Origin of the sequence: Micromonospora arida (genome assembly GCF_042873195.1) — a bacterium.
GTDB classification, from domain to species: domain Bacteria; phylum Actinomycetota; class Actinomycetes; order Mycobacteriales; family Micromonosporaceae; genus Micromonospora; species Micromonospora arida.
On the sequence record NZ_JBIALC010000003.1, the window covers coordinates 342,143 to 397,093 of the forward strand.

General features: G+C 71.0%; 58 protein-coding genes, 1 tRNA gene, 1 other RNA gene and 4 pseudogenes (2 of these 64 only partly in view). 23 read left to right on the forward strand and 41 right to left on the reverse strand.

Annotated features, from left to right (window positions below):
* Positions 1–800, reverse strand: partial view of an AraC family transcriptional regulator gene (locus ACFYP0_RS12705; RefSeq protein WP_355494151.1) — the 5' portion only. It extends 73 nt beyond the left edge of the window; 800 of the gene's 873 nt are visible here — the first part of the coding sequence; the start codon lies at positions 798–800; its stop codon lies beyond the left edge, outside the window.
* A 143-nt stretch (positions 801–943) separates the two neighbouring features.
* On the opposite strand from ACFYP0_RS12705, the gene ACFYP0_RS12710 reads away from it, so the two are divergent.
* Positions 944–1,534 carry a GrpB family protein gene (locus ACFYP0_RS12710; RefSeq protein WP_355494150.1) on the forward strand — a complete coding sequence of 197 codons (591 nt, stop codon included), beginning with the start codon at positions 944–946 and terminating at the stop codon, positions 1,532–1,534.
* A gap of 94 nt (positions 1,535–1,628) precedes the next feature.
* Here the strand turns inward: ACFYP0_RS12710 and ACFYP0_RS12715 are convergent, their stop codons facing one another.
* Positions 1,629–2,228: a GNAT family N-acetyltransferase gene (locus ACFYP0_RS12715; protein WP_355494149.1), complete on the reverse strand. Its 600-nt coding sequence runs from the start codon at positions 2,226–2,228 to the stop codon at positions 1,629–1,631.
* Positions 2,229–2,294: 66 nt separating this feature from the next.
* Between ACFYP0_RS12715 and ACFYP0_RS12720 the strand changes: the two genes are divergently transcribed.
* The gene (locus ACFYP0_RS12720) at positions 2,295–3,170 is read left to right on the forward strand and encodes a transglutaminase domain-containing protein (RefSeq protein WP_355494148.1); all 876 of its coding nucleotides are present in this window, start codon (positions 2,295–2,297) and stop codon (positions 3,168–3,170) included.
* A 33-nt stretch (positions 3,171–3,203) separates the two neighbouring features.
* Here the strand turns inward: ACFYP0_RS12720 and ACFYP0_RS12725 are convergent, their stop codons facing one another.
* From ACFYP0_RS12725 to ACFYP0_RS12735, 3 genes are all read right to left on the reverse strand, one after another.
* Positions 3,204–4,145: a redoxin family protein gene (locus ACFYP0_RS12725; RefSeq protein WP_355494147.1), complete on the reverse strand. Its 942-nt coding sequence runs from the start codon at positions 4,143–4,145 to the stop codon at positions 3,204–3,206.
* Positions 4,146–5,372: an epoxide hydrolase family protein gene (locus tag ACFYP0_RS12730; protein ID WP_355494146.1), complete on the reverse strand. Its 1,227-nt coding sequence runs from the start codon at positions 5,370–5,372 to the stop codon at positions 4,146–4,148.
* Between the two features lie 157 nt (positions 5,373–5,529).
* Positions 5,530–6,366, reverse strand: coding sequence for an SDR family oxidoreductase (locus ACFYP0_RS12735; protein ID WP_355494145.1), 837 nt, complete (start codon positions 6,364–6,366; stop codon positions 5,530–5,532).
* A gap of 119 nt (positions 6,367–6,485) precedes the next feature.
* Here ACFYP0_RS12735 and ACFYP0_RS12740 point away from each other — a divergent pair, with 119 nt between their 5' ends.
* Positions 6,486–7,088 carry a TetR/AcrR family transcriptional regulator gene (locus ACFYP0_RS12740; RefSeq protein ID WP_355494144.1) on the forward strand — a complete coding sequence of 201 codons (603 nt, stop codon included), beginning with the start codon at positions 6,486–6,488 and terminating at the stop codon, positions 7,086–7,088.
* Between the two features lie 97 nt (positions 7,089–7,185).
* On the opposite strand, the gene ACFYP0_RS12745 is transcribed toward ACFYP0_RS12740, so the two are convergent.
* Positions 7,186–7,713 (reverse strand): cupin domain-containing protein, encoded by a 528-nt coding sequence (locus ACFYP0_RS12745; RefSeq protein ID WP_124855774.1) that lies wholly within the window; start codon positions 7,711–7,713, stop codon positions 7,186–7,188.
* 215 nt (positions 7,714–7,928) lie between these two features.
* Between ACFYP0_RS12745 and ACFYP0_RS12750 the strand changes: the two genes are divergently transcribed.
* The 9 genes and pseudogenes from ACFYP0_RS12750 (at position 7,929) to ACFYP0_RS12790 (ending at position 12,464) form a co-directional block, all read left to right on the forward strand.
* On the forward strand, positions 7,929–8,858 hold the full coding sequence (locus tag ACFYP0_RS12750; RefSeq protein ID WP_355494143.1) for an expansin EXLX1 family cellulose-binding protein: 930 nt from the start codon (positions 7,929–7,931) through the stop codon (positions 8,856–8,858).
* Positions 8,859–8,938: 80 nt separating this feature from the next.
* Positions 8,939–9,247 (forward strand): hypothetical protein, encoded by a 309-nt coding sequence (locus ACFYP0_RS12755; protein WP_356977199.1) that lies wholly within the window; start codon positions 8,939–8,941, stop codon positions 9,245–9,247.
* Positions 9,244–9,732 carry a hypothetical protein gene (locus tag ACFYP0_RS12760; RefSeq protein WP_356977201.1) on the forward strand — a complete coding sequence of 163 codons (489 nt, stop codon included), beginning with the start codon at positions 9,244–9,246 and terminating at the stop codon, positions 9,730–9,732. The genes ACFYP0_RS12755 and ACFYP0_RS12760 overlap by 4 nt, the downstream gene beginning before the upstream one ends.
* Positions 9,733–9,849: 117 nt before the next feature.
* Positions 9,850–10,302 carry a hypothetical protein gene (locus tag ACFYP0_RS12765; RefSeq protein WP_356977203.1) on the forward strand — a complete coding sequence of 151 codons (453 nt, stop codon included), beginning with the start codon at positions 9,850–9,852 and terminating at the stop codon, positions 10,300–10,302.
* A 49-nt stretch (positions 10,303–10,351) separates the two neighbouring features.
* Positions 10,352–10,858, forward strand: coding sequence for a hypothetical protein (locus ACFYP0_RS12770; protein ID WP_356977205.1), 507 nt, complete (start codon positions 10,352–10,354; stop codon positions 10,856–10,858).
* 17 nt (positions 10,859–10,875) lie between these two features.
* Complete coding sequence (locus ACFYP0_RS12775; protein WP_356977207.1) at positions 10,876–11,346, forward strand: hypothetical protein; 471 nt, start codon at positions 10,876–10,878, stop codon at positions 11,344–11,346.
* Between the two features lie 48 nt (positions 11,347–11,394).
* The gene (locus tag ACFYP0_RS12780; protein WP_124855762.1) at positions 11,395–11,766 is read left to right on the forward strand and encodes a hypothetical protein; all 372 of its coding nucleotides are present in this window, start codon (positions 11,395–11,397) and stop codon (positions 11,764–11,766) included.
* Positions 11,767–11,982: 216 nt separating this feature from the next.
* Positions 11,983–12,286: pseudogene (locus tag ACFYP0_RS12785) on the forward strand (Scr1 family TA system antitoxin-like transcriptional regulator); the annotation flags it as partial.
* Positions 12,273–12,464, forward strand: coding sequence for a DUF397 domain-containing protein (locus ACFYP0_RS12790; RefSeq protein WP_356977209.1), 192 nt, complete (start codon positions 12,273–12,275; stop codon positions 12,462–12,464). The pseudogene ACFYP0_RS12785 and the gene ACFYP0_RS12790, both read left to right, overlap by 14 nt.
* Before the next feature lie 443 nt (positions 12,465–12,907).
* On the opposite strand, the gene ACFYP0_RS12795 is transcribed toward ACFYP0_RS12790, so the two are convergent.
* The 7 genes and pseudogenes from ACFYP0_RS12795 to ACFYP0_RS12825 all read right to left on the reverse strand — a co-directional run bounded on the left by ACFYP0_RS12795 (position 12,908) and on the right by ACFYP0_RS12825 (position 16,665).
* A complete protein-coding gene (locus ACFYP0_RS12795; RefSeq protein WP_356977211.1) occupies positions 12,908–13,465 on the reverse strand; it encodes an RBBP9/YdeN family alpha/beta hydrolase in 558 nt (185 codons plus the stop codon).
* A gap of 83 nt (positions 13,466–13,548) precedes the next feature.
* On the reverse strand, positions 13,549–13,983 hold the full coding sequence (locus ACFYP0_RS12800) for a hypothetical protein (RefSeq protein WP_356977213.1): 435 nt from the start codon (positions 13,981–13,983) through the stop codon (positions 13,549–13,551).
* Between the two features lie 72 nt (positions 13,984–14,055).
* Positions 14,056–14,659 (reverse strand): annotated as a pseudogene (locus tag ACFYP0_RS12805) (replication initiator); the annotation flags it as partial.
* Positions 14,660–14,797: 138 nt separating this feature from the next.
* On the reverse strand, positions 14,798–15,295 hold the full coding sequence (locus ACFYP0_RS12810; RefSeq protein WP_386995761.1) for a hypothetical protein: 498 nt from the start codon (positions 15,293–15,295) through the stop codon (positions 14,798–14,800).
* A gap of 134 nt (positions 15,296–15,429) precedes the next feature.
* Positions 15,430–15,845: RNase P RNA component class A (gene rnpB, locus ACFYP0_RS12815), an RNA gene on the reverse strand.
* A 152-nt stretch (positions 15,846–15,997) separates the two neighbouring features.
* The gene (locus ACFYP0_RS12820) at positions 15,998–16,384 is read right to left on the reverse strand and encodes a hypothetical protein (RefSeq protein WP_356977215.1); all 387 of its coding nucleotides are present in this window, start codon (positions 16,382–16,384) and stop codon (positions 15,998–16,000) included.
* Positions 16,381–16,665: a hypothetical protein gene (locus tag ACFYP0_RS12825; RefSeq protein ID WP_356977217.1), complete on the reverse strand. Its 285-nt coding sequence runs from the start codon at positions 16,663–16,665 to the stop codon at positions 16,381–16,383. Before ACFYP0_RS12825 ends, ACFYP0_RS12820 begins: the two co-directional genes overlap by 4 nt.
* 92 nt (positions 16,666–16,757) lie before the next feature.
* On the opposite strand from ACFYP0_RS12825, the gene ACFYP0_RS12830 reads away from it, so the two are divergent.
* Entirely contained in the window at positions 16,758–17,519 is a 762-nt protein-coding gene (locus ACFYP0_RS12830) for a sulfite exporter TauE/SafE family protein (protein ID WP_124855748.1), read from the forward strand.
* A gap of 16 nt (positions 17,520–17,535) precedes the next feature.
* Here ACFYP0_RS12830 and ACFYP0_RS12835 read toward each other — a convergent pair whose 3' ends face one another.
* Entirely contained in the window at positions 17,536–18,759 is a 1,224-nt protein-coding gene (locus ACFYP0_RS12835; RefSeq protein ID WP_124855746.1) for an MFS transporter, read from the reverse strand.
* Positions 18,760–18,813: 54 nt separating this feature from the next.
* Here ACFYP0_RS12835 and ACFYP0_RS12840 point away from each other — a divergent pair, with 54 nt between their 5' ends.
* Positions 18,814–19,272, forward strand: coding sequence for a MarR family winged helix-turn-helix transcriptional regulator (locus ACFYP0_RS12840; RefSeq protein WP_124855744.1), 459 nt, complete (start codon positions 18,814–18,816; stop codon positions 19,270–19,272).
* Between the two features lie 213 nt (positions 19,273–19,485).
* Here ACFYP0_RS12840 and ACFYP0_RS12845 read toward each other — a convergent pair whose 3' ends face one another.
* Complete coding sequence (locus tag ACFYP0_RS12845) at positions 19,486–20,376, reverse strand: NmrA/HSCARG family protein (RefSeq protein WP_357009341.1); 891 nt, start codon at positions 20,374–20,376, stop codon at positions 19,486–19,488.
* A gap of 86 nt (positions 20,377–20,462) precedes the next feature.
* Between ACFYP0_RS12845 and ACFYP0_RS12850 the strand changes: the two genes are divergently transcribed.
* Positions 20,463–21,002 (forward strand): TetR/AcrR family transcriptional regulator, encoded by a 540-nt coding sequence (locus ACFYP0_RS12850; protein WP_357009344.1) that lies wholly within the window; start codon positions 20,463–20,465, stop codon positions 21,000–21,002.
* A gap of 538 nt (positions 21,003–21,540) precedes the next feature.
* Here ACFYP0_RS12850 and mctP read toward each other — a convergent pair.
* From mctP to ACFYP0_RS12885, 7 genes are all read right to left on the reverse strand, one after another.
* Positions 21,541–23,190 (reverse strand): monocarboxylate uptake permease MctP, encoded by a 1,650-nt coding sequence (mctP, locus tag ACFYP0_RS12855; protein ID WP_357009347.1) that lies wholly within the window; start codon positions 23,188–23,190, stop codon positions 21,541–21,543.
* The gene (locus tag ACFYP0_RS12860) at positions 23,190–23,432 is read right to left on the reverse strand and encodes a DUF3311 domain-containing protein (RefSeq protein ID WP_091409411.1); all 243 of its coding nucleotides are present in this window, start codon (positions 23,430–23,432) and stop codon (positions 23,190–23,192) included. Before ACFYP0_RS12860 ends, mctP begins: the two co-directional genes overlap by 1 nt.
* Before the next feature lie 162 nt (positions 23,433–23,594).
* Positions 23,595–24,776 (reverse strand): bifunctional RNase H/acid phosphatase, encoded by a 1,182-nt coding sequence (locus ACFYP0_RS12865; protein WP_357009350.1) that lies wholly within the window; start codon positions 24,774–24,776, stop codon positions 23,595–23,597.
* A gap of 3 nt (positions 24,777–24,779) precedes the next feature.
* Entirely contained in the window at positions 24,780–25,517 is a 738-nt protein-coding gene (locus tag ACFYP0_RS12870; protein ID WP_357009353.1) for a zinc ribbon domain-containing protein, read from the reverse strand.
* Positions 25,507–26,343, reverse strand: a complete 837-nt coding sequence (locus ACFYP0_RS12875; protein WP_386996028.1) for a Nif3-like dinuclear metal center hexameric protein — start codon at positions 26,341–26,343, stop codon at positions 25,507–25,509. The genes ACFYP0_RS12870 and ACFYP0_RS12875 overlap by 11 nt, the downstream gene beginning before the upstream one ends.
* Positions 26,344–26,461: 118 nt before the next feature.
* Positions 26,462–27,034 (reverse strand): flavoprotein, encoded by a 573-nt coding sequence (locus ACFYP0_RS12880; protein WP_124855732.1) that lies wholly within the window; start codon positions 27,032–27,034, stop codon positions 26,462–26,464.
* A gap of 16 nt (positions 27,035–27,050) precedes the next feature.
* Positions 27,051–28,280 (reverse strand): helix-turn-helix domain-containing protein, encoded by a 1,230-nt coding sequence (locus tag ACFYP0_RS12885; RefSeq protein WP_124855730.1) that lies wholly within the window; start codon positions 28,278–28,280, stop codon positions 27,051–27,053.
* A 249-nt stretch (positions 28,281–28,529) separates the two neighbouring features.
* Between ACFYP0_RS12885 and ACFYP0_RS12890 the strand changes: the two genes are divergently transcribed.
* Positions 28,530–29,201 (forward strand): bifunctional DNA primase/polymerase, encoded by a 672-nt coding sequence (locus tag ACFYP0_RS12890; protein WP_357009543.1) that lies wholly within the window; start codon positions 28,530–28,532, stop codon positions 29,199–29,201.
* 263 nt (positions 29,202–29,464) lie between these two features.
* Here ACFYP0_RS12890 and ACFYP0_RS12895 read toward each other — a convergent pair whose 3' ends face one another.
* Genes ACFYP0_RS12895 through ACFYP0_RS12915 form a run of 5 tightly spaced genes read right to left on the reverse strand, consistent with a single transcriptional unit; the run spans position 29,465 to position 35,710 of the window.
* Positions 29,465–30,187, reverse strand: coding sequence for an FAD:protein FMN transferase (locus ACFYP0_RS12895; RefSeq protein WP_357009546.1), 723 nt, complete (start codon positions 30,185–30,187; stop codon positions 29,465–29,467).
* Between the two features lie 49 nt (positions 30,188–30,236).
* Positions 30,237–30,815 (reverse strand): FMN-binding protein, encoded by a 579-nt coding sequence (locus ACFYP0_RS12900; RefSeq protein WP_357009356.1) that lies wholly within the window; start codon positions 30,813–30,815, stop codon positions 30,237–30,239.
* Positions 30,816–30,828: 13 nt separating this feature from the next.
* Entirely contained in the window at positions 30,829–32,247 is a 1,419-nt protein-coding gene (locus ACFYP0_RS12905; RefSeq protein WP_357009359.1) for a ferredoxin reductase family protein, read from the reverse strand.
* Complete coding sequence (locus ACFYP0_RS12910) at positions 32,244–33,626, reverse strand: DUF1501 domain-containing protein (RefSeq protein WP_357009362.1); 1,383 nt, start codon at positions 33,624–33,626, stop codon at positions 32,244–32,246. The genes ACFYP0_RS12905 and ACFYP0_RS12910 overlap by 4 nt, the downstream gene beginning before the upstream one ends.
* A gap of 8 nt (positions 33,627–33,634) precedes the next feature.
* The gene (locus ACFYP0_RS12915) at positions 33,635–35,710 is read right to left on the reverse strand and encodes a DUF1800 domain-containing protein (RefSeq protein ID WP_357009365.1); all 2,076 of its coding nucleotides are present in this window, start codon (positions 35,708–35,710) and stop codon (positions 33,635–33,637) included.
* 428 nt (positions 35,711–36,138) lie between these two features.
* Between ACFYP0_RS12915 and ACFYP0_RS12920 the strand changes: the two genes are divergently transcribed.
* On the forward strand, positions 36,139–36,396 hold the full coding sequence (locus tag ACFYP0_RS12920; protein ID WP_091409372.1) for a DUF3040 domain-containing protein: 258 nt from the start codon (positions 36,139–36,141) through the stop codon (positions 36,394–36,396).
* 46 nt (positions 36,397–36,442) lie between these two features.
* Here ACFYP0_RS12920 and ACFYP0_RS12925 read toward each other — a convergent pair whose 3' ends face one another.
* The 3 genes and pseudogenes from ACFYP0_RS12925 to ACFYP0_RS12935 form a co-directional block, all read right to left on the reverse strand.
* Positions 36,443–37,345 (reverse strand): SWIM zinc finger family protein, encoded by a 903-nt coding sequence (locus ACFYP0_RS12925; RefSeq protein ID WP_357009368.1) that lies wholly within the window; start codon positions 37,343–37,345, stop codon positions 36,443–36,445.
* A pseudogene (locus ACFYP0_RS12930) lies at positions 37,342–39,861 on the reverse strand (DEAD/DEAH box helicase); the annotation flags it as partial. The gene ACFYP0_RS12925 and the pseudogene ACFYP0_RS12930, both read right to left, overlap by 4 nt.
* 327 nt (positions 39,862–40,188) lie before the next feature.
* Positions 40,189–40,665: pseudogene (locus ACFYP0_RS12935) on the reverse strand (ATP-dependent helicase); the annotation flags it as partial.
* A 192-nt stretch (positions 40,666–40,857) separates the two neighbouring features.
* On the opposite strand from ACFYP0_RS12935, the gene ACFYP0_RS12940 reads away from it, so the two are divergent.
* Entirely contained in the window at positions 40,858–41,730 is an 873-nt protein-coding gene (locus ACFYP0_RS12940) for a carbohydrate kinase family protein (protein ID WP_386995771.1), read from the forward strand.
* A gap of 28 nt (positions 41,731–41,758) precedes the next feature.
* On the opposite strand, the gene ACFYP0_RS12945 is transcribed toward ACFYP0_RS12940, so the two are convergent.
* Positions 41,759–42,277: a DinB family protein gene (locus tag ACFYP0_RS12945; RefSeq protein ID WP_386995773.1), complete on the reverse strand. Its 519-nt coding sequence runs from the start codon at positions 42,275–42,277 to the stop codon at positions 41,759–41,761.
* Between the two features lie 82 nt (positions 42,278–42,359).
* On the opposite strand from ACFYP0_RS12945, the gene ACFYP0_RS12950 reads away from it, so the two are divergent.
* The gene (locus tag ACFYP0_RS12950) at positions 42,360–42,566 is read left to right on the forward strand and encodes a hypothetical protein (protein ID WP_030488784.1); all 207 of its coding nucleotides are present in this window, start codon (positions 42,360–42,362) and stop codon (positions 42,564–42,566) included.
* 8 nt (positions 42,567–42,574) lie between these two features.
* On the opposite strand, the gene ACFYP0_RS12955 is transcribed toward ACFYP0_RS12950, so the two are convergent.
* Together ACFYP0_RS12955 and ACFYP0_RS12960 are read right to left on the reverse strand one after the other, a co-directional pair.
* Entirely contained in the window at positions 42,575–43,717 is a 1,143-nt protein-coding gene (locus ACFYP0_RS12955; protein ID WP_355494119.1) for a polysaccharide pyruvyl transferase family protein, read from the reverse strand.
* Positions 43,718–43,811: 94 nt separating this feature from the next.
* Positions 43,812–44,291, reverse strand: coding sequence for a GNAT family N-acetyltransferase (locus ACFYP0_RS12960; protein ID WP_386995776.1), 480 nt, complete (start codon positions 44,289–44,291; stop codon positions 43,812–43,814).
* 123 nt (positions 44,292–44,414) lie between these two features.
* Here ACFYP0_RS12960 and ACFYP0_RS12965 point away from each other — a divergent pair, with 123 nt between their 5' ends.
* Together ACFYP0_RS12965 and ACFYP0_RS12970 are read left to right on the forward strand one after the other, a co-directional pair.
* On the forward strand, positions 44,415–45,656 hold the full coding sequence (locus tag ACFYP0_RS12965; protein ID WP_386995778.1) for a glycosyltransferase: 1,242 nt from the start codon (positions 44,415–44,417) through the stop codon (positions 45,654–45,656).
* 79 nt (positions 45,657–45,735) lie between these two features.
* Entirely contained in the window at positions 45,736–46,671 is a 936-nt protein-coding gene (locus tag ACFYP0_RS12970; RefSeq protein WP_386995780.1) for a phosphotransferase family protein, read from the forward strand.
* A 13-nt stretch (positions 46,672–46,684) separates the two neighbouring features.
* On the opposite strand, the gene ACFYP0_RS12975 is transcribed toward ACFYP0_RS12970, so the two are convergent.
* The gene (locus ACFYP0_RS12975; RefSeq protein WP_386995782.1) at positions 46,685–47,314 is read right to left on the reverse strand and encodes an HAD-IA family hydrolase; all 630 of its coding nucleotides are present in this window, start codon (positions 47,312–47,314) and stop codon (positions 46,685–46,687) included.
* A 237-nt stretch (positions 47,315–47,551) separates the two neighbouring features.
* Here ACFYP0_RS12975 and ACFYP0_RS12980 point away from each other — a divergent pair, with 237 nt between their 5' ends.
* A complete protein-coding gene (locus tag ACFYP0_RS12980) occupies positions 47,552–48,295 on the forward strand; it encodes an SDR family NAD(P)-dependent oxidoreductase (protein WP_386995784.1) in 744 nt (247 codons plus the stop codon).
* Positions 48,296–48,403: 108 nt separating this feature from the next.
* Here the strand turns inward: ACFYP0_RS12980 and ACFYP0_RS12985 are convergent.
* From ACFYP0_RS12985 to ACFYP0_RS13015, 7 genes are all read right to left on the reverse strand, one after another.
* Positions 48,404–48,478 (reverse strand) — tRNA-Val (locus ACFYP0_RS12985).
* 76 nt (positions 48,479–48,554) lie between these two features.
* Positions 48,555–49,019 carry a peroxiredoxin gene (locus tag ACFYP0_RS12990; protein WP_091409339.1) on the reverse strand — a complete coding sequence of 155 codons (465 nt, stop codon included), beginning with the start codon at positions 49,017–49,019 and terminating at the stop codon, positions 48,555–48,557.
* 110 nt (positions 49,020–49,129) lie between these two features.
* On the reverse strand, positions 49,130–49,567 hold the full coding sequence (locus tag ACFYP0_RS12995; protein WP_030330240.1) for a DUF3052 domain-containing protein: 438 nt from the start codon (positions 49,565–49,567) through the stop codon (positions 49,130–49,132).
* A 113-nt stretch (positions 49,568–49,680) separates the two neighbouring features.
* A complete protein-coding gene (locus ACFYP0_RS13000) occupies positions 49,681–52,191 on the reverse strand; it encodes a thiamine pyrophosphate-dependent enzyme (RefSeq protein WP_386996032.1) in 2,511 nt (836 codons plus the stop codon).
* 171 nt (positions 52,192–52,362) lie between these two features.
* The gene (locus ACFYP0_RS13005; RefSeq protein ID WP_124855812.1) at positions 52,363–52,767 is read right to left on the reverse strand and encodes a MarR family winged helix-turn-helix transcriptional regulator; all 405 of its coding nucleotides are present in this window, start codon (positions 52,765–52,767) and stop codon (positions 52,363–52,365) included.
* Between the two features lie 839 nt (positions 52,768–53,606).
* Positions 53,607–54,011 (reverse strand): YjbQ family protein, encoded by a 405-nt coding sequence (locus ACFYP0_RS13010; RefSeq protein WP_386995788.1) that lies wholly within the window; start codon positions 54,009–54,011, stop codon positions 53,607–53,609.
* Between the two features lie 26 nt (positions 54,012–54,037).
* Entirely contained in the window at positions 54,038–54,481 is a 444-nt protein-coding gene (locus ACFYP0_RS13015; protein WP_386995790.1) for a hypothetical protein, read from the reverse strand.
* 178 nt (positions 54,482–54,659) lie between these two features.
* Here ACFYP0_RS13015 and aceE point away from each other — a divergent pair, with 178 nt between their 5' ends.
* Positions 54,660–54,951, forward strand: partial view of a pyruvate dehydrogenase (acetyl-transferring), homodimeric type gene (gene aceE, locus ACFYP0_RS13020; RefSeq protein WP_355494109.1) — the beginning only. The gene runs 2,447 nt beyond the window's last position; 292 of the gene's 2,739 nt are visible here — the first part of the coding sequence; the start codon lies at positions 54,660–54,662; the stop codon falls past the right edge of the window.

Here is a 54,951-nt window from a genome sequence, read left to right on the forward strand (position 1 = left end):
CGGACCCGGGAGATCTCCGGCCCAGGTCGGCTGCGGTACGGGTTGGACGGAAACCACTGGGTGAACACGTCACGCCACAGGAACTGCACCGCCTGCGGGAACGCACCGGAGGTGGTGAACACCGCCCACGACCCGGCCTGCACCGGCAGCGCGTCCAGGTCCTCCGGCGGCGCGGCGCTGGTCACCACCCCGTGCCAGTAGTCCAGTTCGGTGCCCTCCTGCCGGCTGTCGGCGAGGTTGTCGCTGACGTTGACGATTCCCTTCGGCTCCTGATCGGAGAGCGCCTCGATCCGCTCGGTCGTCTCCTTGTCGATGCTCCGGATGAACGCGACGATCGCCGGGTTCATCCCCTCGTGCACCAGCGGGACCCGGGCCTTGCGCCCCACCAGCGCGAACGCGTCCTTGTCGACGATTCGGTACTCCATGCTGCCGCTCCCTTCGACGGTGAGTCGGAAGGACATCCGGGGCTGGGCACGCAGCGCTGCCCCCGTACGCCGAGCTTCTCCGGGCCCCACGCCGTGCACGGCGTGGAACGCCCGGGCGAACGCCTCCGCCGAGCCGTAGCCGTAGTGCACAGCGACGTCGAGCAACGTCCGCTCCCCCGCCAGCACGTCCGCACCGGCGACGGTGAGCCGACGCCGCCGGATGTACTCCGACAGCGGCATTCCGGCCAGCGCGGAGAACAGCCGCCGGAAGTGGTACTCCGACGTCAGCGCGATCCGCGCCAGCTCGGCCACCTCGATCTTCTGGTCGAGGTGGCGCTCGATGTACGCCATGGCCTCGTTGAGCCGATCCAGCACCCGGGCCTCCTTCCCTTTCGAGCACTGACGCTAGGTCGCGGGGTCGGTCGCCCACCCGACATCCGATGCCCGCATCGGTCGGGTGCCGCCGCACCGGTCGTCGTGTCGTAGCCTGGCGGACTTTGCTTCCCGAGGAGGTTGACGTGGCCGAGTATCCGCAGGACGTCGTGCAGCGCTTCCACGGCACCCCAGAACAGGTCGACGCCGGCCTGGTGGGCGAGCCGCCACGGACGTGGGAGTCCGTCGTCATCGAGGAGTACGACCCGGCCTGGGCGCAGCGGTTCATCGCCGTCCGGTCGTCGCTCACCGAGGCGCTGGGTGGGTTGATCATCGGGGTGGAACACGTCGGGTCGACGGCGGTGCCGGGGCTGGCCGCCAAGCCCGTCATCGACGTCGACCTCGTCATCGAGGACACCGCCGACGAGGCAACCTATCTCGCCGCCGTGGAACGGCTCGGGTACCGGCTCGTGCTGCGGGAACCCTGGTGGCACGGGCACCGGATGCTTCTCAGCCCTGCCGAGGACGTCAACCTGCACGTCTGGCCGCAGGGTGCCCCGGAACCGGTCCGGCACCGGCTCTTCCGCGACTGGCTGCGCGCGCATCCGCATGACCGGGAGCGATATGCCGCGACCAAGCGGCGCCTCGCGCGGGACACCGCGCACCGGCCCCGCGACTACAGCCTCGCGAAGAACGACGTCATCGACGAGATCTACGCGCGCATCTTCGCCGACTGATGACCTCAGGTCGCCGGCAGCCATGCGTAGATCTTGGACAGTTTCCGTTGGCTGCTAACGGAAACTGTCCAAGATCTGCGGTAGGCCGCGGCTGTCAGCGCGGCAGCTGCTGCATGATCCAGGTGGGCACGGGCTCGGCCAGGGAGCCCACCACCTCCCAGCCGGCGCGCCGGTACAGCTCGACGTTGCCCGGGTTGCTGGTTTCCAGGATCGCCGGCAGGCCGTCGGCGGCGGCACGGTCCAGCCCGGCACGCATGACGGCGCGACCCCAACCGCGTCCGGCGTTGTCCGGGTGGGTGCCCAGGACACCGAGATACCAGAAGGGGTACGTCGGCAGGGCGTCGTGCACGACGTCGTCGTAGCTCTGCACCCGGGCCTGCACGTCGGCCGGGTAAGGAGAAACCTCCGGCAACCCGTGCGCAGCTGCCGGTGCGGCAGCCGCGCCGGCAGCCGGTTGCCCGGTCGGCGGGTCCCAGAGGGCGACCGACGCGCCCCCGCCGATCGTCCAGATCGACTTCCGGTGCACCCGCTTGTCGAAGAGGTGCCCGAAGAAGGCGGCGGCGTACCGCGGATAGGTCTCCTCGTCGGGGAACAGGCACCGCAGGACCGGATCCTTGACGAACGCGGCGACCAGCGTGTCGACAACTGTGGCGCGGTCGGCGGGCGTGGCGATGGTGATCTCGGGCGTCGTCACAGCAGTCGACACTAGTCGGAAAAGGCACCTTGACCCTGACACGGTGGCGGACCGGAGACTGGTCCCATGGACCTCGATGACTACCGGAAACACTCCCCGTACAGCGATCCGGGTCGGCACGGCGGGCTCCTCGACGCCGTGGCGACCGACTTCCCCACCGTGGCGGCGACCGCCCGCAACGTGATCGTCCACTACCGGGCCGGCGGCGTCGAGTTGCCCGACGACCGGCTCGACGAGGTGAACTGCCGCTGGGTGGACCGCATCCTCGACACCGACCAGTCGCGCTTTCCGCTGCCCCTCGCGGCGGAGCGTCCGGCTGTCGACCGCGTGGCAGGCTGCTGTCGGGACCACACGCTGCTCTCGGTCGCGGTGCTGCGTCAGCACGGCATTCCCAGCCGCAGCCGGGTCGGTTTCGCCTCGTACTTCGCGCCCGACTGGCACCACGATCACGTGCTGGTGGAGTACTGGAACGGCGACCGGTGGGTCTGGGCCGACCCGGAGCTCGACCCAGCCGGCGACTGGGGGTTCGACGGCTACGACATCGACCCGAAGGCAGGGCTCTTCGACTCGGCGGCGCGGGTGTGGTCGGCGTACCGGGCCGGGACGATCGACCCCGAGCGCTACGGCGTCAGCCCGGAGCTGCCGATCCGAGGCGACTGGTTCATCCACGACTACGTCCTGATCGAGCTGGCCCACCGGCAGAAGGACGAGCTGCTGCTCTGGGACGGCTTCGGCGCGATGACCGAGGACATCACCACCGCCGACCTCACGCTCGTGGACGAGATCGCCGCGTTGTTGCTCGCCGCCGACGACGGCGACGAGACCGCGGAGAAGGCCCTCGCCGACCGGTACGCCAGCGACGCCCGACTCCGCCCCGGCCCGCAGGTGCACAGCATCTCGCCGGTCTCCGGCACCGTCAGCATTGTCGAACTGCGCCGCTGAGCGGCCCCGACGTGTGTCGAAGTCCCACTCGCCCTACCCGAAGGTGAAGGCGTACGCCTCGGCGCCGGGCTCGCCGAACGTGATCTCCAAGGTCCGCTCACGGACCGCGCCTTCCTGGCGGACGAGCTGGTAGAGCCGGCCGTCCTGGAGTACGCCGTTGCCGTCCCCGTCGACGTCGACGCCGTGTGACGGGCCGGGAGCGTCACCGTCGAGCAGCACGCGAAACGGGATCGACGCTCCCGCCCCGGGGGCCAGCACGAGATGCGCGTCGCGGGCGTGGAACCGGAAGGCGATGCCGCCGCCGGCCTGGTCCAGCACGACGTTCTCCGACCCGATCGTCCACTCTCCTGCCAGGGCCCACTGGTTGAGGCCGAGGCTCTCCGTCACCTGGTAGGCGCGGCGTTCGTCGAGCGCCGGACCGTTCGGCGACGCGAAGTGTTCGCCGCGACTGAAACCGAGGTACGTCTCGGGCGTGCGCAGGTTGGTCCAGTCGGCCTCCGCCTCCGGGCCGAGCCCGTTGACGGGTACGGGTTCCCGCTCGATGCCGAGCAGTTGCTGGAGCATCCGCTCGGACTGCTCGTAGCGTCCCTCGCCGAAGTGTTCGTCGCGGATGACGCCGTCGGTGTCGACGAAGTAGAGCGCCGGCCAGTAGTGGTTGTCGAACGCACTCCAGATCGCGTAGTCGTTGTCGACCGCCACCGGGTAGTCGATCGAGCGGGCCGCGACCGCCCGCCGCACCCAGTCGACGTCGTGCTCGAACGCGAACTCCGGGGTGTGCACCCCGATGACGACCAGCCCGTCGTCGCTGTAGGCCTGCGACCAGGCACGCACGTACGGCTCCTGGCGCAGCCAGTTGATGCAGGTCAGCGTCCAGAAGTTGACCAGGACGACGCGTCCACCCAGGTCGGCGGGGCCGAGTGGCTCGGAGTTGAGCCACTCGGCCGCCCCGTTCAGCGGGGGCAGGTGCACTGCCATCTAGCGCAGCGACCGGAAGGCGGTGCGAAGCTCTTCGGAGAAGATCTTCGGCTGTTCCCAGGCCGCGAAGTGCCCGCCCACGTCGAGCTTGTTGTAGTAGATGAGGTTGGAGTACGCCTGCTCGGCCCAGCTCTGCGGCGCCTCGTACAGCTCGTCGGGGAAGACGCTCACGGCGACGGGAACCTGCACGCCCTTGGCGGCGAAGAACGAGAGCTTGTTCTCCGCGTAGAGACGGGACGCGGAGACCGCGGTGTTCGTCAACCAGTAGAGCGAGATGTTGTCCAGGATGTCGTCGCGGGTGAGGCCCGCCTTGGCCCCGTCGAACACCTGCGCGATCAGGGCCAGACTCTTCGCGTCGTGGTCGAGCAGGAAGGACGCCAGGCCGACCGGAGAATCCGCCAGCCCGGTCAGCGTCTGCGGACGTGTCGCCATCATGAGGGCGTAGGCGACGTGTTTCCAGACGAAGTTGGCTTCCTCGGCGGCACGCATCTCGTCGTCGGAGAGCCCTGATGGCAGCGAGCCCATGGCGTTGTTCGCGCCGGTGGTGTCGCCCTGGAACAACAGGTCGATCTCCGGTGGGATCGCACCGGGCATGTTGGTGTGGATGCCGAGCAGTTCCGGAGGCGCCTGGATGCCCATCTGGTCGACGATGACCGCACCCCAGTCGCCGCCCTGCGCGACGAACCGGTCGTAGCCGAGCCGCTTCATCAGCTCCGTCCAGGCGGTCGCGATCTTCTGCGGGTTCCACCCCGACTCGGTCGGCTTGCCGGAGAAACCATGGCCGGGTAGCGACGGGATCACCAGGTGGAAGGCGTCCGACGCGCTCCCGCCGTGCTTGGTGGGGTCGGTGAGCGGCTCGATGATCTTCAGTTGCTCGATCACCGACCCCGGCCACCCGTGGGTGACGATCAGCGGCAACGCGTCCTCGTGCTTCGAGCGCACATGGATGAAGTGGATGTCCACCCCGTCGATGGCGGTCATGAACTGCGGTACGGCGTTCAACCGCGCCTCGACCTTGCGCCAGTCGTACTCTTTCTCCCAATAGCGGGCGACGGCCTGAATGGTCGCGAGTGGCACGCCCTGCGACTGGTCGTCCACAGTTTCCTTGTCCGGCCAGCGGGTGGCCTTGATGCGCCTCTTCAGGTCATCAAGGTCGGCCTGAGGAATGTCGACCGAGAACGGTCGAATCTCCGTGGTGCCCGGACGAGTCTTGGTTTTGACAGCCATGCGTGTTTCCTCTCCGTCTAGGTTTGCGCCTCGCGAGGAGAAATCATGGAGTGAAAGGCTCTGCCCGGACTTTTGTGCCAACGATTGGGCACGCCGCCGCCATATCTCGGAGCCTAGAACGCCGCACAGGTTGCTCGTGGCGATACGCGCAGCAGTCTCATTTGTCAGCTCCGGGGGCCGCGACGGCGTGTTCGGCGGCGCGGCTGACCTGCTCCCAACCCGCCCAGGTGTCCATTCGTCGACGGGAGATGTCGAACGCCAGGTCGTACACCATGCTGCCGAGCAGGAGACGTAGCGGCGGTTCGTCGCTGTCGACCAGGTGCAGCAGCGCCTCGGCGGCCAGACGCGGTTCGCTGTCGATCGAGCCTTCCGCCCACTGCCGTTCCAGTTCGGCGCGCAGTGGCGCGTAGGCGTCCATCGGGGTGGTGGCGCGCACGCTGGTGTAGAGGTCGGTCCAGTATCCGCCCGGCTGCACGATGCTGAGCTTGATGTCGAAGGCCGCCGCCTCCATCGCCAGCGCCTCGCTCATGCCCTCCAGGGCGAACTTGCTCGCGCTGTACAGGCCGGTGCTCGGGAACCCGCCGAGCGCCGCGATGCTGGAGACCTGCACGATGTGGCCGGACCGCTGGGCGCGCAGGTGCGGCAGCACGGCCTGACTGACCCAGAGCGCGCCGAAGAGGTTGACCTCGAACTGGGCGCGCGCCTCGGCCTCGGTGAACTCTTCGATCATGCCCATGGACAGGGTGCCGGCGTTGTTGACGACGATGTCGAGCCGGCCGAAGTGCTCGACGGCGGTGTCCACTGCGGCGATGACCGCCGTCCGGTCGGTCACGTCGAGGGTCAGGGCCAGCAGCCGGTCGGCGTACTTCTCGTCGAAGTCGGCCTGGGCGATGGTCCGGGCGGCGGCGGCCACCCGGTCACCGCGGTCGAGCGCGGCGTCGGCGAAGGCGCGGCCCAGGCCGCGGCTGGCACCGGTGATGAACCAGGTACGCATGCGCTTCTCCTCATTTCAAGACGAGACGGTCCGTCTCGCGATGGGCCGAGACTAGGCCCGCGACATCATCGCCGTCAAGACGAGACGGTTCGTCTCGTGCGACTGGTATCGTTTCCGCCATGACGCCCAACACGGCCCGCCGGCGCGAGACCTCCCGGCGCGCCATCCTCACCGCGGCCTTCGACCTGCTCCAGGAAACGGGGTACGCGAAGCTCAGCATCGAGGGCATCGCCGCGCGGGCCGGCGTCGGCAAACAGACCATCTACCGCTGGTGGCCGTCGAAGGGCGCGGTCATCTTCGACGCGTTCCTCATGCTCAGCGAGGCCACCGAGGGTGGGCCACCGACGCTGCCGGACACCGGCGACCTGGCGGCGGACCTGACAGTGGTGCTGCGCGCGACGGTCGAGGAGATGAACGACCCCCGGTACGAGCAACCGATGCGCGCGCTGGCCACCGAGATCGCTCTCGACCCCGAGCTGGCCGCGGCGTACGCCGAACGGTTGGACGGGCCGTTGAAGGAGGCCAAGCGGCAACGCCTGCGCAGCGCCCAGCAGGCCGGTCAAATCGCCGACGACGTCGACCTCGGCGTCGCGGTAGACATGATCTGGGGGCCGCTGTTCAGTCGCTGGCTGCAACGCAGCGGGCCGCTCACCGCCGAGTACGCCGACCTCCTCGTCAGCACCGCCCTCAACGGACTGCGCCCCCGCCGATCCGCCGAGTGACCAGCCCTGAGGCGCGTACACGTCGGGGGAGCACGCGCGCCAGCGGAGGGCGTTACCAGGCAACCCAGAGGCAGGAGCTGCCGGGCCGGCCGAACTGTCAGAGGATTTCGGTGCGGTATACGGGAGCCAGCTCGACTGCGCGCTGCCGGCGCTCCGCTTTCTCGTCGTCGGTGAGCCGTGGCGGCGGCGCGTCCTTGCTCGCGACCTCGTCGCCGACGCGCAGGAAGTATTCGTCCTGAGCCGCTGGGGTGCACATGCACAGCATTCGCGCGGGAGCGCCGGAGACGTTGCGGAAGTTGTGCGGGGCGTTGGCCGGGATGTTCACCGTTGACCCGGCCCGCACGCTGCGCTTCTCGTCGCGGAACGTGAACTCGATCTCGCCTTCGAGGATGGTGAACATCTCCTCGAAGTCGTGCCGGTGTGGCGGCGGGCCGCCGCCGTCGGGCACGCGCATGTCGATGAGGCAATACTGCCCGTTGGTCTGCTTGCCCGTGATCAGGATGGCGTAGTTGCCCCCGGCGAGGGAGATGTAGGTGGTCGCGGGGTCGTCGGGGCTGGCCACCGTCAGTGTTCGGGTCGGGTCGTCGTCCGGGATGCCAGGGGTGGCGCTGTCGAAGGCGGTCATGCTGCTTGTCCCCCTTGGTGTAGTTCTTCGAATTGAGGGCTCGCGCACGAGGAGTGCGCGTCAGGCCAGGGGTTGGCGGCCGTGGGAGCCGTCACGCACTCATGACTCGCATCCTAGGGACTCCGTTACGGCGAGGTACCGCAACCGAACTGAGCGGGGTGGTCCGCTTGGGCGTTGTTGCGCTGCCGCGACGTGCTGCGGCAACATCAGGCGCCGTGACGGCACCAGGCACGGCCCCGGACAACGACACCCCGGCCGGCGACACCGGCAGTCCTCGGTTCAGTCGGCGGGTCCGGCACTGGTTGGCCGGCGCCGGGATCACCGCCCTGGCCGCCGTCCTCGGCATCACCCTCGCCGTACGCGGCGGCGCCACCCCTGCCTGCGCCGCGCCGCCGACCGGCAACGCCGTCCACAAGGGAAAGGCCAGCTTCTACGACGCGGGCCGCTCGGGCGGCAACTGCTCCTTCCCCGGCCCGCCGGCGGACCGGCTCTACGTGGCCCTCGGCGCATCCCAGTACTCCGGATCGGCGGCCTGCGGCAGTTACCTGGAGGTGAGCGGCCCGAAGGGCAAGGTCCAGGTCATGGTCATGGACCAGTGCGGCGGCTGCGGCACCAGCAAGATCGACCTGTCCACCGAGGCGTTCACCAGGATCGCGGACCGGTCGCAGGGCATCGCGCCCGTGACGTACCGGGCGGTGGTGAACCCGCCGCTCGACGGGGGCCTCACCTTCCGGATGAAGGGCGGCGCCTCGAAGTACTGGTTCGCGGTGCAGGTCGGCAACCACGGCAACCCGCTCCGCTCGGTCGAGGCGAAGGGGCCGGGTGGTGGCTTCCGCCAGGCCGCCCGGCAGAGCGACAACCACTGGACCATCGAGGGCGGGATCGGCCCCGGGCCCTACAGCATCAGGGTCACCGACGTGTACGGACGCCAGGCGACCGCCACCGGCATCCGCATGGTCACCAAGCAGGTGCAACGCAGCACGGCCACCCTCGCCAACCTCTCCCCCACGCCCAGCAACTCACCCTCGGCCCCGCCGAGCCCCACCATCGCGCCCGCACCGACCCCGACGGAGTCGGCCACGCCGACGGCGACAGTCGAAGCGCTCGCCGGTGCCGCCGCACCACTCGACCGCCCCCGCTGCTGACCGCCTGGTCCTGAGTCACCCGGTCGCGGTGCCGCAACAAGCGGCGGCTGGCCGAGGTCTGCGCTGACTAGAATGCCCCGGTGGTCGACGTCCTGAGGCTGGAGCCGCTGCTGTTCCCCGCCGAGTTCACATCGCACCGCATGCGGATCCTCGTCAACGGACTCGACGTCGTTGCGACGGCGTACCCGGCGAACGGCTTCCACGGACAGCCGGTAGCGGGATTCGGGCCCTCACGGCTGCTGGGACCGGACGGGCTCGCTGTGGCACCGGAAGCCCGAGAGATCGCGGTAGACCGACTAGGTCAGGAAGACCTCAAGCCGACCCCGGTCCACCAGCCTCACCGACGACGAAAGCCGGCTGGACGAGATGCGGCAGAGTCGGTGCCGTGAACGAACGCCAGGGCGACGAGCAGGATCGGTTCCGCGATCCGTTGGTCAGTCTGTACGAGCTGGCGGCCGAGGACATCTACGTCGTCTGCCCACGCTGCGGGCATCGGGCGGTCAACTCCCCACAGCCGAATGACAGTAGGTGGGTGGCCTCCTGGCCCCGCCGACTCACGTGCCCGGCGTGCGCGTACTCAGCGTCCTGGTCCCCACGGGGATCAGAGGTCTCGTCCTGGAACGGTCCGGTCGATCCGTTCTTCCACCTGCCCTTGTGGCTGAGGGCCCAGTGCTGCGGCGGGCGCACGCTCTGGGCGTTCAACCGCACCCACCTTGACATCTTGTCCGGATACATCGGCGCTCGACTTCGGGAGCGGGGCCCGGCGCCAGGTGGCATGACGCTGGTGGCACGGCTGCCGAACTGGCTCAAGGCCGCCGACAATCGGGACGAGCTGCTTCGAGTCATCAGTCGACTGAGCGCATCAATTGACTGACCCTGGAGCGGCATCCCATTCCACCGTTACCGGCAAGGCTGACAGCCCGCACTGCCGACCGGGCCGCAGCGGCGGCACGCGGTAACCGAAGGCAGCGACCATGGGCACAATGCTGGAGTGGATGGCTGGATCGAAGAGCTGTGGCTGGTCGCGATCGTCGAGGAGGTGCCCGACGACGAGGTCAGACGGTGGTGGAACAGCAAGGAGACGGAGTTCTTGGACCGCCTTGCGGAGTCCGCGCCCGGATTTCGGCTGGGGACGATCCTGACCACAGTTGACGAGCCACAACTCGGCAGCCCCACCCGCCGGGTCTTCGACCTGATGTTCCTGCGCGGCACCTGCCCTGAGGACTTCCACCCCGACCCCGCAACGCCCTACGTCCTGCCGCTGCTCGACGCTGACCTGCGGTCGGCGTTGCTCGCGGCGTTCTCCCCGCAAGCCGACGATCACCCGCTGATGGCCGCTGCCCCGCTCAGCGGACTGACCGACTTTCTCGACACGCACGAGGGCGCGCGGTTGATGACACACTCGCCGAAGGCAGCAACGCGTGTGTCGCTAAGCGTCGAATGATCAATGGGTTTCGGCGGGCGTGAACGACGGATCGGTGAAGGAGCGTGGCGTGGATTCGTTGGACCTGGAACTGTTCGCGGACTACCACCAGATCCACCTGAGCGACGAGGGGTCGACGGGCGATCTGAGTGAGGCGTGGACCGATCACGCGGTTGTCGACCGCTTGGCCGTGGTCGACGACGCGATGGCCATCGGCACCTCGGTAAACGTCACGGTCGCCGTGCGAGTCGACGTGTTGGACGCTCCGCCTGCCGACGACCTCGCCGACTACGACCACGTGGTCGAGGGGAGCATGCAGGTCCGGTCGGGCCGCCTCGTGGTCATGGGTTGCACCGACTACGAACCGGATGCCGCGAGAGTCCAGGTGCCGGTAGGGTCCGTTCGCGTCCGGGCAGCGAGCAGCAACCTCGCCGAGGCGGAGCGATTGGGGCTCGACTCCGACGAGGCCCCGCAGACGATGGAGCGGCTGCGGGTCCAGGTGTGGCCCGCCCCGAGTGAGGAGCCCATCGTGTGGAGACGCTGGGACGCCGAATCCGGGTTGCGTCAGGACAGGTAGCGGCCGAGTATCGCCGGGTGGATGCTGTGGTGCAGTGGGTTCGCACGTCGTGGACCAAGCGTTCGCGCGGCGGAGCAGAGGCGACCCGGCGTAACGCCGTACCGGTGTCGTTCGCCCTGCCGGCACGGCCCGCGCCGCTCACCCACGAGGTAGACATGGCGGAGGCCGATGGGTTCGAGCCTCGCGAGGGCCTGAGACGCGTGTCGTACCGGAGCGAAGTGTGTCTCCGGTTGGTGGACGGTCAACTCCGGGTTGAACTGCTCGCGTCGGCCTGGGGTAGGCCACGCCGTCACCGCCGGCCGCCCGCGGTGCGCCTCGCCCACGGCGAATGGCTGCGCTGGCAGATCAACTACCGCTTCACCGGGACGTCTGACGGCGCCTGGCTGTACCGCTTGGACACGCTCAACCTGGCCCATGGCGCAGTTCCGGCCGACACCTTCCTCGGTGAACCGCCTCGATTCATCGACGAGCGCGCGCTTATCTGGTAGCCGCCACCGCTGCGGCCTCGACCTTGGTACCCGCCGTACCATCCAGCGATGATCTCGGAGACCTTCGATGCGCGTGGCGGGCTCACCTACGTTGACCGCCTCGACTTCACCCGAGGCGACACGCTCAGGGCTGTCCGACGAATGGCCTGGCCGACGGTGAAGCTGCACGCCGACGACAGCACGTTGACCTTCACGTCACGTACCAGGTCGGACACCCTGGAACACTTCTACGTCGCCGCGGTGGCGCACCATCCGTTTCACAGGCGGTTCCCGCTGCCGGCGACCGCCGTCGCCTTCGAGGTCGAGGAGCGCGACCAGGTCCTGCTCTTCTGGACTCCCCGCGTCGGCGCGGTACTGCGTGCACTCGAGAAGCTGGGCTGGGACGCCGAACAGCCCGAGCCCTGGACCCCGTACGCCTGAACTGGTGGTCGTGCGCGCAACAGCTGGACCGACATCTTCGCCGGGAAGACGTACCGGGGCGGCGCCACGCAGAACATCACCACCACGCTGGACACCATGCCGGTGTTCAAGAAGCACTGACGGTCCCCAGTCTCGGGCTGGCCTCCAGGGATCCGGGACACCGGCCGGGTGGGGCAATCCACCCGGCCGGTTCGTCTGCCGGCTGGACACGCCGGCATCATGGCCGAGCAGGTCGCCCACCTCATCACCGTCGCCGAGTTGCCCCACGTTCACATCCACGTGATCCCGGCAGGTGCTGGCCTGCACATCGGGTTGTCCGGGCCGTTCGCGCTGGCACGGGCCGGTGACGGGGCATGGGCCGGGCACCTCGAAAATCAGCTCGGCGGGATCGTGGTCGACACCGAAGATGGGCTACATACTCTTCAGACGAGGTGGGAGAACGTGAGGAACAAAGCACTCCCGCGCCCGACAGTCCAACGAGCTGGTGAAGGAAGTGCACAGCCATCATGGACCTCACTAACGCCATCTGGCGCAAGTCCCGGCGCAGCGGATCGTCCGGGGGCAACTGCGTCGAGGTCGCTGACAACCTGCCCGGCGTCGTCGGCGTCCGGGACAGCAAGGACCCTGCGGGCCCGGCCCTGACATTCGGTCCGGCGGCCTGGCGGGCGTTCGTCGCTCAGATAGTCGCGCGGCCGTAACCGTCGCCGTACGCGCGAAAGCGCCAATCGGTCGGGCCCGTTTGGTGGCTGGAGCTTGGGCCGAAGCCCGATCCACAGGAGGGGATCGACGGTGCAGGGGGTGCCGGTCAGTGGTGACGAACTGCTTGACTGGAAGACGTGGCAAGTTGACCGGGAGACGTGGCAGGAGAAGTGACGAAGCGCCGCGTGACGCTCGCTATCGGTGGTGCTTTGATCGCCGCCGGATTCACCGTCGGAGTCGGGGCTCTCTTCGTTGCCCCGATGGGGATCTTCCTCGGCCAACTGATCGCGTTTGCAGGCAGCCTGATCCTGGGAAGAGTCCTTCTACCGGGTCGTGCCTCAGACTGCGTAGGTCGCACAAACTCCGCCAGCGGCATGAGTGGTCGCCGGGTAGGTGACGAGTGACAAGGCGGTGTCCCGCGTCCGATCAACGGAGCGGCACCTCATGTCGCCTGCCGCGCCTCGATAGCCAACGATCGGACCAGGTCCTGGCCGTCGGGCCACGGGCCAAACCCGGTCTTGGAGTCCAGGTGCCCGACCGCGCCCGCATCGAACAGTTCCGAGCCCCAGTCTCGCGCGTACGCCTCGAATTGCTCGACCGTTGCAGATGGGTCATTGCGACTGGCGACCAGGATCGAGCGGAAGGGTAGTGGCTCGCGTGGCACATGGCCGATGAACACATCGACGGCTTCGTGCGGGTTCGGAGTCCAGTCCGGATCCAGGTACGGCGGTGTGACCAGCAGGGCGGCACGGACGGGACCGACGTGCTGGCTGGCCCAGATGGCGACGGTCAGGCATCCCGCACTGTGCGCCACGAGGACGGCCGGCTCACTGTCGGCGCTGATCGCAGCGTGCAGCGCGGCGACCCGTTCGGCGGCGACGTACGGTGGCCCGGGGGGTTCGGGCGCCCACTGGTACTCCGGACAGTCCCTGACCCAGCCGCGTGACCAGTGGTCAGGGGACGGAATTCCTCGGCCGGGCACGACAAGGTAGCGCGTCATTCTGGGAGGATAGTGCGCCGATCCCCGGGATTCGGGCGGAGCGCGTACCGCACCGCCAGAACGCCGCTATCCCCTGCCGGGCGCTACGCCCACGGCGGGGTGTATCGACCCACATACTCGCGAGCACGTGGGAGCGGGTCACGCCAATACTGGTCCGGCATACGGTGCTGGTGCTCCCCACAAAATTCAGCGAGATCGACCGTGACTCCGACGCGCTCCAATGGTTGGCCCTCGAAGTCCGCGTTGACAGCCAGCAGTCGCGGCTCCGGATTCCAGCCAGAATGGTCGAACGCCCAGCCAGCCCAGATCGCATAGACGTGGAAGATCTGCAGGTCGCCGGCCAACCGCAGCGCCGCCACCGAGATTGATCGGTCCGGGTAGGAGTCTCGACAGACCCAGGCGAGGACGTGACACGCTCCGGCGGCGAAGAAAGCCTTGTCCGCCCGTTCCCAGGCGACCCGCTGATCTGACCGCTCGGTCGCTGTCCGACGAAAGGCCCCCGCTGCTTCTGCTGCCACCCAACCACGTTAGTAGGTGAGGTTGGCGCAGCCGCTCATGCCCCAGCTCAGGCCTTTGTTCCAGGCCAGAGCCCATCGTTCGCCGCCATCAAAGCCTCTCCAGAACCGGTCTAGCAGGCGGGCGAAGTGGACGGCTTCCCCAGGCGGCGCGGCGGTAGTCGTACCGGGCGGGGGTTGAGCGGAGTGCCGCGACCCGTCCCCGCAGCCCTTCCGCCGCGATCGCCTCTTCCACTTCTTGGATCGCCTCGTCGAGGTCGGTGACCTGGTCCCACTGGCTCGCCCGGGACGCCTCATCGCGAGAGAACTCCAGGTGCCCGCGCAGCAGGACAAGCGCCTTCTGTTCCTCGGTCGCCGGGTCTGGCGGCGGTAGCGGCTCGTCGTCGCGGTGCCAGCCTTCCCGGATCTGGGCCTGCCGCAGCCGGCGGTTCTTCTTGGCGCACGGGGCGCACTTGTCCTCGCGGGTCGCCCCGCAGGGCAGGTCGATGACTTCGGTCAGACCGGTGTTCAGGTCCGTGCGGCGCATGGCGAGTGGACGGACGCAGACGCCGTACTCGATGGCGATGTCTTTGAGGACGTCGATCGAGCGGGGTAGCGCCATGCGGGCCGCCCGCGACCCCGGCCGAGGAGCAACCGGGGTCGGGGCGGGTTCGAGGCCGGGCAGGGTCGGAGCCGTCATCGGATGATCCCGACGACCTGGGGCCGGTTGGACTGGACAACGCAGGCCGGAGCCCACGGCTCCGCTCCGGAACCATCGAACGCCGGCCCTCAGGCGGCCCGCAGCGGCATAGCCAGCCCGACTCGGGAAGAGATCCCACTAGCTACCGACACTGATGACCTTCCCGCCGAGCCCGGACCGGGACGTGGGCTGGCCGACCAGCTCGACGAGCACTTCGTCGCGACAATCCTCGCCGAACACGGCAGTAACGGCTTCGGTGAAGGCGGAGACGAGTTGTGCGATGACTCTGGCTGCGTCCTCTCGCGCGAACACTTCCTCCCGCATGCCGAAGGTGACCGAGGGGGCGGCTGCAGCGACCGCCGCTCCGCCGCGGGCCCATCGACCGGTAGGAACGCCGATCAGCCTGACGTCCACCGAACTTCTAGCCCACGCGCCATACACGGAGACGACGGCGTTAGTCAGCTCCTCGATGAGGCTGGGTTCATGCCCGACCAGTTCCTCTTCAAGCGCGTAAAGCGTCACGTGTGGCATCGGCAACTCCTCGGCGTCGGAGGATCGTCTGCGAGCAAGCAGGGTAGGGCCCGTCGTCCGCATGCCGGAAGCGATTTCCATCCTGTCGCCGAACTGAGCCAGCACTCAGGCCGTCTCCAGGCCGTCTCAGGCCGTGGCCAGGCCGTCAAACGCCACCCCGACGATGGCCAAGGTCAACCAACGGCACCAGATAAACGACCAGCTCAGAGTCATGATCGAGGCTCTGAGCTGGTGGGCGACGGACGAGTCGACCTGTACGCCGGATTCTGTGCGCGGCGCGTACCCCGAGGGGTTTGCGCCGGCGGCGGCCATCCATCTCGGCCTGCCGTTGCCGGCAGGCTCCAGCGGCCTACCCGCAGACATCGGGCGGGCAGCCCTCAAGCGTCTGCGCCGGGTCGTCATCTTGCGGTGACGGCCCTTGCTTGGCCTTGCTCCGGGTGGGGTTTACCGAGCCACCCCGGTCACCCGGGGTGCTGGTGGGCTCTTACCCCACCGTTTCACCCTTACCGTCCCCGTTGGGGTCGGCGGTCTGTTTTCTGTGGCACTGTCCCGCGGGTCGCCCCGGGTTGCCGTTAACAACCACCCTGCCCTGTGGAGTCCGGACGTTCCTCGGCGGCGGGCCGAAGCCCGCCGACGCGGCCGCCCGGTCGACTCGTCCGTCGCGCTCTCATCCTAACGACGAGCGTGCTGCGGGTATTGCCGCCCCGCCTGCGGGGTGCCCGCGCAGACCTGCCCCGCAGTCGGGCCTTCGACAGACCCGGCCCGCAGGGCAGCGCGCCGTGGAGACGGCCATCGGGCAGCGAGCGGTCAGTTCACGCTGATCGTCACGACACCGGTTCCGGCGTACGCCTTCGGCAACTCGGTGAGGACCGGACGCCCGGTGGGCCACTCGGCGTCGGGACGTCCCAGCGCGGCGGCATGGACTAGCTGCCAGTCCACACCTTGACGTAGCAGACGCCCCACCAGCAGAGCGGTCGCGTAGCCCAGCTCGACGACCTCCAGCGCTGGTAGGGCACCGATGTGCTCTCCCAGAGCCGGGCGGGCGGAGGTGGCTGCGGCAAGGCAGAGTGCCGGCACTTGGACGTGCCGCCCCGCACCCCTGTGTGCGGTGACCACGAGCCCGGAGAGCGCCGGGTTGCCGGCACCGAGCGCGAGCAGCGCCGTGTGGTCGAGGATGACCGCGGCCTCGTTCACGCCGCCCGCCGGCCATCGCCGGCTAGAGATTCCGGGACATTGCCAGCCTCGACGGCCGCCCAGACGTCCTCGCCCCGGGTGAGGTCGTCGGCGCTGAGGTCGGAAGCGATCTTGAGCCGGACGTACTGCTCTGCGCGCGCCGCGCGGTCGCGCAGTTCGTCGGCGGTGAGTGCCGCCTGGGTGAGCTGGGCGACGAGGTCCCGCATCGTCGTTCCACGTTCGTTCGCCAGGAGCGCCAAGCGGTCGCGTACCTCGGTGTCGACTTTGATCGTGGTATCCACGACCGGAGTATACGACCGGTATACCGCTGCCCTGTTCCGCCTCACCGGCCAGCTCACGACGGGTTCGGCGCGCGTACTAGCCTCGTGGGGCTATGGATCTCTCCCACGCCGCGCTGCTGCTCGCCGCCGGTCTCGCCGCTGGCACTGTCAACGCGGTGGCCGGTGGCGGATCGTTGATCACCTTTCCGGCGATGATCGCGATCGGGTTGCCCCCGGTGCCGGCGAACGTCAGCAACTCCGTCGCCGTGTTCCCCGGGTACCTGGCCAGCGTGGCGGGCAGTCGGCAGGACCTGCCGCGTCCCCGCGCGCTGGCCACGCTGGTGCCCACCACCATCGCGGGCACGATTGTCGGGGCGTTGCTGTTGCTGGCCACTCCGGCCCGCGCGTTCGAGTTGGTCGTACCCTTCCTGGTTCTCGGCGCGACAGCGGTCCTGGCCTTCCAGGACCCGCTGCGCCGCCTGGTCGGTCACCCCCGGGACCTGTCGCCACGCCGGCGGACGATCGCGGTGCAGACGATGGTCGCGCTCGGTGCGGTGTACGGCGGTTACTTCGGTGCGGCGCTCGGCGTGATGCTGGTGGCCGGGCTGGCCCTGGTGCTGGACGCGACGCTGGCCCGGGTGAGCGCGATCAAGAATCTGCTCTCCGCGGTGGTGGGGTTGACGACGCTTGTGGTGTTCGCCCTGTTCGGCCCCTTGAACTGGGCGGCGGTCGCGGTGGTCGCGCCGGCCACCCTGATTGGGGGGTACGCGGGCGCCCGGCTCGTCCGCCGGCTGCCGCCGGTGGTGCTCAAGACGGTGATCGTGGTGTTCGGTACGACGATCGGCCTCTACCTGCTCTGGCGCGCCCTGACCTGAACCGCCCGCCCGGCGGTCAGTAGGTCTCGCCGACGGGCTCGTGTTCGGTGTCGGCGGCGGCGCGGTTCCAGCGGGACCAGAGGACCCGCTCGCCGTAACCGGCGGCCATCAGGTGCGCGAAGGCCAGGTAGACCAGCACACCGACGGCGAGCACCCCGAAGCCGACCCAGAACGGCAGCGACAACGACTGCTCGGCGAGCTTGCCGGAGATGATCGGTGCCGGCGCGGCGGCACCCCAGCGGACCAGGTTGAACGCGCCGGTGGCGACGCGCCGGTCGCTGGAGCCGAGGCCGAGCGCCAGGTCGGTGAGGTTGGCGTTGGCCAACCCCATGCAGAGCCCGGCGAGCACCAGCACCACGAGCGCCTCGGCGGTGCTGGTGGAGGTGGCGAAGAGGACCATGCAGACCAGCAGCCCGGCGATGGCCACGCCGACGGTCTGTACCGCACCGATGCGGTGGGCCAGCCGGTGACCGATCACCATGATGCCGGCGGCCAGGCCGAGACCCCAGCCGGTGAAGGCGAGCCCCAGCGGGATGACGTCCAGGCCGAGGAAGAGCGGCGTGTAGCCGAGCACCACGAAGAACACGAAGTTGTACGCGGCGGTGACCACGCAGAGGGCGATGAACGCCGGCCGGCGGTAGGTGGCGAAGATCTGGCCGACGCGTACCGGGGCCTGGCGATTGGTGGGTTCGCGGAGTTTGCGGGAGGCCACGCCCAGGGCGAGGACCATGAAGACGCCGCAGACGAAGAACGGCAGCCGCCAGCTGACCTCGCCGAGCAGGCCACCGATGAGCGGTCCGACGGCGAAGCCGAGACCCAGGGCGGTCTCGAAGAGGCCCACCACCCATTCCCGGTCGACGGCCAGGTTGACCAGCACCACCATGGCGGTGGCGAAGAACATCGCGTTGCCCAGCCCCCAGACGCCGCGCAGCACTGACAGCTGCACGATGTTGTCGCTGAACGAGGCGAGGATCGCGGCGAGCCCGACCACGGAGACGCCGGTGATGAGCACCGGTTTGAAGCCGAACCGGCCGCTGGCCAGTGTCGCCGGGATCATGCCAAGGGCCATGACCGCGATGTACGCGGTGAACAGCAGCTCGACCTGCCAGGCGGTGACCCCGATCGCCTCGCCGATGGCGGGCAGGATCGGGTCGACGACGGCGATGCCGGCGATGGCGAGGAAGGCCACCAGCGTGGTGGCGTAGATGGCACTGCGGTTCGGTTCGGAACGCCGATCCACTCCGACTCCTCAGATAGCTGTATCGTACAGGCACTTATCCTGTATCGTACAGCTATGAGCGACGACCACGACGAGAGCACCCTCGGCCGGATCGAGACCGAGGTGGCCCTGCTGATGCGCTTCGGCGAGGCCACCCGGCGGGCCACCGGCACCGCCGAGCACCGGGTGCTGGACCGCGCGGCGTACGTCATCCTGCGCCACCTGGCCGACGCCGGCCCGCAGAACGTCTCGGCGCTCGCCGCCCGACTCAACCTGGACGGCTCGACAGTCACCCGGCAGGTCTCCGCGCTTCAGCGCGACGGCCTGATCACCCGCACCCCGGACCCGTCCGACGGCCGGGGCACTGTCATCTCCCCCACCCCGGCCGGTCTGCAACGGATGGCCGCCGTCCAGGCCGCCCGCACCCGGCTCTACGGCGACATGCTTGCCGACTGGAGCGCCGAGGACCGGGACACGCTGGCCGCCCTACTGGGCCGCCTGAACCAGGCCCTGGTGAACCGCAACCGCCGCTGACCACGCGTGGCGGTCTCGTGGTCTGGCTCACCGCGCCATCCACTCGCACGAAAAGAACTTTTCCACCGCCAAGATCGCGCAAGATCCTGGTTGTAGTGGCCTGCTGCGCGGCCTGACACCACTACAACAACGATCGAGCACGATCTTGCGGTGAACCCGCCGAGCCGGCCCGGCCGCGTCAACCCACACCCGGCGCGGGTCGGCGACCGGTTCTCAGGAGAACGTTCGCCGCGCCCATGTCCGGAAGTCGGTGGTGGGCAGGCCGAGGGCGCGGGTCATCTCCGGCCGGGCCGGGCTTCCGTTCTCGTTGATCTGCTCGACCGCGTTGACCATGGCGGGCAGCAGGCCGCGCTCGACGGCCTCCTGCGGGGTGAGCACGGGAGCGGTGATCGCCCGACCGGTGACCTCACTCAGAATGGTCGCGACCTCGGTCATGGTGAGCAGGTCGCCGGCGAGTTCGACGTCCTGGCCGTCGAGCTTCCCCGGGTTGGTGAACGCGATCGCCGCGGCCTCACCGATGTCGTCGACGGCGATCCACGGAATGCGCGTGTCCGCAGCGAAGCCGGTGATGATCGTGCCGCTGGACCAGTCGCCGAAGAGGTAGGACCAGCCGACCAGGTTCTCCATGAAGGTCGAGGGCTTCAGGACGGTCCAGTGCGCGAAGCCACCGGAGCGCACCATCTCGTCGATGGCAGCCTTGCTCTCCCAGTAGTGCCTGCCCCACCGGCCCTCGGCCCATCCGGGCTGGTTGCGGTGGAAGTCGCCGGCACCCGAGACGCTGCTGTGCACGACGTGCGACACACCGGCCCGGCGCGCCGCCTCGACGACGTTGCGGCCGCGGGTCACCTCGGCATCGCCCTGCATGTCCGTCACGTCGGGATACGGGATGGAGAAGAGGCCATCCATGCCGTCGGCCGCGGCGAACAGCGACTCGGCGTCGTCCAGGTCGCCGGTGACCAGTTCGGCACCCCGATCCCGCAGAGCCCGGGCGCTGTCGGCGCCGGGATCACGGACCAGGGCACGGACCGGGACGCCCTTGTCGAGCAGCGCTCGGGCCGTAGCCCCGCCCTGCTTGCCCGTCGCGCCGATGACGAGAACAGCCACGATGCCTCCTGAGAAACAAGCGGGGTGTCCCCCCACTTCCAGTCGGCTACGATACGGGGGACCACCCCACTTCCGCAAGGCGGGCCATGAGAGCTGACGCGCAGCGCAACTACGACCTCGTCGTCAAGGCGGCCTCGGAGGCGATCGCCCGCGACGGCGCGTACGCCTCGCTGGAGGAGATCGCCCGGTCCGCCGGGGTGGGTTCGGCGACCCTGCACCGGCACTTCCCCACCCGGTGGTCGCTGCTCCAGGCGGTCTTCCGCGGCTGCATCCGCAACCTGGCAGCGCGCGCCGGAGATCTGCTCGCCGCGCCGGACGCCCTCGACGGGCTGACGACCTGGCTGCACGAGGTCACCGCGTACGCCACGACGACCCGCGGCCTCGCGGATTCGCTCCTGAACGAGCCCCCCGAGGAGACCGAGGCCTGTGGCGCGATGCTCGTCGCCGCCGGTGAACCACTGCTACGCCGAGCCGTCGACGAGGGCTCGGTACGGCCCGACATCACCATGGCCGACCTGATCATCCTCGCCAACGGCATCTCACTCGCGGCGCAGCCGATGGGCGCGGCCAAGGCGGAACAACTGCTGACCCTCGCACTCAAGGGAATCGGCCGATCACAGCCGTAGGCCGCAGAAGCACCACCGGCCCTGGTGGACCGACGCGAGAGCTCCTTCCACCGCCAAGATCGCGCAAGATCGCGCAAGATCCTGGTTGTAGTGGCCTCCTGCGCGGCCCAACACCACTACAACAATGATCGAGCACGATCTCGGTAGCCAAAGCGCGCCAGGTCGCCGGCCCGGCCCGGCAGCCCTCGCTGACCCCGCCAGCCCTCGCTGACCCGGCAGCCCTCGCTGACCCGGCAGCCCTCGCTGACCCGGCAGCCCTCGCTGACCCGGCCAGCCCTCGCCCTCGCTGACCCGGCAGCCCTCGCTGACCCCGGCAGCCCTCGCCCTCGCTGACCTCGCTGCCTACGTCCGGGGGGCGCATGATTCGTTTGCGACATCAGCTCGATAGCGTCTGAAGCCACCTCACCGCCCGCGACAACGACCCCCACGACGACCACCCGACGACGACGACCACCCCGACGACGACGGCCGCAGACGACGGCCTGGACACAGATACGCCCGGGCACCGACCAGCGTCGGCACCCGGGCGTACCAGCGGTCAGGCGACCGGCTCGCGGGCCGAGTCGGCGTCGCGCTCGGTGCCCGGGGTGACCCGGGGGTCGCCCTCGTCGGCGAAGTAGTCGTCCGGCTCGGTGCCGTCGACGCCTTCCTCGACCTTCGCGGCCCGCAGCGCGAGCGTCACCAGCGCCGCCACGGCCAGGTTGACCGCCACCGCCACGATGCCGACGTAGATCGTCTTGGTGGTGTCGAACCCGAATTCCGACAGCGGGAACGCCGAGCCGCCGAAGTGCTTCCGGGTCGGGCTGGCCACCTGGTAGAGCATCCACATGCCCAACCCCATGCCGGCAACCCAGCCGACGATCAGGCCGGTGCGGTGGAACCAGCGGGTGTAGAGGCCCAGCGCCACCGCCGGCAGCGTCTGAAGGATGATCACGCCACCGATCAGCTGGAGGTCGATGGAGAACTGCGGGTCGAGGAAGACGATGCAGGCCACCGCACCGACCTTCACCACCAGTGAGGTGATCTTCGAGACGTTCGCCTCCTGGGCCGGGGAGGCGTCCCGCTTCAGGTACTCCTTGTAGATGTTGCGGGTGAACAGGTTCGCCGCCGCGATCGACATGATCGCCGCCGGCACCAGCGCGCCGATACCGATCGCCGCGTACGCCACACCGGCGAACCAGTCCGGGAACTGCTGGTCGAACAGCAACGGCACGACGGTGTTGCTGTCGACAGTGCCCTCCTTGGCACCCGGCAGTGGCTTCACACCGGCCGCGATGGCCATGTAGCCGAGCAGCGCGATCAACCCGAGCAGCAGGCTGTACGCGGGCAGCGCCGACATGTTCCGCTTGATCACGTCGCGGTTCCTGCTGGCCAGCACACCGGTGATGCTGTGCGGGTAGAGGAAGAGTGCCAACGCCGAGCCGAGCGCCAGCGTCACGTACTGAAGCTGGTTGTTGCCGTTGAGCAGGATGCCGTCGTTCGGGTTGGGCGAGGCGTCGAACTTCGCGTCCGCGGCGGCGAAGATGTCACCCCAGCCGCCCAGCTTGTACGGCAGGTAGATGACCGCCACCAGGATCACGATGTAGATCAGGCTGTCCTTGACGAACGCGATCAACGCGGGCGCGCGCAACCCGGACTGGTACGTGTAGGCGGCCAGGATGGCGAACGCGATGATGATCGGCAGGTGCCGGGCCAGCGCGTTGTCGCCGGTGACGCCCATCGTCTTGAGCACCGCCTCGATGCCGATCAGCTGCAACGCGATGTACGGCATGGTCGCGACGATGCCGGTGATCGCGATCAGCAGCGCCAGCACCGGCGAGTCGAACCGGTTGCGGACGAAGTCGGCCGGCGTGACGAACCCGTGCCGGTGCGACACCGACCAGAGCCGCACCAGCACAAGGAAGACCAGCGGGTAGATGACGATGGTGTACGGCACGGCGAAGAACCCGGCCGCGCCGGCACCGAACATCAACGCCGGCACCGCCACGAAGGTGTACGCGGTGTAGAGGTCACCGCCGACCAGGAACCAGGTGATCCAGCCGCCGAAGCTGCGCCCGCCCAGCCCCCACTCGTCCAGGTGCGCCATGTCCTTCGGTGCCCGCCACCGGGCGGCCACGAAGCCCATCACGCTGACCAGGAGGAACAGCAGGGAGAAGACGATGATCTCGGTGAGATGGTCGCGCCACATCAGCGGCCTCCCCGCTTCTTCGTCATCTGGTAGACCAACGTGGTGGTGCCGACGCCGAGCAGGATGAAGGCCAGTTGCAGCCAGTAGAAGCGCGGGAAGCCGAAGACCCGGGGCGAGTCGCCATTGAAGAACGCCGGGATCAGCGGCACCACGATGGGGATGAAGAGCAACCAGTTCCAGGGGCTGTGGTCCTTAGCCCTGGTCGGCGCCGTGGGCGGCGCCTCCGGTTCGGGTGCAGCCATCTGACACACCTCCGGGGAGTCGTGGCTCTCGATGTAACGGCCGGAGGCTACGACTCTGTGATGGCGGTCACCTGACCCGTCCGGAGGGTGCTGCGCCGAACGGCCGGCCGGCTGCGCCGAACGGCGCGGCCGACCGGCCCTACCAACGAAGGGTGCGGCGGCTCAGTCGAGGCTGGCGAGGTGGGCGGTGTCGTTGACAGTGCGCACGGCCACGCCGCCGTCGGGCCACATGTCGAGCACCGAGATGCCGGCCGCGTCCAGGAAGAGCCGGTGCAGGAAACCATCGCCCGCTGCGAGGGCGTCGCGCAGCATCAGCTTGATCGGCGAGACGTGCGAGACGACCACCACGGTCTCACCGGGGTACGCGGTGAGCAGCCCGCTGATGACGCGGTGCGCGCGTTCGGCGACCTGGGTGAACGACTCCCCGCCCGGCGGCGCGATCCGGGGTGAGGCGAGCCAGGCGTCCATCTCCCCCGGCCACTGCTGGCGCACCTCGGCGAAGGTGCGCCCCTCCCACTGGCCGAAGTCGCACTCGATCAGGTCGTCCTCGGTGCGGACCGGCACGTCACCGCCGAGCGCCCCAGCGATCGACGCCGCGGTGGCCGTACACCGGGACAGCGGTGAGCTGAGCACGGCCGCGACGGACGGGGCCAGCTCGGCCACCCGGGCGGCCGTCGCCTGCACCTGGGCCCGGCCACGCTCGGAGAGCGGCACGTCGCCGCGCCCGGAGTAGCGCCGCTGCTCGGTATACGGGGTCTCGCCGTGCCGGACCAGGATCAGCCGGGTGGCGGTGAAGCTCGGCCGCGGCTCCCAGGAGGCCGGCGCGGTCGCCGGGTCGCTGCCGACGATCGGGGCGGCGGGCGTCGTCGAGGGCTGGCCGGCGGCCGGCGTCGTCTCGGGACGGCCGGGGGCCGCAGTCGCCGACGGACGACCCGCGGCGGCGTCCATGGCGGCGTTGGCGAGGGCGTCGGCGTGCCGGTTCTGCTCGCGCGGAATCCAGCTGAACCGGACCGCGCTGAACCGGCCCACCAGCGCGGCGGCCTGGGCGGCGAGGGGCCGCAGGCCGGGGTGCTTGATCTGCCACCGGCCGCACATCTGCTCGACCACCAGCTTGGAGTCCATCCGGACGTCCACCTCGGCGGCGCCCAGCTCGGCGGCGGCGGTCAACCCGGCGATGAGGCCCTGGTACTCGGCGACGTTGTTGGTGGCCGTGCCGAGCGACTCGGAGCGCTCGGCGAGCACCTCGCCGGTCTCCGGGTCGCGGACCACCGCGCCGTACCCGGCGGGGCCGGGGTTGCCCCGGGACCCACCGTCGGCCTCCATGGAGACCACGCGCGGCGCCACGACCTACAGGCCCGACTCGTTGGTGCGGACCATGATCCGTCGGCAGTCCTCGCAGCGGACCACGTCGTCGGGGGCGGCCTTGCGGATCCGGGCCAGGTCGGCGCCGGACAGGTCCAGGCGGCACCCGCCGCAGCGGCCCCCGGTGAGCAGCGCGGCACCCAGCCCGGTGTCCTCGCGGATCTTGTCGTAGAGGTTGACCAGATCGCTGGGGAGGTCGGCGGCGAGCGGCTGACGGGCGCCCCGCTTGAACTCCTCCTCCTTGGCGATCTCGGCCAGCGCCTCGTCGCGGCGCTGCTCGGTCGCGGCCCGCCTGTCCCGGGTCTCGGCCAGCCGCTGCTCCACGCCGTCCAGTACGCCCTGCGCGGTCTCCCGCTGCTCCATCAGCTCCAGCTCGGCGTCCTCCAGGTCGCCCTGGCGGCGCTTGAGCGAGACCAGCTCGTGCTGGAGCGCCTCCAGCTCACGGGCCGGGCCGGTGCCGGCGGCAAGCCGGTTCTCGTCCTTCTCCTTGCGGGCCCGGACCTGCTCGACGTCCTTCTCCAACCGGGCGATGTCCCGGTCCAGGTCGTCCACCGCCACCTGGGCGCGGACCCGCTCGTCCTCCATCGACGACAGTTCCCGGGCCAGCGACTCCAGCTCGGCCCGCTCGGGCAGCGACCGCCGGCGGTGGGCGAGCTGGGCGAGGTTGGTGTCGATCGCCTGGAGGTCGAGCAGGCGGCGCTGCACCTGAGGGTCAGCCTTCACGGTCGGGCTCCTTGTCGTCCACAGCGGGTGCGGCGGCGTGCACGGTCCACGGGTCGGTGTCCAGGTCGGACACCAGCGTCTCGACGTCCAGCGCCTCCCGGAGGAAGGCGGCCAGGTCGTCCAGCCACGGTCGTTCGGTCGCCCAGTGGGCGGCGTCGATCAGGGCGGGACCATCGGCGGCGAGGTGCTCGCCGGCCGGGTGGTGCCGCAGGTCGGCGGTGAGGAACGCGTCCACCCCGGCGGCGGTCGCGGCGCCGAGGAAGCTGTCCCCCGACCCGCCGCTGACGGCGAGGGTACGAACCATACGCCCGGGATCCCCCGCCGCGCGAACTCCCCAGGACGTGACGGGGAGCACCGCTGCCGCGTGCCGGGTCAGCTCGGCGAGGGTCATCGGCTGAGGCAGCTCGCCGATCCGGCCGAACCCCCGGTCGTCGCCGTGGGCGGGCGAGCCGGGCGCGGGTCGTTGAAGGGGGCGCAGACCGGTGAGCCCGAAGCGGGCGGCGAGGGCGTCGGAGACGCCCGGGGAGGCCACGTCGGCGTTGGTGTGCGCCGCGTAGAGCGCCATCCCGGCCCGGATCAACTGGTGGATGATCCGCCCTTTGAAGGTCGTCGCGGCGACCGAGGACACCCCGCGCAGCAGCAGCGGGTGATGCGAAACGATCATGTCCGCGTCGGCGGCGAGGGCTTCGTCGACCGTCTCGGGCACCACGTCGACCACGCAGAGCACCCGGCGGACCGGGGCGGCCGGCTCACCGAGCACCAGGCCCACCCGGTCCCACTCCTCCGCCCAGACCGGCGGAAAGCGCCGTTCCAGCGCGGCCACCACGTCGCTGACTGTGGGGGCGGATCCGCTTGTGCTCACGGCGGGCCAGCTTACCGGCGTCGGGGCCGCCGGGCGGTGACACCCGGCCCGGCCGCATCGGGTGGAAGATCTGCCGGACGCGCTAGGCGGCGGTCCAGGAGACGGTCTGCAACGCGGCCAGCGGCATCGCCCAGGGGAAGGCATGCGTGTGCTGTTCCCCCGTTCCGGGCGGATGCAGAGCGATCACATCGTCGCCGAAGAGCACCGTGACGCCCCACTCGGCCAACCGGGCCACCCCGGCACGGAACGCCGGGTGGCAGGCCATCGCCGCGTTGGTGTACGGCACCGCCACGATGGGGACGCCCTTGCCCTGGGCCTCGACCAACAGCCCGAGCGCCAACGTGTCGGTGATCCCGGCCGCCCACTTGTTGACCGTGTTGACGGTGGCCGGGCAGACGATCATGGCGTCGGCGGGCGGAAGCACGTCCGGGTCACCGGGGTTCTTGTAGTGCGTCCGCACCGGGTGGCCGGTCTGCCGAATCAGGGCCGACTGGTCGACGAACTTCGCGCCGTCCGGCGTGGTGATCACGCAAACGTCCCAACCGTCCTGTTGGGCGAGGTCGACCAGACGACCGACGTGCCGGGCCAGCGGCGAACCGCAGGCAATGACGTAGAGCACCTCGCGGTGCCCGCTGTTGTGCGCTGCACCGGCCATCAGACCGGCTCCGCGCTCATACCCCTACTCCCATGTGCTCAGCCAACTCCGCTACCGGAGAAGGCGGCGCACCACGTGTGCGACGGAGGATGTCGGACATCACCTCGTGCGCGATCGGCCGACAGCGGATCTCCGACGGGGCGAGCCGATCACCGAGCAGCAGCATCTCGCCGGCGTTCGCCACGTCACCTATCTGGGCGTACCCGCGGGCGATGTCGAGCAGGTGGTGGGCGCGGCGCTCGGGCAGCAGCGCGTTGAAGGCGGGCTCCGCGATGCGCAGCTGGTGCACCTCCACGGCCCGCCCCCCGTCGCCCAGCTCCACCGCGGCGGCGGCCCGGTGCAGCTCGACGTTGGTGGGGCCGAACGACGTCCAGTAGTGGTTGTGGTCGCCGCCGAGCAGGGTGGCGGCCTCCTGCGCGCAGTTGATCAGGTCGTCGACGCTGGCCGAGTCACCGATGCGGGACGCGGCCATGGCCCCCTGGAGCAGCAGCATCCCGTAGACGGAGAGGCGGGCCGGCGAGACCGCGTTGCTCCCACCCGGTGCCAGCCGGTTGGCGATCTGGACGTTCAGCTCCAGCGCTGGGCGGGCCCGCCCCATCGCGACCAGGGCGTTGCACACCCGGGTGGTCGCGATCCCGGCGAGCAGCGGGTCGTCGGCCCGCTGGGCCACCGCCATCGACCGGTCGGCGGCCAACCAGGCGAGCTCGCACTCGCCGAGCTTGCGCAGCACCGAGGAGGCGATCTGGTAGACCTGGCCGAGCAGGTGGGCCGCCTCGGCGGCCTGCTCACCGCCGTAGGCGGCGTCGGCCGCCTGGGCGTCGCGCAGCAGCTTCGGCAGCGCCCGGGTGAGCATCCCGTAGCGGCCGTACTGGTAGGTGAGCCAGGCGTGGTTGACGGCCTTGCGCATGTCGTCCATCGGCGGCGGGTACGGCGCCGCGTCGAAGTACGCACTCATCGAGTCGTAGCGTTCCAGCGCCGCCCGGATCTCCTGCACCTCGACCTGGTCGATGCAGTTGAGGGCGTCGGCGCGCCGCTCCGGGTCCTTGCCCATCAGCAGCTGGACGTCCATCTGGAGGATGTCGGCGATCTCGTAGAGGACGGAGAACTTGTCCAACCGTCGGACGCCGCGTTCGACCTTGTCCACCCAGCTCTTGGACTTGCCCAGCCGGTCCGCGAAGACCTGCTGCGACATCTTGCGTCGCCCCCGCCAGTAGGCCACTCGCCGTCCTATGGGTAGCTCGTCCATCTCCCCATCCTCCCCTGCCACCGACGACCAATCGAGTCGGGGCGATGTCCGCGGGTGCGGCGACTTGCCGTTCATCTTCAGGTTTTGCCTGGTCGCACAGGATGTGCGTCAGCCGTACAGCCAGTCCTCGTACTTTTCGTGCAAGTTGCACGAGCCGTTCGTCAACCTCAACGATCGTGGGTTACGGCAGTGACGGTGCTCTACATGCGACCTGGCGAACGCCGGGCCCGACGAGAGGAGTTGGCACACATGTGGGGGAATGTCGTACCGCGCGTTGCCGAACTGTCGCCGCTGGAGCGGGTCCGGCTGCGCCGGGTCGCCATCCGGTACGCCGTACACGGCTGGGAGGTCACCCCGGGTGCCTGTCTGGCCCGCAGCCGCTTCGTCTGCGGCCGGGCCGGCTGTCCCACGGTGGGCTGCCACCCCGCCCTGGAGAACTGGGAGCTGGCCGCCAGCGCCGACCCGGCCCGGGTGGCGACCTGGTGGCGGAGCCGACCCCACGGGGTGCTGCTGCCCACCGGCCGGGCCTTCGACGTGCTGGAGGTGCCCGCCCACCTCGGCCGGCACGTGCTCGACGCCGTTCAGATCCACCCGGCCGGCACCGGCGTACGCGGACCGGTGCTGGTCACGCCCACCGGGCGGTGGATGTTCCTGGTCCGCCCCGGCGATCCGCTGCGGCCGGAGTTGGAGCACTGCTTCCACGTGGTCCGGCACGGGCCGGGCTCGTGGATTCCCGCGCCGCCCACCCGGCTGCCGGAGGGCACGGTCCGCTGGGCGGTCGCCCCGGAGCAGGCGCGCTGGCAGCTTCCGGATTCGTACCTCGTGCAGAACACGTTGATCGGTGCGCTGCGCGCCGCCGGGGTGATGCTCGCCCCCGACCTGCTCCCCGGCCACCTGCCGCTGCCCCGACGAGGCATGTGAAACCGGCCCGGTCGACGATTCGATCCGGTGCCCGACAGCGTCGCCGAGGCGTCGGTCCTCGTTGACAGGGGGACGGTGCGAACGCGCGCCACGAACGGGGGAACGATGTCCAGCAACGACAGAGCGCCTCACCCCGGCGGCACCGAGCCGCCCCGGCGCAGCCACCCGGGGCGCCGCTGGGCCGGCACCCGACCGGCCGGGTCCCGCCCCGGCCGCCCACGCCCCACCGGCTCCCGCCCAGCCGGCACCCACCGCCCGCTCCGCTAGTCGGTCAGCGGGAGGTCGACGGAGTGGTACTGGCGGGCGTTGTCGGTTATCACCGCGTGGGTGTGGTCGTCCAGGCGGGCCAGCCAGTTGAGGCCGGGGGTGCCCATGGCGAGGGCGGCGGTGGCGTACGCGTCGGCCAACCCGAGGTCGGTGCCGACCACCGTCACCGAGCGCAGCCCACCGGCCGGTGCGCCCCGGCGAGGGTCCAGCACGTGCCGACCCCGCTCGTACACGCCGGACGTGGCCACGGCCAGGTCGGTCCCGCTGAGCACCAGGCAGGCCGCCATCGCGTCCCACGGGTGCCGGATGCCGATGCGCCACGGCTCACCGGACGGCGACAGACCCCGCACCCGTACGTCGCCGCCGGCGTTCACGCAGTGGTTGACGGCACCGGCGGCGACGAGGCGGTCCGAGGCGACCTGAGCGGCCCAGCCCTTGACGAAGCCGGACGGGTCGAGCCGACCGGTGGCGTACGCGTCGAAGAACCCGTCGGTGGCGCCCCACAGGTCGGCGCAGGTCTCCAGCACGTACCGCAGGTCCGCGGACGCCTCGGAGAGCAGCACCTCACCCCGGTCGAAGCGGCACACCTCGCTGTCCGGCTTGTAGGTGCTGAACCGCGCGTCCACCTCGCGCATCCAGGCGAAGACGTCGTCCGCCAGCTCGCGCAGGGTCGCCGGTGGCAGGTCGTCGGCGAGGTCCAGGGTGATCGCCGTACCCATGATCTGTTCGACCCGGCACAGCCCGGGTCGGGTCAGCGTGGCCCGCACGTCAGAATGCCTGCTCGATGGCGGACCGCAGCGACTGCTTGTAGGAGTTGCTGGTCTCGGTGGCCCCGGAGACGGTGTTGAGGTTGGCGTTCTGCTTCTGCACCACCTCGCCGCCCCTGCCGTCGTAACGGTCGCGGACGTCGCCGCTGTGGATGTCGGATTCACCCCCGCTGGGCAGCGACAGCGCGACGGCCTCGACGATCCGGTTACCCGAGACGACGATCTGCACCTGCACGTACCCGTACTCGTTGTCGAAGCCGTTGCCGGTGACCCGGCGGGTGGTCGACTGGGGTGCCTTGGTGGTGGTCCGGGGTGCGGCCTTCGTGGTGGTACGGGTGCCGGACGGGCGGGCGGTGCTCTTGGTGGGTTTGGGCGACGTGGGCGCGTCGGCGGTCACCGACGGTTTCGGTGCCACGCCCGACGGGTCGGCGCTCGGCTCGACATCCTGCGGGGTGGGGTTGACCGGCTGGCCGGTGGGCAGGTTCTGGGCGACCTGGCTGGTGCCCGGCGAGCCCTTGAACACCACCAGCGCGGTGGTGCTGGCGGCCAGGCCGGTGATCGCGAGGAGCGCGCGACGCATGGGGATGCCCTTCCTACAGCTCGAACGTGGCCAGGTGGATCTGCCGTCGGGGCACGCCGGCCCGCCGCAGCGCACGCACCGACTGTTCCACCAGACCGGGCGGCCCGCACAGGTAGACGTCGCGCCGGGCCACGTCGGGCACCAGTTGCCGCAGCCCGTCGGGGCTCATCAGTTGGCGGGGGCCGGGGTCGTCGCGGGAGCCGATGACGTACCAGACGGAGGTGTCGCGTTCCTGGGCCAGCCAGTCCAACTCGCGGCTGAGCAGCACGTCGGCCGGTGTGCGGGCCCGGTAGATCAGCGCGGCGCCCGGCGGCAACTCCTCCAGCATCGCCCGGATCGGTGTGATGCCGCTGCCGCCGGCGATCAGCAGCGCCCGCTCGCGGAGCCGGTGCGCGGCGGTGAAGGTGCCCGAGGGGCCTTCGGCCCAGACCCGGGTGCCCGGCTCCAGGTCGCGCAGGTCGGCGGTGTGGGTGCCGACCACCTTGACGGTGACCCGCAGCCAGCGCCCGTTGGCGGCGGCGGAGACGGAGAACGGGTGCGACTGCCACCAGCAGCCCCGGGTGAGGAACCGCCAGCGGAAGTGTTGGCCGCCGAGCATCGCCAGCCGGCCGAGCCGCTCCCCGGTGAGGTAGATGGAGATGGTGTCCGGGCTCTCGGCCACCACGTCGGCGACCCGCAGCTTGTAGCGCAGGTTGAACGCCAGCGGGGCGATCACGCGGCCCCAGAGCAGGGCGGCGATCACCAGCAGGTAGAGCGCGATCCAGCCGGTGCGCACCGGGCCGGGCTTGTACAGCTGCGCGCCGTGGGTGAACTGGTGGCCGAAGCCGAGCAGCAGGATCAGGTAGCTGGACAGGTGCAGCAGGTGCCACAGCTCGTAGGGCAGTGCTCGCCGGATCGCCCGGATGCTGCTGAACCCGACAAGCATCATGATGCCGGTGGCGACGAACGCCGAGAGCATGTCCTCGTAGTCGCCGAGCAACGTGCCGACCTCGGCGAGGATCGACTGGTTACGCAGGTCGGCGTAGCCGACCAGGATCAGCGACATGTGTGCCAGCACGGTGACCAGCAGGGTGGCGCCGATGTCCCGGTGCCAGCGGGCCATGTGCTCGCCGCCGATCCACCGTTCCAGCACCGGTAGTCGGCTCATCATCAGCACCTGCACCAGCAGCAGGTAGCCGGCGATCAGGCCGGTGATCCGGCCGGCCGCGGTGACGGTGGCCGCGGTGGTCCGCAGCGATCCGGCGGGGGTGCCCAACCACCACGGCAGCACGCTGGCGAGCAGGCCGACCAGGAGCAGCACGCCGAGCAGCCGTCGGCCGCCGGGTCCGCGCCGGTCCGGGATCTGCGGGGGTACAGGCGCAGCCGACCGGCCGCCGTACCGGGACGAGGTCCCGGTACGACGGCCGGCGGCGTGGGTGTGCGAATGCGTCACGCGTACAGCTTCATCGGGGCGTACTTCTGGCGGGGGAAGACCTTGTCGACCTCCGCGTTGGTGAGCCCGAACCGGCCCTGCGCCACCGCGCCGTAGACGTTGAACATGTTGTTGTACTCCGGCACGTCGCCGGAGTCCAGCTTGTCCAGGCCGTTCCACGTGCCGAGCAGCGAACCGGCCAGCTTCTTGCCGGAGAGAACGGTGACCACACCGCCGTGCCCGTGGTCGGTGCCGCCGCCGTTGGAGCCGACCCGACGGCCGAACTCGCTGGACACCATGATCGTCACGTCGGCGGCCTTCGGGCCGAGGTCGGTGAAGAAGGCCGCCATCGCGCTGGCCAGCTCGTTCAACCGGCGGTACAGCTGGCCGCCCTCGCGGGTGCCCTGGTTCTCGTGGGTGTCGTAGCCGCCCATGCCGACAGTGGCGACCCGCACGTTGGCGCCGCCCTTGATCAGCTGGGCGAGTTGCTGGAACGCCCGGCCGACGCCCTCGTACGTGACGCCCTCGGCGGGCTGGTACGGCTTGGCGGCGAGCTTCTGGGCGGTGGCCAGCGCGCCCATGCCCTCCTGCACGGCCTCCTCGACCGGGTGGTTGATCCCGGTGAAGAGCCCCTTGATGGCCTTCTCGGTGGCGGCCCGGAACCGCTCGTCACCGTTGAGGCGCAGCGAGCCCACGCTGTTCAGCGAGATGGCGCCGTTGTTGCCGACCAGCGAGCGGGGCAGCGTGCTGCCGATGCCGACGCTGCGGAACGCGGTGCCCTTGCCCAGGTTGTCGACCAGACCGTCGAGCCAACCGCGGCCAGCGGTCTCGTTGGGCAGCCCACCCAGGTTGCAGGCGTCTGCGGCCTGGAAGTGGCTGCGGGACAGCCGCTCGTCGGACACCGCCGGGATGAAGCCCAGCTGACCGGCCGTGAGCCACTTCTCCAACGGCTTGAACGCGCCGGTCAGCTTGAAGCCGCGGCCCAGGGCCAGCGAGTCGTTGCCGAGCAGCAGGTCGGGCCGGGCCTTGTTGAGCACCGCGTCGTTGTCCGGCGCGATCAGGCTCAGGCCGTCCAGCCCGCCGTAGAGGAAGACGTGGATCAGGGTGCCGGTCTTGGTCGCCGCGAACGACGCCGAGGTGGTGACGAACTGGGCGGTGGCCAGCGCGGTGGCGGTGGCCGCGGCACCGGCGACGAAGGTCCGCCGGGTCACGCCGCGACCGTCCTGCTGTGCCTCCTCCAGGTTCTCCAGGGTGCGGTACCTGTCGAACTCGGCGGCGTTCTCGGCGGCGACGATGTCCGCTTCGGCGCGCAGCAACGCCTCGGCCGGGTTGTCGGCCAGCCGTCGCACGTCGGGGCATTCGGGGTGCAGGGGGAAAGAGTTGTACACAGTCTTCTCCATCGGGTGCCTCACCGGAGGTGGTGCTGGGGGGAAGCGAGGATCGCCCGCGCGACGGCGGTGATGGCCCCGTTGAACGTGGCGTCGACCTTGGTGGTCGTCGCCACACCGGCCACGCCGAGGATGAGGTTCTTCTCCCGCGTGCTCAGCTTCTGGCCCACCAGCCGCAGGGAGAGCGCGTCCACGTACGCCCCGGCCGTCGCCGGCGGCTTGGCGACCAGCTTCTCCGGCGCCGTGTACGTGAAGGTGGTCCGGTAGCCGGCGAGGATCTCGCCCGCCTCGTTCCAGCCGTTGAGCATGGCGCCGGCCGAGGTCCAGGCGACGTAGACGTCCGGGTAACCGTCCGGGGTGGGCTGACCCATCGGGTACTGGCCCAGCTCGCGCATCTTGTCGTGGATCTGGCGCAGCCCCCGGGCGTACGCGGTGCGCTTGCTGTCACCGTTGTTGTGCTTCGGCGACGCCTCCGGCGAGACACCCAGGGTGCGGTACGTGGCGACCAGGTACTCCATCGGCCGGCGCACCTTCTGGCCCACACCGGCCCAGAACTCCGAGGAGCAGAACAGCGTCATCAGGACCGGCTTGATCATGCCCTTGTTGGTGGTGTACGTCTTGGCCAGCCGGTCCACCAGGGACTTCGGCGGGGTGTCCGAGACGAACCGGGTGGCCAGGCTCTGCGCCACGTACTTCGCGGTCGACGGGTGCGTCGCGATGTAGGTGATGTACGCGTCGATCGCCGCTTCGGCCTTCTTCGGGTCGGCCGAGTTGTTCGCGTGGGTGAAGCCGAGGATCTTCACCTTGCCGACGTAGTGCTGCTCGGGGCGGAAGACGTACTTGCCGTCCTGGACGCCGCGGCCGGTCTGGAGCATGGCGGCCTGGCGGACGTCCGGCTCCTTGTAGCCACCGTCGACGCCGACCGAGTAGAGCTCGAGGTTCTCCCGGGCGAGGTTCTCGTTGATCGCGTCCTTGCGGGAGTCCTTCTGGTTCAGGTAGATCAGCAGCGCCGGGTGCTTGTTCGCGGCCACCAGCATCTCGGGGTAGCTGCCCAGCGCGTGCTTGCGCACGACGTCCTGGTCGAACGAGTTGCGGTACACCTCGCCGCCGTCGAAGTCAGCGGCGACGTGCAGGAAGTCGTTCCAGAAGTCGACCATCACCTCGAACAGCTGGCGCTTGGACCAGATCTGCCGGGCGATGGTGGCGTCGACCATCTCCCGCTCTGGTTGGGCGTCCTGATCGTTGAGCTTGTCCCGCTGGTCGCGCAGCTGCTGCACGGAGAGCTTCTGGGTCGGCAGCTCGGCGAGCTTCAGCTCGCCCTTGCTCGGCTCCAACTTCTCCGGGTCCAGTTGGGCGCGGATCCAGGCGTCCATGCCATCGCGCTTGATGTCGGCGACCAACGCGGGCGTCACGCCGAAGGTGGTGCGCCGGGCCAGGTGCAGGATCGGGTCCTTGGCCAGCACCGTCTTCACGGTCACCTTGGTCGCCGCCGCGGCCGCTGCCGGGCCGGAGAAGGTCCGCCCACCGGCCGGCGCGTTCTTCTTCAGCGCCTCACCGGCCCGGGAACCCATGTAGCTTTCGTTCTGCTCGGTGTAGGTACGCACCGTGCTGGGCTGCTGGCCGCTGGGCCGCGCCGCGGTGCCGTCGGTCACCGTGCTGCCGGTCGCGTCGCCGGCCGCCTCGTCGGCGAAGAGGCCACGGATCTGCGGGGTCATGGCGAGCGCCGCGCCACCGGCGACGACGGCGGCGGTGCCGCCAAGGGCCACCATCGCCTTACGTCGGCCGACCTTGCGACCCGGCTCGTTGTCATCGTCGAGGGTGGGCAGTCCGGTGCCGGCAGGTCGTGCCGGGGCCGGACGGCCAAGGCCCTCCGGGCCGACCCACTGCGGACCGCGCGGGGCGGGCGCGGGCTGCCCGGCGTACTGCTCACGCGGGTCGGCCTGCTCGGCGTAGCCGCCCTGGTAGGGGTGGGGCGAGTCGTAGCCGTACGGCGCGGGCGTGTGGGGGTCGCCGTAGCCGTCAGCGCTGGGGTGCTGATGTCCGTCCCAACCGCGGTCGTCCCGCGGTCGACGTGGTGGCACATTCTGGTCGGCCATGTACCAATCCCGATTTCTGATGAGCGCCGGAAGCTGCTACCGGGCAGGTGCGGCAGGTGCGGCGACTGTTGCCTGAGGGGGTTGCTACGGCAAAGTAACCAAGGCCCCAGGGCCCTTCAAGGTGGCCGGAACCCATTCATGAGGGCACTTAAGACAGCGTTCAGTGCGACCTCGGCGACGGACGGTGCGGCGGTCCGGCCGGCCGACCTTCCCAGCAGGGCCTACGCGTGGCAGCCGAGCACGGATCGGACCACGCCGCCGTAGCCGACACTTTCGGCGCCGTTCACCACCAAAGGCAAACTTAAGGTTCAGGTAAGCCGGACGTGAAGCGCGCTCGCGTGGAGGAAAAGCAGCAGCGTGCGAGCGTGATCCGCCATCGCAGCGGGTATGCCGCCGAACCGCTGAACGCGTGAGGGGAAGGCAGCGCCATGCTCAGCAAAGAGGATCAGCGCAGATTCGACCAGATCACCCGTCAGCTCCGGGAAAGTGACCCGGCCTTCTTCAACCGGCTGGACCACCGGGCCCGAGCCCGCAGGGGCCGCTACCTGATGTTGTTGACCATCGTGCTGTGGGCGTCGCTGCCGGCGATAGCCGTGTTCGCCGGTCGACTCACCGGCGCGATCTGCGCGGTGGTGCTGGTGGCCAATGCCGCGATCATGTGGCGGTTCCGCCGCCGCTGGACGTGACTGCTCAACCGCTCGACGGGACGGCTCAACCGGTGGACGTGACAGCTCACCTGTCGGCCGGACCGAACGCCCGGTACGCGCGGCGCAACCGTTCGAGCAGTCCCGGCCCACCGATGGCCGGGGCCGGCGCTCCGAGCTGGCGCAGCAGCAGGTCGGTGCCGGTCACCAGTCGGGGCGGCCGATCCGGCAGCGGCACCGGCGCTGACCAGAACCGGTCCGCCGTATCCGCCAACGGCGTCGCCGACAGCCCGGCGAGCGCCCGGGCGGCACCGACCGGTGCCACGGCCTCCACTGTCGACACCACACCGTCCGATTCGGACGGTGGGTCGACCGGTGGGGGCGGTGGGGTGGCACCGGTGGTCGCGGCCCGCCGGGCGCGAAGTTCGTCGAGCAACTCCGCCCGGGACCGACCACGCCAGTGCAGCAACTCGAACGGGTCCGCGTCGAACGCCTCGGCCAGCAGGTAGAACGTCGCCGCGAGGTGCTTGCACGGCACCGCGAAGTCGGGGCAGTTGCAGCGCTGGGTCAACTCGCCCACGGCCGCCGGGAAGAGCGGCGCGCCGGCGGCGGCGAACAGCTCCTCCAACTCGTCGGGGAGGTCCCCGGCGAGCAGCCGGGCGCTGAAGAACGCCTGCCCGGCCAGCTCGTCCTCGATTCGGGACCAGAGCGCCGCCGGGAACGGCTTCAGCGCGATCGACACCTGGTACGGCTGCGGCCGTGAGCCCTGCACCACCGCGTCGACCCGCCCGGGTGTGATGTCGAGCGTGAGCACCTGACCGGCCCGCGCGTAGGACCGGCCCCGGGTCAGCCGGGTGCCGAGCGCGAACGACTCCAGCACCTCCAGAAAACGCCGCGACCACCAGGACCTGCCGATCGCGCCCCGGGCACTGCGCGCCCGCAGGCCCCCGTCGACCCGACGCGGGCGCCCGTAGTCGGCGAAGTCCGTCACTCCACCACCGCGCCGGCTTCCAGGGCGAACAGGTCCCGCAACTGGCCGGTGGACAACTCGGTGATCCACTGCTCGCCGGTGCCGACCACCCGCTCGGCGAGGCTGCGCTTGTCGGCGATCAGCGCGGCCACCTTCTCCTCGACAGTGCCGGCGCACACGAACTTGCGCACCTGCACCCGTCGGCGCTGCCCGATCCGGAACGCCCGGTCGGTGGCCTGGTCCTCGACCGCCGGGTTCCACCACCGGTCCACGTGCACCACGTGGTTCGCGGCGGTCAGGGTCAGCCCCGTGCCGCCGGCCTTGAGAGAGAGGACGAACAGCGGCGGACCCTCCGCCGACTGGAAACGCTGCACCAGGGCATCCCGCTCCGCCTTCCCGAGGCCACCGTGCAGGAACAGCACCTCCCGGCCGAACCGCGCCGACAGGTGACCCCGCAACATCGCACCGAACTCGGCGTACTGGGTGAAGAGCAGCGCCCGCTCCCCCGCCGCCAGCACCTCCTCCAGGATCTCGGTGAGCCGAGCCAGCTTGCCGGAGCGGCCCTCCAGCGGTGAGCCGTCGCGCAGCAGTTGGGCGGGGTGGTTGCAGACCTGCTTGAGGCGGGTCATGGTGGCCAGCACCAGGCCGCGTCGCTCGATGCCGTCGCTGGTCTCGATCCGGGCGAGCATGTCGTCGACCACCACCCGGTACAGCGCGGCCTGCTCCGCGGTGAGGTTGCAGAGCACCTCCATCTCCAGCTTCTCCGGCAGGTCGGAGATGATCGACGAGTCGGTCTTGAGCCGGCGCAACACGAACGGGCCGGTGATCCGGCGGAGCCGCTCGGCAGCCTCGGCGTCACCGTGCCGCTCGATCGGCTCGGCGAACCGTTTGCGGAACGTCGCGGCCGGCCCGAGCAGACCCGGGTTGGCGAACTGCATGATCGACCAGAGGTCGGCGAGGCGGTTCTCCACCGGCGTACCGGTCACCGCCACCCGCTGCCGGGCGGGCAGCGCGCGAACCGCCTCGGCCTGCCGGGTCGAGGCGTTCTTGATCGCCTGCGCCTCGTCCACCACGACCCGGTGCCAGTCGATGGCGGCCAGGTCGGCGGCGTCGCGAGCGGCAACCGAGTAGGTGGTGAGGACCAGGTCCGCGCCGTGCGCGGCCGCGGTGAACTCCGCCCCCCGCGCCCGCTCGGCACCATGGTGTACGTGCACCCGCAGCTCCGGGGTGAACCGGGCCGCCTCCCGCTGCCAGTTGCCGACCAGCGACATCGGACAGACCAGCAGGGTCGGCCCGCCCTCCGGTGGGTCCCCGGCGAGCAGCGCGAGCAGTTGCACCGTCTTGCCCAGCCCCATGTCGTCGGCGAGCACACCGCCCAGGCCCAGTGAGCGCAGGAAGGCCAGCCAGGCCAGTCCCCGCTGCTGGTACGGCCGCAGCGTCCCCCGGAAGCCCGGTGGCGGGTCCAGCGGGGTGAGCCGCCGCTCGACCGCGCCGGCGAGCAGGTCGCCCAGCGCCCCGTCGGCGGTCACCTCCAGCACCGGCAGCTCGCCGGTGGCCTCGCCGTCGGCCAGCCCGAGGCGGAGCAGGTCGGCGACGGTCAGCTCGCCCGCGGAGCGGAGCAGGCGCAGCCCGGCCGCGAGCCGCCCCGGGTCCAGCTCCACCCACCGGCCGCGGAGCCGTACCAACGGGGTCTTCGTCTCGGCCAACGCCGCCAACTCCTCGGCGGACAGCGGGTGGTCACCGAGCGCGATTTCCCAGCGGTAGTCGACCAGGGCGTCCAGACCGATACCGGCATCGGCGCCGCCCACCGTGCCCGGCGCGGTGCGGCTGCGCGCTCGCAACCGGGCGCCCAGTCGTGCCGACGGACGCTGCCACCAGGAGGGCAGCAGCACCCCGAAACCGGCCGCGTGCAGCACCGGGGCGCCCGCACTGAGGAACCGGTGCGCCCCCTCGACGTCGAGTTCCATCGCCTCCGGCGCGGCGGTACGCAGCGCGGCGTCCAGGTCCGGCCAGAGCCGACTGGCCCGGCCCAGCTCGGCGAGGAGCGTCTCCTGCGGGCTGGTCGTCCGGCCGACCAGGCCGCCGAGGGTCTGCGGCGCTCGCCAGATCTCCCCGGCGTCGACGTGCAGGCCGGGTTCGTCCGCGGCCTGCAACCCGAACTCCAACCGCCAGCGCCCGGCACCGATCGACCCGACCGGCACCGGCGCGCCGTCGGCGGGCACCGGCACGGGCGCGCCGTCGGCGGGCAGCGCCCGGGTGGCCAGGATCGGTTCGGTGACCTCGTCGGGGGCTGGTTCCACCAAGCGGAAACTGGCCCGCACCGGGCCACCGGCGGCGTCACGCTGCCAGGCGTCCAGTTCGGCGGAGAGGGTGGCCAGCCCGGCCGGGTCGATGGTGAAGTCCCGCTGCGGGCCGGCGAGCGCGGCCAGCCAGACCGGCGCCGGGCCACCCGGGCGCAGCCCTCGGGCCAGCGTCGTGGTCGCCAGCGCAGCCCGTGCGGCAGCGTCGGTCAACGCATCCAGCGCATCCACGACCAGGGCGGCAGCGGTCAGCTCAGGCCCTCCCGAACCGACGGTCGCCGCAGCGGAGGCGGCGGCGCTCCCGGTGGAGCCCTGAGCAGCGGCGGCGGACGGCAGCCCGGCGGCGGACGGCAGCCCGGCGGCGGACGGCAGCCCGGCGGCGGACGGCAACGCGGCGGTGGCGGGCGGCAGGACGGCGGCTCGGGCGGCGGGTGGCAGGGCCAGCGCCAGCGATCGCGCCCAGGCGGCGTCGGTGCCGGTCAGCAGCGGACGCCAGATCGCCTGTGCTGCCGCCTGCCCAGTAGCGCCTGGCGCCGCCGTCGCGCCAGCGCCGGGCATCTGGTCGCCGGTGCGCACGCCGGGGAGGACGCGGCCACGGGTCACCAGGTCGGCGGCGAAGTCGGCCAGCTCGGCGAGGTGCCGCAGGGTGGCCCCGGCCACCGCCGGGATGTCGTCCAAGGCTTGCAGCAGCGACAGGGCGTCGTCCGGGGCGTACACCAGGGTGGGGACCCGCCACCCGGCCAGGGTGAGCCGGCCGCGGGTCGCAGGTGCGACGGTGGTGCGGATCAGCTCGGGTGAGTCGGTCGGCGCGCCCGCCAGGGTGGGCAGGGCGAGCAACGCGGTGTCCGGCCGGGTCGGCTCGGCGGCGTCGGCGAGGACGGCGGCCAGGTGGGTGTGCCCGGCGGCGAAGGGGTGCGGGCGTTCCCGGGCCGGTCGGCCCGAACGCGCAGCGGGAATCGGTGCGGCGCTGTCCTCGGCCCAGACGGCGAGGCCGCCGGTCGAGCTGCCGCCGGGCAACCACAGCCCGTGGATGACCAGCACCTGCTCCCCCTAGTCGCCGCCCGCCCCCAGGATAGGCGGCCCGCCTGACCAGGCGTCCGCACCCACCGGCCCACCTGCGCGATCTTGCAGTTCGTGTCGGCGTTCTACGAATGATGCACCTTTTGTCGCGACCGAAAGCGCAAGATCGCGGGGCGCTGGAGGTGGGAGCGGCAACGGGCTAGCGTCGGCGTCGTGGTCGATCTGCTGGTTCTTGGCGGGCTTGGGGTGGACGTACGGGTTCGGGTGCCCGCGCTGCCGCTCCCGGCTGCCGATTCCCACACCGTCGAGCCGATCGAGCTGCGGATCGGCAACACCGGCGCCGGGGTGGCGTTGGCCGCTCGGGCGCTCGGCCTGCGCGTACTGGTGGTCGACACCCTCGGTGCGGACCCGGCCGGTGAGCTGGTCCGGGCGGCGTTGACCCGGGCCGAGGTGCCGGCGCTGCTGGCCGAGCACCCGGGCGGCACCCGCCGGTCGGTGAACCTGGTGGATCCGGGTGGGCGGCGCACGTCGCTGTACGACCCGCGCCCATGGCAGGGTGGTCCACCGTTTCCCGCCACCGAGTTGGCCGCACTGGTCCGCGACGCCCGGCACGTCCACCTCTCGATCATGGACTGGGCGGTGCCGTTGCTGTCCGCCGTGCGAACTGCCGTTCCGAAGGGCGTGGCGCTCTCCACCGACCTGCACGACTGGGACGGCGAGAACACCTACCATCGGCCGTTCGCGGAGGTCGCCGACCTGGTTCTGCTGAGCGGGGTGCGGTTGGGCGACCGGGCCGCGTCGCTCGCCGGCACGCTGGCACCCCGGACGGTGGTGGTGACCCGCGGCGCGGACGGCGCCGAACTGTACCCGGGCGACGGCATGGCGCTACCCGTCCCGCCCGCCGTCCCGGCAAAGCCGGTGGTGGACAGCAACGGGGCGGGCGACGCCTTCGCGGCCGGCCTGATCGCCGCCCGGCTGCGCGGTGAGCCACTGGCGCGTGCCGCCCGGTACGCGGCGCGGGTTGCCGCTGCGGCCTGTACGCATGACGGGATGGAGTACCCGCCGGGCCTGTTGCCCACCGGTTGACGGCCGACGGCCTGCGCCGACCCGGGGCTCAGAGCGCGCCGGCCTCGCCGTCGGTCAGCTCGCGCAGGATGTCGGCGTGGCCCGCGTGCCGGGCCGTCTCTTCGATCATGTGCACCAGAATCCAGCGCAGTGACACCTCACCGAGCTGCGGATGCGGCACCACGTGGTCGAGGTCGATGCTCGCGGCGACCGCTCGGGAGCGGGCGCAGGCTCGCTCGTACGCCTCAACGAGCCCGGCGACGGTCTCCTGGTCGCCGAGGGTGAAGCTGGCGACGGCGTCCTCCTCGGAGGTCAGGTAGACGTCGCCGGGCTCGGGGGCCAACAGGGTCGGAAACCAGTTCCGCTCGACCAGGGTCAGGTGCTTGACCAGCCCGGCGAGCGTGGTCGCCGACGGCACCAGCCGGCGGCGGGCGTCGGCGTCGGAGAGACCGCGCAGTTTGCGCAGCAACACGGCGCGGTGGAAGTCGAGAAACGAGGTCAGGACGGCGCGTTCGTCGCCGGTGCGGGCGAGCACCGGACCGAGCGTGGGATCGATCGTCTGCTCCATCCGCCGACCCTAGTCACGGGCCGGGCGCCCCGCTGCCCCGCTAACCGCTGCGGGCGGGCCCTACGCCGGGCAGGATGGGCGCATGGCTTCATCCGTGCAGATCCTTCTCGTCGGCGGCACGGCGGACGGGCAGACCATCACCGTCGAACTGGACAGCAACGGCCGTCCGCCGCTGACCCACCACCACCTCGGCTCCGGTGGGCTGGCCGACGCGCAGATCTACGAGTTGGAGACCGCCCGCGAGGAGGCCCGCGAGTGGCGCTACCGGTGGACCGGCCCGGCGGTGTGACCGCCCGCTCAGACCCGGGTGAGGGTCTGGCTTCGCAGGCTCTCCAACACGCCGCGGGTGACCTCCGAGGTGCCCCGCGCCTGATCGCACACCTCCGCCACCCGTCGTGCGGTGGCCTCGGCGCGTTGCTCCCGCTCGTCCCAGAGTCGGTCGACCTCGGCCAGCAGTGGCCCCTCGACCTCCCGCTCCACGCCGCGTAGCGCCGGCACGCCGAGCCGTTGGGCCAGGTCGAAGACCTTGCCGGCGTACGGCAGGGGCAGGAACGGCGTACCGACCATCGCCGCGAAGATCAGGAAGTGCAGGCGCATGCCGACGACCAGGTCGAAGTGGCGCATCAGCCCCAGCACCTGCTGCGGAGAGTAGGTGCCGTGCAGGATGCGACCTCGCTCGGCGGCGACCATGTGCGACAGCACCCCGTGCGAGTGCCGGATGTCGTCGCGCTCCATCGGTACGAACAGCACGTACGCGTCGATCCGGTGCACCAGGAAGTCACCGATCTGGGCCAGCAGCCGGTGGTAGCCGTCCACGTCGAGGCGTTCGGCGGCCCGGCCCGGCTCCCGCACGCTGATCCCGACGAGGCGCTTGCCGACCGGCACACCCTCCTCGGCCAGCAGGTGGGCCGGGAACTCCTCCGGTTGCAGGAGGAACGCCGGGTCCGCGGTGACCGTGATCGGGTTGAGCAGACCGGCCTCCTCCAGCACCATTCGGGACTCCTGGTCCCGGACGGTCACCTGGGTCGCGCTGGAGAGCGTTTCCCGGACCATGCCGGTGTCCACCCCGTCGCTGAGCGGCCCGACCCCCACCGCGTACGTGATCAGCGGCAGGCCGCGTTCCTGGGCCACCCGGACCACCCGCAGGTAACGGCGGGCCTCCCGGTCGTACAGGATGCCGCCGCCGCCCAGGATGAGCAGGTCGAGCTGGGCCAGGACCAGGGCCGAGTCGGTACGGCTCACGCCCTCCCAGGGCACCGCTTCGACGTCCGGGTGTGCGGCCCGGGTGTGCTCCGGGTTCCGAGAGAAGACGATGATCCGGGCGTTCGGTTCCTGCGTACGCAAATCGGCGAGCAGGCCGGTGAGGATCGCCTCGTCGCCGAGGTTTCGCCCACCGTACGAGCCCAGCACACCGATGGTCAGTCCGGCGCCGTGCGTCATCCGTCGCTCCTCCCCAGGTGCGGTCCGCGCCGGTTTCCCGCTGGGCAGGTGAACAGTCCTGCCGGGGGGACCGTCCTGGGCCTCGCTTCCGACCTCAGCCCGCCGGGTCGATCCGCTTCGCCATCTGCTGTGAGGTGACCTCGAAGCCCAGACTGCGGTAGAGGCCGATCGCCACGGTGTTCGAACCGAACACGTTCAGGCCCAGCTCGGGCACCTTGAGCTGGGCGAGTTCGACCTCGATGAGCTGGATCATCCGCCGTGCGTAGCCTCGTCCGCGGTGCTCCTCGTGCACCTCGATGTTGTCGATCCACGCCTGGTTCGGGGTGGCGACCGCCGGCAGGGTCGCCCAGATCCAGCCGACCTCGGTGTCGCCGACCCGGCCCACCCGCAGCAACGCCCTCTCGGTGGCCACGCCCGCCGGCAGCGACTCCCGGATCTGGCTGCTCGACCGTTCCAGGGCCGCCTCCGGGGTCATCCCCCGGTGCGCCACCAGGTCCTCGGCGTACCCCTGCACCAGTGGCCCCCGCAAGCGGTCCAGCTCCTGTGCCGTCATCGGCGTCAGCGTCAACTCCACCGCGTCTCCCCCTTCGTCGTCGCCAGCGGGTAGTGCAGCAGAACCAGCCCGGGGGCGCCAACCGTTTCCCCGCCGGGGGCGGACGGGACGGCCGGGGGTGCGCGGGCCAGCCACGATGGCAACGTGCGGATCGCCCACGTCAGCGACAGCCACCTCACCAACCCGGAGGGGGTGGCCACCTCGGTCGGCACCACAGTGGCGCTGCTGCGCGCCGCCGGGCACCGGGTCGTGCTGCACTGCCCCGGCCCACTGTCCCGGTGCCGCCGCCGACCGGGCGAGGTGCCCTCGCTGTCGGTGCCGACCCGGCCGTACCGGTTGGCGCTGCCCCGGCCGCCCAGCGCACCGGTCGACGTGGTGCACGTGCACACCACCGGCCCGCTCGGCGTCGCCGGCCTGCGCTGGGCCGCCACCCGGGGCGTACCGACCGTGCTGACCTGGCACACCGACCTGGTCGCGTACGCAGCGCACTACCCGGAGATCCCGATCGGGGCCGCGTACGCCGGCATGCGGCTGGGCCTGCGCTGGCGGGCGGGCGACCTGTGGGCGCTCGCCCACCCCGGACCGGGTCGACAGGCCCGACTGGCGGCGCTCGGGCGAACCCTCCTGGCCCACACCACTGTCCTCATCGCCCCTTCGGCGAAGACAGCGGCGATGATGACGACGATGGCGGGGCGTACCCCGATCGTGGTCCTGCCGACCCCGGCCGCCGCGCCGCATCCCGACGCCGACGACCGGCGGCGGCTGCGGGCCCGGCTCGGCATCCCGGCGGACGCGCCGGTGCTGCTCGCGGTGGGACGGGCCACGCCGGAGAAGAACCCCGAGCTGTTGCTGGCCGCGTTCGCCCAGGTCCGTCGCGAGTTGCCGGCCGCCCGACTGGTGCTGCTCGGGGCCCGGCGACACCGGCTCGCGGTCCGCCGCACGGCCCGCCGGTACGGCGTCGTCGACGCGCTGCACCTGCTGCGCCCGGTGCCCCGCGACCGGGTCGGCGCCCACTACCGGATGGCAGACGTGCTCGCGTTCACCTCCACCACCGACACCCAGGGCCTGGTGCTCTCCGAAGCCGAGGCGTACGGACTGCCGATGGCCATCGTGGACACCCAGCTGGTCGAGCGGCCCGGCACCGGCACCACCCGGCCGGTCGCCGAGCCCAGCCCGGCGGCGTTCGGGGCGTTGCTGACCCGGCTGCTGACCGAGCGGGAGTTGCGCGGGGGCGTGATCCGGGACGGCCGGGCGGCGGTGGCGGCCTGGTCCGGCGAGCGCTACCTGGCCGAGCTGGTCAAGGTGTACGCGACGCTGCCGCCCGTCAGCGCGGGGAGACCTGCCACCCCCAAGGCGCGGCGAGGCGACGCGTCACGCTGCTCCTGATCGCGCTGACCGCCGTCCACCTGACCCGACGGCGGGGAAATGGGTTGTCCGGCGGCGTGGACGGGCGCACGGTGAGTAGATGACGCAGCAGACCACCGGCCGGATCGGCTGGACGGACCTGCCCGAACGGGTCCGGACGTCGGTGCAGGAGATCATCGGCGATCGGGTGGTCGAGGCGGTGTCCCAGCCGGGCGGCTACTCGCCGGGCACCGCGGACCGGGTCCGCACCGCGACCGGCCTACGGGCGTTCGTGAAGGCGATCAGCCCGGCGCACAACCCGGACAGCCCCAGAATGCACCGGGCAGAGGCCCGCACGGCCGCCGCCCTGCCGACCTCGGCACCGACGCCCCGTCTGTTGGGCTGCCACGACGACGGCGATTGGGTGGCGCTGGTCTTCTCCGACGTGGACGGTCGACACCCGGCCACCCCGTGGCGGGTCGACGAGCTGACGCGCGTCCTGAAGGCCTTGGAGGTGATGGCCGCCGTGCTCACCCCGAGCCCGGTGACGCACGTGCCGACCGCCGCGGACCTGCTGGCCGAGGACTTCGCCGGGTGGCACCGGATCGCCGCCGACCCACCGGCTGTGCTGGACCCGTGGGCCCGGGAGCACCTGGACCAGCTGCGCGCCGCCGCCGACCACGGCATCGCCGCGCTGACCGGTGACACGCTCTGCCACGTGGACGTACGGGCCGACAACCTGCTGCTCGACGCGACCGGCACGGTCACCGTCGTCGACTGGCCGTGGGCCTGCCGGGGGCCGGCCTGGCTGGACACCGCGCTGCTGCTGGTCAACGTCCGGCTGCACGGCGGGCACGACACCGATTCCCTGCTGCGCCGGCTGCCCATCACGGCGGAGGTCGACCCGATGACGCTCACCGGGGTGTACGCCGGGCTGGCCGGGTTCTTCGCCGACGGCGCTCGTCGTCCGCCACCGCAGGGCATCCCCACCGTTCGCGCGTTTCAGCAGGCCCAGGCCGACGCCCTGCTCCCCTGGCTGGCCACCCGCCTCCGGTGACCCGGCGGGCGGGTCAGGGCGCCGTGGGTGCCGACTCCAGTTGGCGTGCCAGTTGGGCCAGGTCGCGCAGGCGCAGGTCGCCGTCGAGCCCCTTCAGCGCGGCGGTCATCGCCCCGGCCGCCCGCCCAGCCCGCAGCCCCACTTCGGCGTCCTCGACGACCAGGCACCGCGCCACGGGTACGCCCAGCAACGCCGCGGCCCGCAGATAGCCCTCCGGGTCCGGCTTGCCCACGCTGACGTCCTCCACCGTGACGAGCACCGGCGCCTTGATGCCGGCGGCGCCGAGCCGGGCCTCGGCAAGCCGCGCGTCGGCGCTGGTCACCACCGCCCAGGGCAACCCCAACCGGGCCAGCGCGTTCAGCAGCTCGTGCGCCCCGGGGGTGGCCGTCACGTCGGACAGGTCGTCGTACTGCAACGCCAACTGCCGGGCCGCGGCAACAGCGACCGCGGCATCGTCGAGCGCGGGCAGCAGCCGTCGGATGGTCCGGTCGGCCGGGCTGCCGTGCGCGATCGCCAACGCCGACGCCGGGTCCACGGCGTACTCGACGGACCACCGCTCCCAGGCCCGCTCGACGGCGGCGTCGGAGTCGACCAGGGTGCCATCCATGTCGAACAGCACCGCGCCAATGCCTGCCAGTTCCACGCCCACGCTCCCCGAATCGCTCGCCCCACCCTCCCCCACCTCGCAAGATCCGCGCAACTTCGGTGATCCTGCTGTCTCGGTGCCTGGTGTGGCAGCAGGATCCGTGAAGTTGCGCGGATCATGGCGGCCCGCCGGGTCCGCAGGCCGTCGACGAGCGCGGGAATCGGACCTGGAGGTCCGAACGAGACGTCCGATGGCCGCCAGACGGGAGGGCGGCGCGGCCAGATGATCGTTTGCATGACGACGACACTCAACGACAAGGTCGCCTTGGTGACCGGGGGTTCCCGGGGCATCGGAGCCGGGATCGCCCTGCGCCTGGCACAGGACGGGGCCGACGTGGCACTGACCTACCGGCAGGACGCCACGCGGGCCGCCATCGTGGTGAAGCAGATCGAGGCGCTGGGCCGCAGAGCGCTGGCGATCCAGGCGGACGGTGCCGACCCGGACGCTGTGCGGGGCGCGGTCGACCGGACAGCCGCCGAACTGGGTCGGCTGGACATCCTGGTGAACAATGCCGCGGTGTTCCTGGTCGGTGCCCTGGACGAGCTCGGCTCGGCAGAGGTAGAGCAGACGATCGCGGTCAACGTCAGGGCACCGTACGTCGCCGCGCGGGCTGCCCTGCGGCACCTCGGCGACGGCGGACGGATCATCAGCATCGGCAGCAACGTCGGTGAGCGGGCGGTCTTTCCCGGGCTGACGCTCTACGCGATGAGCAAGACCGCCCTGGTCGGGCTGACCCGGGGCCTGGCCCGTGAACTGGGCCCACGGGCCATAACCGTCAACCTGGTCAACCCCGGGCCGACGGACACCGACGCCAACCCGGCGGACGGACCGAACGCGGCGGCGATCAGCGGGTTCACCGCCGTCGGCCGGTACGCTCGCCCCGCCGACATCGCGGCCACCGTCGCGCACCTGGCCAGCCCCGAGGCCGGCTACGTGACCGGTGCGGTGGTCAATGTGGACGGCGGCTTCACCAGCTGAGGAGCCGGGCTGGCGCTTCCCTGGCTTCCATGATCAAGTGATGAGAAATAGGTGCCAGGGACCACCCCTGACCTACTTTTCATCACTTGATCAGCTCGCGCTGGGTGTTGGTGGGCGCGGCAGGTTTCGAACCTGCGACCCCCCGCTTGTAAGGCGGGTGCTCTCCCACTGAGCTACGCGCCCGGATCGCCCGTGTGGCGGGCCGGTGGCTGGCAAGCTTACCTGCCCGCCACCGACCCGGGCGCACGGCGTACCCCGGTCAGTTGGTCGCTTCGGCGATGGCCTTGCGCCAGCCCTGCTGGTCGCGGGCCTCGCCCGGGCCGTTCATCTCGGCGAAGCGGACCACGCCGGTCTTGTCGATGACGAAGGTGCCCCGGTTGGCGAAGCCGGCCACGTCGTTGAAGACCCCGTACGCCTGGGCGACGGCGCCGTGCGGCCAGAAGTCGGCCAGCATGGGGAACTGGTAGCCCTCACGGTCGGCCCAGATCTTGTGGCTGTAGGCCGAGTCGACGCTGACGGTCAGCACCTGGACGTCGTCGTTCACGTACTCGCCGAGGTTGTCGCGCACCTCGCCCAACTCGCCCTGACAGGTGCCGGTGAAGGCGAGCGGGTAGAAGACCAGCAGGACGACGCGCCTGCCCCGGAAGTCCGAGAGACGGACCTCCTGGTTGTTCTGGTCCTTGAGCACGAAGTCGGGTGCTTCGGCACCAACCTCGATGGGCATGCGAACTCTCCTCGCTGCTCGGCCTCGCCGGCGACGGCGTCGGGGCGGGGGACGGCACCAGCCTGCTACCCGGCGGTGGGCGGACCGTCGGGCGAGCGGAGCGGCGCTGGCTACTTCTTGGCCTTGGCCCCTCGACGCAGCACCAGACGGGCGCCGCTCCAGTCCCGGCCGGCGTTGACGGTCGAGGTCTGCTGAAGGCCGGCGGTGGGCGCGGACTCCGCGACCTCGCTCGGCTCGACGTGCCCCTCGCGCCCCGCCTTGGGGGTGAGCAGCCACACGACGCCGTTGTCGGCCAGCGGGCCGAGGGCATCGACGAGCAGCTCGAAGAGGTCGCCGTCGCCGTCCCGGTACCAGACCAGCACCGCGTCGACCACCTCGTCGGTGTCCTCGTCGACCAGATCTCCACAGCGGTCGGTCAGGGCGTCTCGGAGATCCTGGTCGACGTCGTCGTCGTACCCCATCTCCATGACGACCATCCCCGGTTCGATTCCGAACCGGTCCGCCAGGCTGCGTACCCCGTCGGCGGCCTGACCAGCGGTCGCGCTCACTGTCGCGTGCCTCCTCATCTCGTCCCTGCTCGCGGCGTCGGTGCGACGACCGTCAGGCAAAGTCCACACAGTTGTTGGTCTGCGCGCAAGTGGCGCACCGGGTGGAACGGAATTTACCGTGCCAGCAGCGTACGGGCACCGTCGGTAATGGCTTCCGCGGAGACCAGTACGTGACGTGCTGCCGGACCTAATGGTACAAACGAGTCAACTCCGGCTACTCGACGCGCGGCACCGACATATCCGGCGTCGACCAGCGCGGCGATCACCCCCTCGCCGACCCCGCCGGAGCGGCGCGTCTCGTCCACCACCAGCACCCGGCCGGTCGCCGAGGACTCCCGGATGATGTCGGCCACCGGCAGCGGAGCCAGCCAGCGCAGATCCACCACGCGGGTGCCCACCCCCTCCTCGGCGAGGACAGCCGCAGCGCGCAGCGACATCCGCACCCCGTTACCGAAGGTGATGATGGTGAGGTCGTCCGCCGAGCCGACCCGGTAGACGCGGGCCCGCCCGATCGGCACGTGGCCAGCCACCCACCCGCCCGGCTCCGGATAGCCGGCCAACCACTCCCCGTCACCCTCCGTGTACAGATCGCGGGTGTGGTAGAGCGCGATCGGTTCCAGGAACACGCAGACACTGCCGTCCACCGCCGCGCTCGCCAGACAGGTCCGCAGCATGGGCGCGGCGTCGTCCGGCCGTGCCGGCACCGCGACCACCAGCCCGGGCACATCCCGGAGTACGGCCACCGAGTTGTCGTTGTGGAAGTGCCCGCCGAACCCCTCCTGGTACGCCAGGCCCGCCACCCGCACCACCATCGGGTTGCGGAACGCCCCCTGCGAGAAGAACCGCATGGTCGCCGCCTCACCGCGCAGCTGGTCCTCGGCGTTGTGCAGGTACGCCAGGTACTGGATCTCCGGCACCGGCAGCATCCCGGCCAGCCCGGCACCGAGGCCCAACCCGAGCACCGACGTCTCGTCGAGCAGGGTGTCGAACACCCGGGCCGCCCCGAACCGGTCGCGCAGCCCCTTCGTCACCCCGTACACGCCGCCCTTGGCGGCCACGTCCTCACCGAAGAGCGCCATCTGCGGGTGGTCGAGCATCCCGTCGGCGAGTGCGGCGTTGATGCTCTGCGCCAGGGTCATCGGCCCGGCCAACTCCGGTGGCTTGCCGCCGAACGCCTCCGCCCGGGCGCCCGCGCCCGGCCCGCTGGCCCGCGCCGCGGCGTCGGCCACCGCCCGCGCCACCCGCACCGGACGTCGTGGGGCCAGCGCCGACACCACGTCGGCCGCGGATGCCAGCTTCGGCTCGCCCAGCACCTCCTCGGCCAGCCGGCGAACCTGCCAGCCGGTCTCGTCGTACCGGGCCAGCAGCTCCTCGCCGGTCGCCACGCCGGCGTCGACCAGCAGCCGCGCGGTGGCGGCCACCGGGTCCCGGTCCAGGTCCTCGGCCAGCTCGGCCGGACTCCGGTACGCCGACTCCGCGTCCGCCCCGGCGTGCCCCATCAGCCGTACGGTGCGCAGGTGCAGCACGGCCGGCCGCCGGTTGCGGCGTACCCAGGCTGCGGCCTCCGCCGCCACCTCGTACGTCCGCACCGGGTCGGCTCCGTCCGCGCTGAAGTAGCGGATGCCCGGCTTGGCCCGCAGGGTCGCCTCGACCCAGCCCTCCGGCGAGCGGACGCTGATGCCCAGCCCGTTGTCCTCGCAGACGAAGAACACCGGAATCCGCAGCCCGGCGTGGTCGTACCACCCGGCGGTGTTGAAGGCGGCGGTGGCGCTGGCGTGGTTGACCGAGGCGTCGCCGAAGGAGCAGACCACGATGGCGTCCGGTGGCCAGGGGGCGTGCGTGGCGCCCGCGCCACTACCGACCCGCACCCCGGCCCCGGTACGCCGTCCGGCGCTGTCCATACGGCGCAGCCGCTCCACGGCAAGTCCCATTCCGACCGCGCGGGGCAGGTGCGAGGCGATGGTGGAGGTGGTCGGCACGATGGCCAGGTCGGCCCGGCCGAACACCTTGTGCCGGCCCCCGGCGATCGGTTCGAGGCTGGACGCGGCCATCCCGCGCAGCACGTCCCGGGCCGCGTCGGCGTACGCCGCGAACCCGTCGGCGGCCCCGGTCGCCGAGGTCGATTCGGTCCCGGGCGGCTCCGATTCGGACACCTGCGGATCGGCGGTCGGCTCCGGGTCACGTGTCGATGCGCTGTCGACGGTCGACCCACTGTCGGCGGACCGCTCGGAGCCAGCGATCCGCGCTCGGTCGGCGTCCTGGTCGGGGTCGGCGGTCCGCGCTCGGTCGGCGTCCTGGTCGGGGTCGGCGATCCGCGCCCGGACGGCGGGCGGCTCGGAGTCGTTGGCCCGCGCCCGGACGGCGGACGGCTCGGAGTCGGTGGCCAGCGTCGGGTCGGCGGCGACCTGGGCGGCGCGCAGGCAGTAGAAGGCGCCCGAGCGGTAGTGCAGCAGCGCCGGATCGGTGGGACGCAGCGCGGCGGCGACCGCCGCGTTGCCCTCGTGCCCGGCCGAGCCGATGGTGTAGAAACCCTCCCCGAAGCTGCGCAACCAGCGGCCGGCCAGGTCGAGCTGCCGGCTGGTCACCTGCGCGTCGAACAGGTCCAGCACCTGCGCGCCGGTCAGCGGGGCGTCGTCGGTGACAGGGTCGGCGGGGTCACGCCGCCGCTCGGCGGCAGGCAGCGCCGCCAGCGTCTCCCGGAACCGGTCGTCGAGATCTTGCGGGGTGGTCACGTCGGACAGCATTACCGACGGAAGGCCTGCTCGCCCAGTGGGACACGGCCGGCAGGGGTGCGCTCACTCCGGCCCGAAGGACTCCGGACAGCCGCCGTCGGACACCTTCCAGACCAGGTCACGAAGGGTGCTCAGCTCCTCGTCGCTCAGCCCGGACAGGAGTCGGGAGTCGGACATCACCTCGATCACCCGGGCCCGCACGACGCGACCCTCCCCGGTCACCACCAGCGTCTTCTGCCGCCGGTCCGTCGGGTCGGTGCGGCGCTCGACCAGCCCGGCCTGCTCCAGCTTGTCGACCAGCACCGTCACGTTCGACCGGTCACAGCCCAACTGACCGGCGAGATCCCGGGCCGGCAGCGGGTGGTCCGGGTCCAACTCCCGAAGCGCCCGGGCCGCCGCCGGGGTGAGCCCCAGCTCGGCGAACGCGGAACCCTGCCGGTGTCGCAGCGCAGCGGTGACGTGCGCCATCCGGCGCACCACATCGACGGCGAGACCGGCCCGATCCACCCGTTCACCTGTCGCGGGACCCAGCTCCTGCGTCACGGCCACATCGTACGCAGTGCGCCGGTCGTCCAGCTCGACGATCAGGTTCGGGCACACCGGCCGGACGGGCATCGTCGGTCACGGCCCGGCGGCCGGACCCGCTCGGCCCGCCACTCCGGATCTGTCACCCCGGGTCCGCCACCCCGGGTCCGCCACTCCAGGTCCGCCACTCCAGGTCCGCCACTCGGGATCTGCCACTCCAGGTCCGCCACTCCAGGTCCGCCACTCCAGGTCCGCCACTCCAGGTCCGCCACTCCAGGTCCGCCACTCCAGGTCCGCACCTCGGGTCCGTCGCAAGACCGCCGCCTACGCAGGGCCGCGATGCACGCGATGCCGCGCTCCATTGAACGCCACAGTCCACGAAGGCCGCAGCCTCGCGACGCCACAGCCCACGTGGGCCGCAGCCCTCGCACCATCGGGGAAACTGCTGCCTCGGCACCGGTTCAGGCAACAGTTTCGGGGAAGTTGCGCGGATCTTGACAAGGGGACGGCTGCTCTGGGTGGCGATCAGCCGGCAGACGGGCATCGTCCTCCGCCGCGCACAAATCCTGGATGTAGTGGCCTCCCTCGCTCCCCGACCCCACTACATCCAGGATCGAGCACGATCTTGGCGCCCACCACCCAGCACGGCCCGCCCTCACGGCGATCCCTCCCGCGCCGATCTTGCGGTTTCGGTTGTCGAAATGTGCGAAATACCCCTTGTGTCGGGACAGTAAGTGCAAGATCGACGAGGAGGGACATAGGGACGGCGGCGGGACGGGCCGTCAGGCGGGGAGGAAGGAGAGGCGGACCTGGCGTGTCGGGTTGTCGCCGTTGGTGTCGACGAGGCAGATCGACTGCCAGGTGCCGAGCGCCAGCCGGCCGCCGAGCACCGGCAGTGTGGCGTACGGCGGGATGAACGCCGGCAGCACGTGGTCGCGGCCGTGGCCGGGCGAGCCGTGTCGGTGCCGCCAGCGGTCCTTGGTGGGGAGCAGGTCGTCCACGGCGCTGAGCAGGTCGTCGTCGGAGCCCGACCCGGTCTCGATGATCGCCAGGCCGGCGGTGGCGTGGGGCACGAAGACGTGCAGCAGGCCGTCGCCCTCGCCCGAGACGAACTGCTGGGCCTCCGCGGTGATGTCCCGGACGGTCGGCCGGGACCCGGTCTGGACGGTGATCACGTCGCTGCGCATACGTCGCATTCTGCCGCAGGGCGAGGTCAGGAGCTGCCGCCACCGCCGCCGGAGTCACCGCCACCGGACCACCCGCCACCGGAGTCACCGCCGGACCAGCCCCAGCCGGACCAGCCTCCCCCGGAGTCGCCGCTGCCGCCGGCCGGCTCCGCACCGTCGGAGCTGTCGTGGTCGCCGTCCCGCTGGCGGCCGACGTGCCCGCTCCCGGCGTCCCCGGCGGGCATCGGGTAGAAGTCGTGCCCGCCGCCGTCCGGGTTCGGACGACGGCGACGGCCATCCTGGCCGCTCAGACGGGCCGCGCGGATCGCGTCGCGCAGCAGGCCCGCGCCGAGCACGGCCACCAGGGCACCCAGGGCCACCAGTCCGACCATCGGCAGGGTGCCGGAGGCGAGGGCGACGGCGCCGATGACCAGGCCGACCACCCCGACAACGATCATGCTTGCGGCGACCGCGACACGGCGTCCGTTCATGGCGGTAACGGTAGGAGTGGCGGTCAAACCGCTCAGCTTTCGCCCGGTCGTCGCGCTAAGTTACTAGCGAGTACCTGTGTTCAGCATCGCGTCGGGGGCACCTAGACGTGACGAGGGGTGCCACCAGGGGGCAGGATGGCGCTAGAGACCTATCCCACACACAACCGAGGGAACGCCTGTGGCTACGGAACGCAAGCGCCCGGTGATCAGCGACGGCCTACCGAGCCAGCTTCCGGACATCGACCCTGAAGAGACCAGCGAATGGGTCGAGTCGCTTGACGGTGTCATCGACGAACGCGGCGCCAAACGCGCCCGCTACGTCATGCTGCGCCTGCTGGAGCGGGCCCGTGAGCGCCAGGTCGGGGTTCCGCCCCTGACCACCACCGATTACATCAACACCATCCCGTCGGAGCGCGAGCCCTGGTTCCCGGGTGACGAGCACGTCGAGCGGAGGATCCGGGCGTACGTCC

Bases quoted from the DNA above. Each gene is read 5' to 3' on its own strand.
- ACFYP0_RS12720 (WP_355494148.1), top strand. From the start codon at position 2,295: ATGGACCTCGATGACTACCGGAAACACTCCCCGTACAGCGATCCGGGT.
- ACFYP0_RS12725 (WP_355494147.1), bottom strand. From the start codon at position 4,145: ATGGCAGTGCACCTGCCCCCGCTGAACGGGGCGGCCGAGTGGCTCAAC.
- ACFYP0_RS12730 (WP_355494146.1), bottom strand. From the start codon at position 5,372: ATGGCTGTCAAAACCAAGACTCGTCCGGGCACCACGGAGATTCGACCG.
- ACFYP0_RS12735 (WP_355494145.1), bottom strand. From the start codon at position 6,366: ATGCGTACCTGGTTCATCACCGGTGCCAGCCGCGGCCTGGGCCGCGCC.
- ACFYP0_RS12740 (WP_355494144.1), top strand. From the start codon at position 6,486: ATGACGCCCAACACGGCCCGCCGGCGCGAGACCTCCCGGCGCGCCATC.
- ACFYP0_RS12745 (WP_124855774.1), bottom strand. From the start codon at position 7,713: ATGACCGCCTTCGACAGCGCCACCCCTGGCATCCCGGACGACGACCCG.
- ACFYP0_RS12780 (WP_124855762.1), top strand. From the start codon at position 11,395: ATGATCTCGGAGACCTTCGATGCGCGTGGCGGGCTCACCTACGTTGAC.
- ACFYP0_RS12790 (WP_356977209.1), top strand. From the start codon at position 12,273: ATGGACCTCACTAACGCCATCTGGCGCAAGTCCCGGCGCAGCGGATCG.
- ACFYP0_RS12795 (WP_356977211.1), bottom strand. From the start codon at position 13,465: ATGACGCGCTACCTTGTCGTGCCCGGCCGAGGAATTCCGTCCCCTGAC.
- ACFYP0_RS12830 (WP_124855748.1), top strand. From the start codon at position 16,758: ATGGATCTCTCCCACGCCGCGCTGCTGCTCGCCGCCGGTCTCGCCGCT.
- ACFYP0_RS12840 (WP_124855744.1), top strand. From the start codon at position 18,814: ATGAGCGACGACCACGACGAGAGCACCCTCGGCCGGATCGAGACCGAG.
- ACFYP0_RS12850 (WP_357009344.1), top strand. From the start codon at position 20,463: ATGAGAGCTGACGCGCAGCGCAACTACGACCTCGTCGTCAAGGCGGCC.
- mctP (WP_357009347.1), bottom strand. From the start codon at position 23,190: ATGTGGCGCGACCATCTCACCGAGATCATCGTCTTCTCCCTGCTGTTC.
- ACFYP0_RS12860 (WP_091409411.1), bottom strand. From the start codon at position 23,432: ATGGCTGCACCCGAACCGGAGGCGCCGCCCACGGCGCCGACCAGGGCT.
- ACFYP0_RS12880 (WP_124855732.1), bottom strand. From the start codon at position 27,034: ATGGCCGGTGCAGCGCACAACAGCGGGCACCGCGAGGTGCTCTACGTC.
- ACFYP0_RS12885 (WP_124855730.1), bottom strand. From the start codon at position 28,280: ATGGACGAGCTACCCATAGGACGGCGAGTGGCCTACTGGCGGGGGCGA.
- ACFYP0_RS12890 (WP_357009543.1), top strand. From the start codon at position 28,530: ATGTGGGGGAATGTCGTACCGCGCGTTGCCGAACTGTCGCCGCTGGAG.
- ACFYP0_RS12895 (WP_357009546.1), bottom strand. From the start codon at position 30,187: ATGGGTACGGCGATCACCCTGGACCTCGCCGACGACCTGCCACCGGCG.
- ACFYP0_RS12900 (WP_357009356.1), bottom strand. From the start codon at position 30,815: ATGCGTCGCGCGCTCCTCGCGATCACCGGCCTGGCCGCCAGCACCACC.
- ACFYP0_RS12910 (WP_357009362.1), bottom strand. From the start codon at position 33,626: ATGGAGAAGACTGTGTACAACTCTTTCCCCCTGCACCCCGAATGCCCC.
- ACFYP0_RS12915 (WP_357009365.1), bottom strand. From the start codon at position 35,710: ATGGCCGACCAGAATGTGCCACCACGTCGACCGCGGGACGACCGCGGT.
- ACFYP0_RS12920 (WP_091409372.1), top strand. From the start codon at position 36,139: ATGCTCAGCAAAGAGGATCAGCGCAGATTCGACCAGATCACCCGTCAG.
- ACFYP0_RS12945 (WP_386995773.1), bottom strand. From the start codon at position 42,277: ATGGAGCAGACGATCGATCCCACGCTCGGTCCGGTGCTCGCCCGCACC.
- ACFYP0_RS12950 (WP_030488784.1), top strand. From the start codon at position 42,360: ATGGCTTCATCCGTGCAGATCCTTCTCGTCGGCGGCACGGCGGACGGG.
- ACFYP0_RS12955 (WP_355494119.1), bottom strand. From the start codon at position 43,717: ATGACGCACGGCGCCGGACTGACCATCGGTGTGCTGGGCTCGTACGGT.
- ACFYP0_RS12970 (WP_386995780.1), top strand. From the start codon at position 45,736: ATGACGCAGCAGACCACCGGCCGGATCGGCTGGACGGACCTGCCCGAA.
- ACFYP0_RS12980 (WP_386995784.1), top strand. From the start codon at position 47,552: ATGACGACGACACTCAACGACAAGGTCGCCTTGGTGACCGGGGGTTCC.
- ACFYP0_RS12990 (WP_091409339.1), bottom strand. From the start codon at position 49,019: ATGCCCATCGAGGTTGGTGCCGAAGCACCCGACTTCGTGCTCAAGGAC.
- ACFYP0_RS13005 (WP_124855812.1), bottom strand. From the start codon at position 52,767: ATGGCGCACGTCACCGCTGCGCTGCGACACCGGCAGGGTTCCGCGTTC.
- ACFYP0_RS13010 (WP_386995788.1), bottom strand. From the start codon at position 54,011: ATGCGCAGCGACGTGATCACCGTCCAGACCGGGTCCCGGCCGACCGTC.
- ACFYP0_RS13015 (WP_386995790.1), bottom strand. From the start codon at position 54,481: ATGAACGGACGCCGTGTCGCGGTCGCCGCAAGCATGATCGTTGTCGGG.